At 55.2% G+C, this 48,328-nt stretch carries 46 protein-coding genes, 1 pseudogene and 1 riboswitch (1 of these 48 only partly in view); of the genes and pseudogenes, 19 read left to right on the top strand and 28 right to left on the bottom strand.

Features of this window, described 5'->3' with window-relative positions:
- Positions 1-188: TIR domain-containing protein (locus FHC49_RS13925; protein ID WP_220439163.1), on the top strand; the 188-nt coding region annotated here is incomplete at its 5' end.
- 193 nt (positions 189-381) lie between these two features.
- Here the strand turns inward: FHC49_RS13925 and FHC49_RS13920 are convergent.
- Entirely contained in the window at positions 382-1,419 is a 1,038-nt protein-coding gene (locus FHC49_RS13920; RefSeq protein ID WP_220440090.1) for a S66 peptidase family protein, read from the bottom strand.
- A gap of 77 nt (positions 1,420-1,496) precedes the next feature.
- On the opposite strand from FHC49_RS13920, the gene tam reads away from it, so the two are divergent.
- The gene (gene tam / locus FHC49_RS13915) at positions 1,497-2,255 is read left to right on the top strand and encodes a trans-aconitate 2-methyltransferase (RefSeq protein ID WP_220440095.1); all 759 of its coding nucleotides are present in this window, start codon (positions 1,497-1,499) and stop codon (positions 2,253-2,255) included.
- A gap of 47 nt (positions 2,256-2,302) precedes the next feature.
- On the opposite strand, the gene FHC49_RS13910 is transcribed toward tam, so the two are convergent.
- The 4 genes from FHC49_RS13910 to FHC49_RS13895 form a co-directional block, all read right to left on the bottom strand.
- Complete coding sequence (locus FHC49_RS13910; RefSeq protein WP_255581366.1) at positions 2,303-3,016, bottom strand: helix-turn-helix transcriptional regulator; 714 nt, start codon at positions 3,014-3,016, stop codon at positions 2,303-2,305.
- Positions 3,009-3,392, bottom strand: a complete 384-nt coding sequence (locus FHC49_RS13905) for an amino acid-binding protein (protein WP_220440089.1) — start codon at positions 3,390-3,392, stop codon at positions 3,009-3,011. Before FHC49_RS13905 ends, FHC49_RS13910 begins: the two co-directional genes overlap by 8 nt.
- Positions 3,385-3,708, bottom strand: coding sequence for an antibiotic biosynthesis monooxygenase (locus tag FHC49_RS13900; protein WP_185666318.1), 324 nt, complete (start codon positions 3,706-3,708; stop codon positions 3,385-3,387). The genes FHC49_RS13905 and FHC49_RS13900 overlap by 8 nt, the downstream gene beginning before the upstream one ends.
- 84 nt (positions 3,709-3,792) lie before the next feature.
- Entirely contained in the window at positions 3,793-4,686 is an 894-nt protein-coding gene (locus FHC49_RS13895) for a LysR family transcriptional regulator (protein WP_220440093.1), read from the bottom strand.
- 148 nt (positions 4,687-4,834) lie between these two features.
- Here FHC49_RS13895 and FHC49_RS13890 point away from each other — a divergent pair, with 148 nt between their 5' ends.
- Positions 4,835-5,812, top strand: a complete 978-nt coding sequence (locus tag FHC49_RS13890) for a nitronate monooxygenase family protein (protein WP_220440088.1) — start codon at positions 4,835-4,837, stop codon at positions 5,810-5,812.
- A gap of 46 nt (positions 5,813-5,858) precedes the next feature.
- Here FHC49_RS13890 and FHC49_RS13885 read toward each other — a convergent pair whose 3' ends face one another.
- The 4 genes from FHC49_RS13885 to FHC49_RS13870 form a co-directional block, all read right to left on the bottom strand.
- Entirely contained in the window at positions 5,859-6,263 is a 405-nt protein-coding gene (locus tag FHC49_RS13885) for a thioesterase family protein (RefSeq protein ID WP_220440087.1), read from the bottom strand.
- Complete coding sequence (locus tag FHC49_RS13880) at positions 6,260-6,907, bottom strand: class I SAM-dependent methyltransferase (RefSeq protein WP_370631766.1); 648 nt, start codon at positions 6,905-6,907, stop codon at positions 6,260-6,262. Before FHC49_RS13880 ends, FHC49_RS13885 begins: the two co-directional genes overlap by 4 nt.
- A 104-nt stretch (positions 6,908-7,011) precedes the next feature.
- Entirely contained in the window at positions 7,012-7,482 is a 471-nt protein-coding gene (locus tag FHC49_RS13875; protein ID WP_220440086.1) for a MarR family winged helix-turn-helix transcriptional regulator, read from the bottom strand.
- A gap of 65 nt (positions 7,483-7,547) precedes the next feature.
- Positions 7,548-8,333, bottom strand: coding sequence for a helix-turn-helix transcriptional regulator (locus FHC49_RS13870; protein ID WP_220440085.1), 786 nt, complete (start codon positions 8,331-8,333; stop codon positions 7,548-7,550).
- A 102-nt stretch (positions 8,334-8,435) separates the two neighbouring features.
- On the opposite strand from FHC49_RS13870, the gene FHC49_RS13865 reads away from it, so the two are divergent.
- Complete coding sequence (locus FHC49_RS13865; RefSeq protein WP_220440084.1) at positions 8,436-9,194, top strand: class I SAM-dependent methyltransferase; 759 nt, start codon at positions 8,436-8,438, stop codon at positions 9,192-9,194.
- Here FHC49_RS13865 and FHC49_RS13860 read toward each other — a convergent pair.
- Positions 9,175-10,143, bottom strand: coding sequence for an AraC family transcriptional regulator (locus FHC49_RS13860; protein ID WP_220440083.1), 969 nt, complete (start codon positions 10,141-10,143; stop codon positions 9,175-9,177). The genes FHC49_RS13865 and FHC49_RS13860 overlap by 20 nt on opposite strands.
- Before the next feature lie 63 nt (positions 10,144-10,206).
- Between FHC49_RS13860 and FHC49_RS13855 the strand changes: the two genes are divergently transcribed.
- Positions 10,207-11,232: an aldehyde reductase gene (locus FHC49_RS13855; RefSeq protein ID WP_220440082.1), complete on the top strand. Its 1,026-nt coding sequence runs from the start codon at positions 10,207-10,209 to the stop codon at positions 11,230-11,232.
- 30 nt (positions 11,233-11,262) lie between these two features.
- On the opposite strand, the gene FHC49_RS13850 is transcribed toward FHC49_RS13855, so the two are convergent.
- The 3 genes from FHC49_RS13850 to FHC49_RS13840 all read right to left on the bottom strand — a co-directional run bounded on the left by FHC49_RS13850 (position 11,263) and on the right by FHC49_RS13840 (position 14,420).
- Positions 11,263-12,252 carry a zinc-dependent alcohol dehydrogenase family protein gene (locus FHC49_RS13850; RefSeq protein ID WP_220440081.1) on the bottom strand — a complete coding sequence of 330 codons (990 nt, stop codon included), beginning with the start codon at positions 12,250-12,252 and terminating at the stop codon, positions 11,263-11,265.
- A 106-nt stretch (positions 12,253-12,358) separates the two neighbouring features.
- Positions 12,359-13,252 (bottom strand): LysR family transcriptional regulator, encoded by an 894-nt coding sequence (locus FHC49_RS13845; protein WP_220440080.1) that lies wholly within the window; start codon positions 13,250-13,252, stop codon positions 12,359-12,361.
- A 121-nt stretch (positions 13,253-13,373) separates the two neighbouring features.
- Positions 13,374-14,420: an NAD(P)-dependent alcohol dehydrogenase gene (locus tag FHC49_RS13840; protein WP_185666307.1), complete on the bottom strand. Its 1,047-nt coding sequence runs from the start codon at positions 14,418-14,420 to the stop codon at positions 13,374-13,376.
- 296 nt (positions 14,421-14,716) lie between these two features.
- Here FHC49_RS13840 and FHC49_RS13835 point away from each other — a divergent pair, with 296 nt between their 5' ends.
- On the top strand, positions 14,717-16,411 hold the full coding sequence (locus tag FHC49_RS13835; protein ID WP_220440079.1) for an NAD-dependent malic enzyme: 1,695 nt from the start codon (positions 14,717-14,719) through the stop codon (positions 16,409-16,411).
- Positions 16,412-16,817: 406 nt separating this feature from the next.
- Entirely contained in the window at positions 16,818-18,530 is a 1,713-nt protein-coding gene (locus FHC49_RS13830) for an ABC-F family ATP-binding cassette domain-containing protein (protein ID WP_220440078.1), read from the top strand.
- 96 nt (positions 18,531-18,626) lie between these two features.
- Here the strand turns inward: FHC49_RS13830 and FHC49_RS13825 are convergent, their stop codons facing one another.
- Positions 18,627-19,226 (bottom strand): inorganic diphosphatase, encoded by a 600-nt coding sequence (locus FHC49_RS13825; RefSeq protein WP_220440077.1) that lies wholly within the window; start codon positions 19,224-19,226, stop codon positions 18,627-18,629.
- Between the two features lie 218 nt (positions 19,227-19,444).
- Here FHC49_RS13825 and adhP point away from each other — a divergent pair, with 218 nt between their 5' ends.
- Positions 19,445-20,455 (top strand): alcohol dehydrogenase AdhP, encoded by a 1,011-nt coding sequence (gene adhP, locus FHC49_RS13820; protein WP_185666303.1) that lies wholly within the window; start codon positions 19,445-19,447, stop codon positions 20,453-20,455.
- A 36-nt stretch (positions 20,456-20,491) separates the two neighbouring features.
- On the opposite strand, the gene araJ is transcribed toward adhP, so the two are convergent.
- Positions 20,492-21,658 (bottom strand): MFS transporter AraJ, encoded by a 1,167-nt coding sequence (gene araJ, locus FHC49_RS13815; RefSeq protein ID WP_220440076.1) that lies wholly within the window; start codon positions 21,656-21,658, stop codon positions 20,492-20,494.
- Positions 21,659-21,913: 255 nt separating this feature from the next.
- Between araJ and FHC49_RS13810 the strand changes: the two genes are divergently transcribed.
- Together FHC49_RS13810 and FHC49_RS13805 are read left to right on the top strand one after the other, a co-directional pair.
- A complete protein-coding gene (locus FHC49_RS13810; protein ID WP_185666301.1) occupies positions 21,914-22,105 on the top strand; it encodes a hypothetical protein in 192 nt (63 codons plus the stop codon).
- A 64-nt stretch (positions 22,106-22,169) separates the two neighbouring features.
- A complete protein-coding gene (locus FHC49_RS13805) occupies positions 22,170-22,427 on the top strand; it encodes a CcdB family protein (RefSeq protein WP_255581364.1) in 258 nt (85 codons plus the stop codon).
- Positions 22,428-22,511: 84 nt separating this feature from the next.
- On the opposite strand, the gene fdnI is transcribed toward FHC49_RS13805, so the two are convergent.
- From fdnI to fdnG, 3 genes are read right to left on the bottom strand one after another with little or no spacing between them, the layout of a single operon-like run.
- Positions 22,512-23,168 carry a formate dehydrogenase-N subunit gamma gene (gene fdnI / locus FHC49_RS13800; protein ID WP_035896970.1) on the bottom strand — a complete coding sequence of 219 codons (657 nt, stop codon included), beginning with the start codon at positions 23,166-23,168 and terminating at the stop codon, positions 22,512-22,514.
- Positions 23,161-24,048, bottom strand: a complete 888-nt coding sequence (fdxH, locus tag FHC49_RS13795) for a formate dehydrogenase subunit beta (protein ID WP_220440075.1) — start codon at positions 24,046-24,048, stop codon at positions 23,161-23,163. Before fdxH ends, fdnI begins: the two co-directional genes overlap by 8 nt.
- 11 nt (positions 24,049-24,059) lie before the next feature.
- Entirely contained in the window at positions 24,060-27,107 is a 3,048-nt protein-coding gene (gene fdnG / locus FHC49_RS13790) for a formate dehydrogenase-N subunit alpha (protein WP_220440074.1), read from the bottom strand.
- A gap of 220 nt (positions 27,108-27,327) precedes the next feature.
- Here fdnG and yddG point away from each other — a divergent pair, with 220 nt between their 5' ends.
- Entirely contained in the window at positions 27,328-28,206 is an 879-nt protein-coding gene (yddG, locus tag FHC49_RS13785) for an aromatic amino acid DMT transporter YddG (RefSeq protein ID WP_185666297.1), read from the top strand.
- On the opposite strand, the gene FHC49_RS13780 is transcribed toward yddG, so the two are convergent.
- The 7 genes from FHC49_RS13780 to FHC49_RS13750 all read right to left on the bottom strand — a co-directional run bounded on the left by FHC49_RS13780 (position 28,203) and on the right by FHC49_RS13750 (position 34,399).
- Positions 28,203-28,976 (bottom strand): 1,6-dihydroxycyclohexa-2,4-diene-1-carboxylate dehydrogenase, encoded by a 774-nt coding sequence (locus FHC49_RS13780; protein ID WP_220440073.1) that lies wholly within the window; start codon positions 28,974-28,976, stop codon positions 28,203-28,205. The genes yddG and FHC49_RS13780 overlap by 4 nt on opposite strands.
- Before the next feature lie 9 nt (positions 28,977-28,985).
- A complete protein-coding gene (gene benC, locus FHC49_RS13775; protein WP_185666295.1) occupies positions 28,986-30,002 on the bottom strand; it encodes a benzoate 1,2-dioxygenase electron transfer component BenC in 1,017 nt (338 codons plus the stop codon).
- A gap of 9 nt (positions 30,003-30,011) precedes the next feature.
- A complete protein-coding gene (gene benB / locus FHC49_RS13770; RefSeq protein ID WP_185666294.1) occupies positions 30,012-30,497 on the bottom strand; it encodes a benzoate 1,2-dioxygenase small subunit in 486 nt (161 codons plus the stop codon).
- Positions 30,497-31,879 (bottom strand): Rieske 2Fe-2S domain-containing protein, encoded by a 1,383-nt coding sequence (locus tag FHC49_RS13765; protein ID WP_220440072.1) that lies wholly within the window; start codon positions 31,877-31,879, stop codon positions 30,497-30,499. Before FHC49_RS13765 ends, benB begins: the two co-directional genes overlap by 1 nt.
- Before the next feature lie 102 nt (positions 31,880-31,981).
- Positions 31,982-32,908 carry a catechol 1,2-dioxygenase gene (gene catA / locus FHC49_RS13760; RefSeq protein ID WP_220440071.1) on the bottom strand — a complete coding sequence of 309 codons (927 nt, stop codon included), beginning with the start codon at positions 32,906-32,908 and terminating at the stop codon, positions 31,982-31,984.
- 69 nt (positions 32,909-32,977) lie between these two features.
- On the bottom strand, positions 32,978-33,268 hold the full coding sequence (gene catC, locus FHC49_RS13755) for a muconolactone Delta-isomerase (protein WP_220440070.1): 291 nt from the start codon (positions 33,266-33,268) through the stop codon (positions 32,978-32,980).
- Positions 33,269-33,280: 12 nt separating this feature from the next.
- Positions 33,281-34,399 carry a muconate cycloisomerase family protein gene (locus FHC49_RS13750; RefSeq protein WP_220440069.1) on the bottom strand — a complete coding sequence of 373 codons (1,119 nt, stop codon included), beginning with the start codon at positions 34,397-34,399 and terminating at the stop codon, positions 33,281-33,283.
- A 220-nt stretch (positions 34,400-34,619) separates the two neighbouring features.
- Between FHC49_RS13750 and FHC49_RS13745 the strand changes: the two are divergent.
- Positions 34,620-35,457: pseudogene (locus FHC49_RS13745) on the top strand (IclR family transcriptional regulator C-terminal domain-containing protein).
- Between the two features lie 3 nt (positions 35,458-35,460).
- Here FHC49_RS13745 and FHC49_RS13740 read toward each other — a convergent pair.
- Positions 35,461-36,951 (bottom strand): MFS transporter, encoded by a 1,491-nt coding sequence (locus tag FHC49_RS13740; RefSeq protein ID WP_220440067.1) that lies wholly within the window; start codon positions 36,949-36,951, stop codon positions 35,461-35,463.
- A 124-nt stretch (positions 36,952-37,075) separates the two neighbouring features.
- Here FHC49_RS13740 and FHC49_RS13735 point away from each other — a divergent pair, with 124 nt between their 5' ends.
- The 7 genes from FHC49_RS13735 to FHC49_RS13705 all read left to right on the top strand — a co-directional run bounded on the left by FHC49_RS13735 (position 37,076) and on the right by FHC49_RS13705 (position 47,373).
- Entirely contained in the window at positions 37,076-37,657 is a 582-nt protein-coding gene (locus tag FHC49_RS13735; RefSeq protein ID WP_220440066.1) for a TetR family transcriptional regulator, read from the top strand.
- Between the two features lie 177 nt (positions 37,658-37,834).
- Complete coding sequence (locus FHC49_RS13730) at positions 37,835-39,220, top strand: NarK family nitrate/nitrite MFS transporter (protein ID WP_185666288.1); 1,386 nt, start codon at positions 37,835-37,837, stop codon at positions 39,218-39,220.
- Between the two features lie 61 nt (positions 39,221-39,281).
- The gene (locus FHC49_RS13725) at positions 39,282-43,022 is read left to right on the top strand and encodes a nitrate reductase subunit alpha (protein ID WP_220440065.1); all 3,741 of its coding nucleotides are present in this window, start codon (positions 39,282-39,284) and stop codon (positions 43,020-43,022) included.
- Positions 43,019-44,545, top strand: coding sequence for a nitrate reductase subunit beta (gene narH, locus FHC49_RS13720; RefSeq protein ID WP_185666286.1), 1,527 nt, complete (start codon positions 43,019-43,021; stop codon positions 44,543-44,545). Before FHC49_RS13725 ends, narH begins: the two co-directional genes overlap by 4 nt.
- Positions 44,545-45,240 (top strand): nitrate reductase molybdenum cofactor assembly chaperone, encoded by a 696-nt coding sequence (narW, locus tag FHC49_RS13715; protein ID WP_220440064.1) that lies wholly within the window; start codon positions 44,545-44,547, stop codon positions 45,238-45,240. The genes narH and narW overlap by 1 nt, the downstream gene beginning before the upstream one ends.
- Complete coding sequence (gene narI, locus FHC49_RS13710) at positions 45,237-45,917, top strand: respiratory nitrate reductase subunit gamma (protein WP_064545526.1); 681 nt, start codon at positions 45,237-45,239, stop codon at positions 45,915-45,917. Before narW ends, narI begins: the two co-directional genes overlap by 4 nt.
- 204 nt (positions 45,918-46,121) lie before the next feature.
- A riboswitch (M-box (ykoK) riboswitch) is annotated at positions 46,122-46,305 on the top strand.
- Between the two features lie 54 nt (positions 46,306-46,359).
- Positions 46,360-47,373, top strand: a complete 1,014-nt coding sequence (locus tag FHC49_RS13705; protein ID WP_220440063.1) for a magnesium transporter — start codon at positions 46,360-46,362, stop codon at positions 47,371-47,373.
- 47 nt (positions 47,374-47,420) lie between these two features.
- On the opposite strand, the gene FHC49_RS13700 is transcribed toward FHC49_RS13705, so the two are convergent.
- Both FHC49_RS13700 and nhoA read right to left on the bottom strand, forming a co-directional pair.
- The gene (locus tag FHC49_RS13700) at positions 47,421-48,209 is read right to left on the bottom strand and encodes an MBL fold metallo-hydrolase (protein ID WP_220440062.1); all 789 of its coding nucleotides are present in this window, start codon (positions 48,207-48,209) and stop codon (positions 47,421-47,423) included.
- Positions 48,210-48,292: 83 nt separating this feature from the next.
- Positions 48,293-48,328: the final stretch of an N-hydroxyarylamine O-acetyltransferase gene (nhoA, locus tag FHC49_RS13695; RefSeq protein WP_220440061.1), read on the bottom strand. The gene runs 810 nt beyond the window's last position; 36 of the gene's 846 nt are visible here — the last part of the coding sequence; the start codon falls outside the window, past its right edge; its stop codon occupies positions 48,293-48,295.

The following is a 48,328-nucleotide window of genomic DNA, read 5'->3' as shown; positions in this document are numbered from 1 at the left end:
TTATTCATGAGGTCGGACTCTTTCAAGGTCGATTAGGATTTGAACGAGCCATTGTTTTATTAGAAGAAGGATGCGAGGAGTTTTCTAATATAAATGGTTTAGGTCAAATAAGATTCCCTAAAGGAAATATTAGTGCCGTATTCCAAGATATTAGAGAAGTGCTGGAGCGAGAAAAAATAATCAATTAAATTGGTTCGCACAATGACGTTATGCTAAAGAGGCCGCTGCGTGAGACATTTTCGCAGCGGCCTTTTCAACATAACGTGTCGTACATTATGCGCACTAACATAGGGTCAGGACAAATCCAGGGTTTTTCGGCTGTGATTGTGTTACTCAAAAGCCGGCTTATTTTAGCCCCGCAGACTCATCGCAACCCTTAACCTACAATTGCTGCTTTACCAATCCACCGTTATCACTAAACGTTACCCATGCCATCGCACCATTCACGAGCGACATCTGTGGCGGCATGTGTCCGATATCAACATCGTACAGCACCGGAATGTTCACATCGCCCAATGCTGATCGCAGCGCGTCGAGATAATTATGTTGATTGGCGTCGCCGACATTCGGCCCAGCACTTCTGCCGATCATGATACCACTGAGGGTTTTGAACCAGCCCTGCAAACGTAAACTGTATAACGCTCGCGTTAATTCGCACGGCGCCATTTCGACGTTTTCAAAATACAGAATTACGCCGTCGCCGCTATGCTGTTTTTTAAACGATGCTATGTCGCCGTACTCTGTGCCGGCAAGCCTGGCGATAGTATCCAGGCAGCCACCAATCAAACGTCCGTGAAACGTGACACTCTCGCTTTGGCCATCGAGACGCTTCCACTTCGTTGGTTGTGTCAGATTAAAACCAGCATCTGTTTCCGTACCCCATTGGTTAGCTTCAACCTGGAACTTTTCTGAAGCATATTGCGTTACCGTGCTCCCGCGTTCGCATTCCAGTATTTTCCATACAAATGACGTGGTTTTATCCAGTTCTCTGGCACCCAACTCCATCAGATTGGGACCATGCAACGTCGCCCAACCGCACAAGGTGGTCAGCGGTAAATGCAGCGTTGAGAGATCGGAAAAGCCGCTAAACCATTTTGGTTCAATGTTGTTTAACTTATTGAAATCAATAAGCTCTAATAGCTCCATGGCCAGTTCGCCTCCCCAGGGTGGCATCACGGCTTTCACATCCGGATCGCAAAGAAATTGCATTAATTCTGCAGCCCGTTGATGCTTATCGGCGCTCTTATTCTTATGTTGATGGCGTAAACAGCGCCCTTCAACCACCCTAAACCCCTTATCCCGTAATGCGCTAATGGCGAGATCTAACCGTGGATGCAGATGTGCAGGAACGCCAGAGGATGGTGCGGTAATCGCGATGGTATCGCCAGAAACTAACCTGGACGGAATGCGTATTTTCATGGAATATTTCCTTATTAACACTTTAAGAACATATCCCATAAACAACGTGCTCTACAACGCCGCTAAGGAAATTGATGATGTCTGACTGGAACCCAACACTGTATCTGCAGTTTGGTGCAGAACGTTCAAGACCCGCCGCTGAACTGCTGGCTCGCGTTCAGCTTAATGATGTTGTTTCCGCTATCGATCTTGGCTGCGGGCCGGGTAACAGCACTGAATTACTCCACTTTCGATGGCCAAATGCCAATATTACTGGAATTGACTCATCGCCATCGATGCTTGAGGAAGCGCGAAAACGATTACCAACCTGCCATTTTATTGAAGAAGATATCCGCCATTTCCTGCCGGAAACGCCTCCGGATGTGATTTATGCCAATGCTTCACTCCAGTGGATTTCCGGTCATGATTCGCTGCTCCCGCACCTCGTTAGTCTTCTGAAAAATAAAGGATTTCTTGCTGTTCAGATGCCTTATAACTGGGATGAACCTTCCCACGTTTTGATGCGTGAAGTTGCTCAGGAACAAGGGCATCCGAATCGAGGACGCGATCCGTTGCCTAGCGTGCATGCTTATTACGACATTCTCAGTCATGCCGGCTGCGAAGCGGATATTTGGCGCACGACCTATTACCACAAAATGGATTCACATCAGGCGATTATTGATTGGGTTAGCGCGACAGGGTTACGACCGTGGATACAGGATTTGAATGAGCAAGAAAAGCAGCTATATCTTGCGCGTTATCATCAACGGCTTCAGGAGTGCTATCCGAAACAGGCTGACGGGAAGATATTGCTGGCCTTTCCACGACTCTTTATGGTCGCGCAGCGAACCCGCTGAAAGTAAAGGCATCAGGTGATACCGGGTTTCCGGTATCACTATCGTGATTAAACATCGTGAATTGCAAAAAATCGCGCCAGCGCCCTTCTTCCCGCGTCGGTAAATCGGACTTCCCGGTAACCCTCAATACGCTCAATCCAGCCATGAGATTCAAAAGCAGCCAGCAGCGCGGCGCCGGCATTGCCGCCCAGATGTGGCCGACGTTCGCTCCAGTCGAGACAGGCACATGCGGTTTTTCGCCGGGTTTGGTTTTTTAACGTCGCGCCAATCTGGTGAAAGCCAGTGAGTCCCACGGGCGAAAGCGCGGTTCCTTCTGAGGTAAACCAGCCTTGTTCCTGCATAAAAGCGTAAATACTGACGGCCACCTCACCGGCCAGGTGATCGTAGCAGGTGCGCGCCTTACGCAAATGTACCGGCGTACTGATTTTCATTGCAGGCTGTGTGCGCATGGATACGCCCATCAGCGTCTCCAGTAACATAGCGACCTCGCTGCTCGCTAGCCGATAATAACGGTGTCGACCCTGTGACAAACAGCCGATTAGTCGCCCCTGCACTAATTTTGTCAGATGCGCGCTGGCGGTAGATGGTGCGACGTCGGCCACCGCACTCAACTCCGTCGCGGTCCAGGCCCTGCCATCCATCAATGCGCACAGCATGCTAACCCTTGAAGGGTCAGCCATCGCAGTGGCCACTTCTGACATAGCGCTTTCAAGTACCTCGGCATCATTCTGTGCCGGGGAACTGCTGAGGGGTTTATTCATCCCATTGTCCGGTGATGTGAGCGGCAAGCTCGTTATTGTCTGTCAGTAAAATCAGTCGATTAGCATGATCGCTGTACTGTACACGGATGTTAACTCCCTGCTCTGCCAGCACGCTGGCTATCTCACCCAGTTCTCCAGGACGTGCCTGCGTTAATCGCCGAATCAGTGGCTTAGTCACGGCGGCTACCGGTATCCCCGCGTGCTCCAGCACCTTCCGGGCGCGCTCACCGTCCTCAACCAGAAAATGGGCATGAGAGTGGTCACCAACGCTAAAAAGGCCGCCGCCTTCAAGCCCAACCCCCATTTTTCCAAGGGTTGAACCCAGCCGTCCCAGCTCTCCGGGAATATTACGCATAATAACGTGGATATCATACATGATGGGAACGCCTCGTTTCAGATGAGTACTCGCGGATGACCTGAACCACCCGAATACGATAGCTGGCAAAGATCGTTTGCTGGCCTTCACGCTGTGCGGCCTGATGCAGAACGTTGCGTTTCCACGCGAGAACCGCATCTTCGTTTTCCCACCAGGAAAGCGATAGAATTTTCCCTTCAGTGCTCAGGCTCTGAAAGCGCTCAATGTCGATAAATCCCTCGATTTTTTCGAGTTCCCGACGAAGTTCAGCAGCAAGTTCAAGGTAGCGTGCTTGCCTTTCGGCAACGGCGTGGGCTTCAAAAAGTACGGCAATCATCGTGATCTCCAGTCGGTGGAATAAGCCCACTATAGCGTGCAGCAAGCTTAATACTTCGATGGGGAACGAAATGTGAATGCCGCGTTAGCGCAAATCATCCAGCAGGCCATCCACCCACTCGGCAAATACGCGAACCTTATGCGACAAATGGCGGTGCGGGTACATCAACGATAATCGTCTCCGCGGGCATGGGTAATTCGGCAATACTTCAACCAGCTGGCCGCTGTCGATATAGGGCTGCAAAAAGAAATTCATCCCCTGTAATAACCCTAAACCTGCCAGTCCGGCGGCAATGTATACCTCGGAATTATCGAGGATAAGCTTACCTGGTAGCGCGATCTCTTCCACGCCCGTCGCCGACTCAAAACGCCAGGGCATCACCTGCCGACTGCTGCTGTTGATCCAATTGACGCCCTGGTGGTGTGCCTGAAGGTCGTCCAGGGTTTGCGGCGTGCCGTGGCGAGCAAGGTATTCAGGGCTGGCGCAGGTGGTCATTTTGATATTGCCGAGGGATCGTGCGACATAATCGCCATCATCCAGGTCACCCATACGCAATACGCAGTCTAGCCCATCCCGTAACATATCCCGCCGCATGTCGGAGCTGCTGAGGATAAGCTCAAGATTCGGATGTGCGGCATACAAGGAAGGCAAATTCGGTACCACTACCAGGCGAGCGAAGGCGATAGGCATATCCACTCGCAGCTGACCGTGCAGCGGGCGCTCAGGTGAAAATGACTCCAGCAGATCGTCGGCCTGTGCCAGTAGCGGCTTACTACGACGATAAAATTCTTCCCCTTCCGGCGTCAGATAGATACGTCGGGTTGTGCGCTGCAATAGCCGCACCCCACTCTCTTTTTCCAGCTGCTGAACCGCTTTAGTGACTGCCGGACGGTGAATCTGCAGGTTTTCGGCGGCCTGGCTAAAGCTACCCGCATCGACGATCTCAATAAAAATTTTAATGTTTTCAAACAGATTAATCTGCATAGCGGCAAACTTCCTGAACGAGGCGTTTATTGTTATCCATTTAATAATAGTGATGCACAATTTTCACTATTTTTCAGAATAATAAACACGCTTACACTGCACGCATTCCAGCACACTCGCGCTGCAAAAAGGAAATAACATTATGAAAAATAACCGTATCTGTGAAATTCTTGGCATTGAAAAATCGGTAATTCAGGGGCCACTCTCCTGGTTGACTGATGCCCGACTGGTGGCAGCGGTCAGCAATGCCGGTGGCCTTGGTGTGCTAGGGCCAAACGCCGGGTTAACCGCGGAAACGGCAGTTTCAACCCCGGAAGCCACGGCGGAGAAAATGCGCGAAGAGATCCGTAAAACTAAAAAACTGACTGATAAGCCCTTTGGTGTGAATCTGATCCCAAGCGCGGAAAACGATATCTGGACGCCCGCGATTCTGCAGGTTATCAAAGAAGAGGCAGTGAAAGTGGTGGTTTACACCGGATATGGCGATGGCACGATTATTCCTGCACTGTTTGACGAGCTAAAAGCGGCGGGCATTACCATTATTTATCGTGATATCAACCCTACTCCTGAAAACACCCGAGAGGCGGAACGTGCCGGAGCGGACATTATCGTAGCGACAGGATTTGATGAAGGTGGCACATTGCCTGGCACTATTCTGGGGACGTTTTCTATCGTGCCGCTGATTGCTGACGCGGTGGAAAAGGTACCCGTGCTGGCGGCTGGAGGCATCGTTGATAAACGTACGGCCCGCGCGGCGCATGCGCTGGGCGCAGAAGGCGTTTTTGCCGGCTCGGTCTTTATCAGCACCGAGGAGAGTCGCGTACCGTCATCGTTGAAGGATAAGATTGTCGCCGCCAACGGCCTGGATCTCAGCCTGTTTCGTACCGTACCAGACTACTACCGTTCACTGCCGGGAACGCTGACGACTACGCTGGTAGCGATGGACAAAGCCGGTGCCAGCAAAGAAGAACTCGCCAACACCATGGGGGGGTTGCGTGGTCTTCGCGTGGGGATGCTGGAAGGTAATACCGATGACGGCTATGTCTCTTTAGGAACCGGGATTGGCGGTATTCGTAAAGTGGCAAGCGTCGCCGACGTGGTTGAGCAACTCACAGCCTAAGCCCAGGATGAGTGCGGCCAGGCTCATCCCTGGCCGCAACACCGTTCTATCTCGCCATTAACCGCTGCATAAACCGCACTGGGTCAATCAGCGCCCGCTGATGCGTACCCTCGCCAATCAGCCCATGATCGTCATGACAACTGACGTGAAACCGCAAAAAACGCCCGTCTACATCTTCCAGCGTAACGGTCGCCGTCACGGTATCGCCTGCCAGCGTTGCCGCCACGTGCCGCACTTCCACGCCGGTGCCGACAGTATGTTCGTTAGCTGCCAGATAGGGCCGCAGCGCCTCAACGCAGGTCTGCTCCATAAAGCCAATCATCATCGCGGTTGCCAGCACCGGCGGCATGTCGGCAAAGCCTGGCCAGCCCGGGTCGACGGCAGGAACGGTGTGCTTTGGTTGTACCGTGAATTGGGCCTGGTAGCGAATGCCGCTTGGTAGTTCGTTCATAGCACACCTACCCGCATGTTGATGGGCCAGACAATCTGCCTTAACGTCTCCGGGTTACCCCACAGGCGACGGATATCCTGGCTAAACGCTTCAACTAGCACTGATTTTCCGGCCTCTTGCGCCCTTTTCACCGCCGACCACGTTGAGATATACCCTAGTAACCCTTTCAGCGGCCACGCCAGATTGATGGTCATCGCCTGCGTCGGGATTTCTGTAAATGGAAACGCTAGCGTGCGGTAGCTTTCATCCACTAACTGGCGCTCAGCTGGCCAGTACGGGCCAATTTCATCGTAGTAAAACTGGTGAAAGCGCTGTTGGAGTTCTTCATCCAGTTGCATTACGCCATAGCTTATCAAGGCCAGTATGCCGCCCGGCGCGCTAACTCTTCGTGCTTCGCGGTAAAATGCGTCGAGGTCAAACCAATGCGCGGCCTGCGCGACGGTGATCAGGTTAAAACCGGTTAATTCCTCGGGCAGTTGCTCTGCCGGTGCAGCTACATAGCGGATCGCCGGATGTGGCTCCGCGCTGGCTAACTGGCTTTCGCTAGGATCGGTGCCCACTACGCTGGCAAAGTGTTCCGCCAGTAATCCGGTCAATTGACCCGTACCGCAGCCTACGTCCAGCGCGCTAGCGCGCACTGTCACCAGACCTGCCAGATAGGCACCCAGCGCCGCAGGATATTCAGGCCGATAACGGGCATAGTCACTTCCGCCATGCGCAAACCAGTTATTAAACGTGACGTTGTCACTTATTGTGAGTCTCCCTGCGCTTTCGCCTCGGCGATACGTTGAGCAAAATCCTTCTCTTCCAGCGCCTTCGCGGTCTGTTCCAGTACCTGTAAAATCGGCCAACCGACCTCTTTCTCAAGCTGATGAATGGCGGCGAAAAGGGTTTTCCAGTGTGACTCGAGTTGGCTTACCAGCGCTTCACCGTGGTCGGTCAGGTGCAGGCCGCTTTTGCGCCCGTCGTCAAGCGGGCCGCGGCGCAGGATGCCGTCCTGCTCCATCAGCGAAACGGATTGGCTCACCGCACCCTGCGTCAGATGAGTCATGGCGGTAATATCGGTAACCGTCATTGCCCCCGCTGCCAGCGCGCGCAGCACGGGGGTATAGCGTGGTCGATAGTTGAGGGACATCTCACGATAAGCGGCTTCGGAGCCGCTATCGATCAGTTCGGCGGAATAGCGCAGGAGTTCGCCAAGTCCTGGGGAATTTTTCATACGTCACGTTGTTCATTCATGGGTTGAATGAAAATACATTAGCGCTAATGTATTTTAAATGCAAATCACCGCGACTCCGGAACCAGCATGATCATTTTAAGCGCCCGGTTGCTCGCTAACTGCCAACTCAGCTGGCGATAGGTCAAATCACCTCGTGTAGCGTGGTGAAAAATACGCTCGCCCCCTTCCCGCACAATCACCTGCTGTTGCGACCAGAATTCACGAAAATCGCTGCTGTTATCGCTGATCTGTTGCACAAAGGCATTAAGCGTTGCGTCGTTAGGATAATGAATTGCGTCGGAACGTAATTCGGCGACGATGCGGCGCGCGCGGACCTCCCAGTTGTCGACCAGTTCACGCGCCAGCGGGTTCTGGAACATAAAGCGCATCATATTCGGCTCTGCATCTACGTCCAGCCATCCGGCAAAAAGCGCTGCAGCGCCGGGGTTCCAGGAGAGTACCTGCCAGGTGAGATCCAACAGATAACAAGGTTCAGATACCGCGTTGACGGCGGACAAAATCGTCTGCTCTACCGCCGGAACCTGTTCAACCAGCGGGTCACTTTTATGGGCGAGCAGAAACAGGTACTCCCGTTCCGCCGGTTTAAGCTGAAGCGCAAAGGCAATCCCCGACAGGGTTTGCGCCGAAACGGTGATGTCGCGTCCCTGCTCAAGCCAGGTATACCAGGTGGTGCTGATCCCGCTCATCTGCGCCACCTCTTCCCGCCGCAACCCTTTTGTTCTGCGGCGTGAAAGCACCGGAATACCCAGCATTTCCGGTGAGGTATTTTCCCGTTTGACGCGTAAAAATGCCCCTAGCGCCTCAGGCCCTTTCAGTCCCGTGTTGTCCATGGTAGTAACTCGATATACCAGTATAAGTGGCAATATTGTACCCGTATTAATCCCGGCGTATAGTCCGTTTTAACAAGAACATAACAACAGAGGAAGTCCGGTATGAGCAACCATCATGAAGCATTGGTAAAGTCACAGTTTAGCGGCCAGGCCGCCGCCTATTTACAGAGTAACGTCCACGCCCAGGGGGCCGATTTACGTCGCCTGGCCGAATGGTTAAGCGATGACGCGCAGGCGCATCTGCTGGATGTTGGCTGCGGTGCCGGGCACGCCAGCTTTACTGCCGCTCCGCTGGTTGCAGAGGTCACCGCCTATGATTTATCCGAAGGGATGCTGGCGGTTGTGGAGCAAGAGGCAATCAATCGTCAATTGATGAACATAACCTGCTCACAAGGCCCAGCGGAAGTATTGCCGTTTGCCGACAACAGTTTCGACATTGTGATTAGCCGTTACTCCGCGCACCACTGGCACGATATTCAGGCCGCGCTGATGGAGATCCGCCGCGTTCTGAAGCCTGGAGGGCGTTTTATCATGATCGATATCGCCTCACCCGGCAAACCGATGCTCGATATCTGGCTGCAAACCATTGAGATGTTGCGTGACCCGTCGCACATCCGCAACTACTCCCAGGGCGAATGGCTGGCGATGGTCAACGGACGCGGCATGATGATTGATAAACTGGTGGGAGATACGCTGCACCTGGAATTTTCATCCTGGGTGGCGCGGATGAAAACCCCGGAGAATATTGTCGGCGCCATTCGCTACCTGCAGGATAAAGTTTCCGACGAGGTGCGCACGCACTTTGCGATCGCCGACGACGGCAGTTTTGTCAGCGACACCATTATGTTCCAGGCGCGCTAATGGCAGTTTGTCGCCATGCTTTTGGCGACAAACCGGTTTCCCGCTTAAAGGCGTTGCTAAATGCGCTAACCGAGGCGTAACCGAGCGATTGGGCCACTTCCGCCACCTGCTCGCCCGCTTCGCTTAGCGCCTGCTCTGCCAGCCTCATACGCCATTGGGTCAGATAGGCAATCGGCGTCATGCCAGCCGTTTCCCGAAAATGCTGAGCAAATACCGTGCGTGACATCGCGCAGGCTTTAGCCAGTTCATCGAGATGCCAGGCGCGCGCCGGCTCGCCGTGCATCAATTGTAACGCTGGACTCAATCGACGATCGCCCAGAACGCGCAGCCAACCGGCGGGTAACGCATCGTTATTTTGCAGATGCGCACGTAAAATCTGCACGAATAGCAGTTGTGCCAGTTGCGTTGAGACCAGCTGCGAACCGGGCTGATACTGAAGACGTTCCTGCACCAGTTGATCCAAAAGCCAGCGAAACGAGGTGGCCTGCGGCGAGTTTGCCGGAACGTGGATCCACGGCGGCAGGACGTGCGTTAGCAGTTTGCCGCTGGTTGGGTTCAGCAGCACGTGACCGCCAATATGCTCAACGTCGTTCCCTTCACCAATAGGCGCATGGGGCTTACCAGGCCCAAAGAAAACGCTCATGGCATCAATCGGTTCAACCTCCGGGTCGCTCGCCAGCACGAATGCCCGCTTAGCGCTTAACAGGCCAACGTCACCGGTGGAAAACAGGATCGGCTGCGGTTCACCTTCCAGTAATACCCAGCACTGGCCGCGAAGAATGGCGAAGAATTTGATTTTATCCGGTGCAGGAAAACGCAGCGCCCAGCGGCCACCGGCGGTAAACCCACCGGTCACCAGTGATTCGGCGCGCGTCAGTTTGAGAATGTCAGAAAACGGGTCGATGTTCATTCCCGTACTATCGCGCAACTCAAGCGGACTATCAAGCATTCACAATACGACTGGTGCTGCTTAATCTATGTCTCAAGCCCATCGCATTAAGAGAATTGTATTATGAGTAAAGCTCGAGTTTTAGTTACCGGCGGCACCGGTTTTATCGCACAACACTGCATTATTGCTCTGCTGAATAACGGATATCAGGTACGCACCACCGTACGTTCCGTAGATCGTGAAGAGGAAGTGCGCCGCAATTTACAGCAAGGTGGCGTTGAGCCAGGCGCAGACCTGTCGTTTGTGGTAGCGGATCTGACCGCTGACAATGGCTGGGACGATGCCGTTGCAGGCTGTCGCTTCGTGATGCACGGCGCATCACCAACCCCTTCTGGCGGCCAGACCGAAGAGGCCGATTGGGTGAATCCGGCCATCGACGGCAACCTGCGCGTCTTGCGTGCCGCCCGGGATGCGGGTGTAGAGCGCGTGGTATTAACTTCAGCGTTTGGCGCTATCGGCGTCGGCCATCCGGCGGATTATCCTCGCCCGTTTACCGAAAACGACTGGAGCGACGTCAGCGGTGATGTCTGGCCGTATCAGAAATCAAAAACGCTCTCCGAACGCGCCGCGTGGGAGTTTATTGCCCGCGAAGGCAACGGCCTGGAATTGTCCTCTATTAACCCGGTCGCGGTGCTGGGGCCGGTATTAGGCGCCGACTATTCCCACTCTACCCGCATTATCAAAAACATGCTGGAGGGTGAACCAGGTTGCCCGAATATCAACTCCTGTTTCGTGGATGTGCGCGACGTTGCCGACCTGCACCTGTTGGCGATGACGCATCCTGCAGCCAACGGCGAACGTTTTCTTGCCAGCGCCGGGCATAGCCTGACAATCCTCGATGTGGCGCAAACGCTGAAACACTCGCTGGGCGATGCGGCAAGTAAGGTATCGACGCTGCCAATGAGCGATGAGATGGTTCGCGCCGCGGCGCAGAAAAATCCGGTGATGCAGGGAATGGTGAAATTACTGGGGGTTGATATGAGCGTGAGCCACGAAAAGGCAACGACGCGGCTGGGCTGGAAACCGCGTGACCCGCATAAGGCAATTGTTGCTACCGCTGAAAGCCTTATTGCACTTAATCTGGTGTAGGTATTATCCGGCCTACACCAGTGTGATTAGTTACAGTGTCACGACCATTTTCCCGACCTGCCCGTTGGCTTCCATATAGCGATGGGCTTCGGCAATCTCCTCAAACACAAAGGTTTTATCAATAACCGGTTTCAGTTGACCAGACTTCAGTCCGTCGTAAACAAAGGCTTTCGCCCGCGCCATTTTTTCGGCATCAGTGGTGATCTCAAAAAGTTCATAACCTCTGAATTGCAGGTGTTTACCGAGGATATCCATCACTGGAATTGATAAGTCACGGGCATCCAGCGCCCCATACTGGTAGAAGGTGCCGTTCATCGCCATCGCAGCGGCAAGCTTCGCCACGTCTGGTCCGCCTACCGGGTCAAAGACCAGGTTCACGCCAGCGCCCTGCGTTAGCATGTTCAACTCCGCCGTGAGATCCTGTTCGGTGGTAGCAATCACCGCTTCGGCCCCAGCGTTACGCAACCACTCGTTTTTATGGCTGGTGCGTGACAGCGCAATCGGGCGAGCGCCGAGCATATTGGCAATCTGAATGGCGGCAATCCCCACGCTGCTGGAGGCCGCGCCCATGACGATAAACTGTTCGGCCTGTAGATGACCGTACTCAACCAATGCTCCGTAGGCAGTAATAAACATCATCCAGCTGGCCGCAGCTTCTACAAAGGTCAGATTCTCAGGATGTTTTACCACCGCATGAGCCGGCGCATTGACTAATTCACCGTACATCCCGTACTCGGTAAACATAAAGGAAGGAATGACGCTTACGTTATCGCCGACCACGAACTCGCTGACGTCTGCACCAACGGCTTCGATAATCCCCGCCGCTTCATAGCCCAATTTTGCCGGGAACTGCGGTTCTATCACGTACTGTCCAGTGCGATACATCACTTCGGCGCGGTTAATGCCGATAGCCTTGACGCGAATCTGCACTTCTCCCGCTGCAGGAGCGGCGACTGCCATATCGGTAATGCCCAGGACGTCCGGGCCGCCAGTGCGGTTAAAGGTAACGATCTTTGCCATGTTAAAGCCTCATAGGGGAATATTCGTGAGACTCACTGTACGTCCGACGTGGCGAGGGAAAAAGCCATAGAAACTTACGGCTGTGTTGCCGCAGGATTACCAATTCTTAGCGGCTGAAAAGTTCGCTAAACCAATCAATAAACACGCTTACCCGCGGTGATAAGTGGCGTTTATCAGGGTAAAGCACTGACACGGCTTTCGGTGCGCTGGGGGCGTTAGTTAATACCGGAACCAACCTGCCTGAGTCGATATAGGGTCGCAGCGCGGCATCCACGCCCTGAATCAGCCCGATCCCCGCCAGTCCGGAGGTTAAAAGAATATCGGAGTTATCAACCAGAATTGCGCTTTCCAGCCGTTTCGCAATCGTCTCGCCGTTCACCACAAATTTCCACGGCATCACCTCACGGCTGCGGTCACTAAAGAAATTCACTGCTTTATGCTGCGCCAGATCTTCCAGCGTTTCCGGCCTGCCGAAACGTGCTATATAGCAGGGCGCGGCACAGGTGACCATCGCTACTTTGCCGATCCGACGGGCAATAAAGCTCGAATCTTCAAGCTCTCCCAGCCGTACGACGCAATCAATGCCTTCGGTAATGAGATCGATCCGGCGGTCGGATGAGGTCAGCACAATTTCGATGTCCGGGTATCGGGTGCGAAATTCATCAAGCGAAGGGATTAACACCGAATGCGCCAGCGTTAGCGGAAAATCAAGCCGCAGGCTGCCACGTACCGACGTCATGGGTGAATACGCTGCCATCAGCGCGGTCATCTCAGACAGCAGTACTTTCGCTCGTTGGTAAAACATCTCACCTTCGCTGGTCAGACTCAGTTTGCGGGTGGTGCGATTCAAGAGTTTCGCCCCCAACTCCTCTTCCAACAGCTGAACCGCTTTGCTCACCGCCGGGCGATGCATCTGCAGTTGTTCTGCAGCCCGGATAAAGCTCCCCGATTCAACAACATGAACAAAAATATCCATGTATTCCGTAATATTAGCGCGCATAGCTGACAGATTCCGTTTGCGGAGGAAGGCGGTAAGAAGAGTATACGATGGAGGATATGATGGGTAAATCGAGGATGTTTAGTGACAACGTCACGAATCCATGCAGACCCGTGACGAAATATCAGGCCGTCAGTGAAGCCATATCGATAACAAAACGGTACTTCACATCGCTTTTCAGCATGCGCTCAAAGGCGGCGTTAATGTTTTGAATATCAATCACTTCTACATCAGCAACAATCCCATGTTTGCCGCAGAAATCGAGCATCTCCTGCGTCTCAGCGATACCGCCAATGCAGGAACCGGCGACAGACCGACGGCCCAGCAGCAGCGGTAATGTGCTGGTTTCTGGCATATCGCCCAGCAGACCAACGAAGACCAGCGTACCGTCGAGCGTCAGGGTTGGCAGATAGGAATTGACTTCATGAACGTACGGCACGGTATCAATAATCAGATCGAACTGATTTTGCACGTTGGCCATTTGCGCCGGGTCAGTAGAGACCACCACATGATGAGCGCCCAGACGGCGAGCATCGGCTTCTTTGCCCGGCGAGCGGGTAAACAGCGTCACTTCCGCACCCAGCGCGCTGGCAAGCTTGATGGCCATATGCCCCAACCCGCCTAAACCGATGACGGCGACCTTGCTGTTGGCGTCTACCTTCCAGTGACGCAGTGGCGACCAGGTGGTGATACCGGCGCACAGCAGCGGCGCTGCGCCCTGCAGATCCATATTTTCTGGCAAGTGCAGAACGAAATCCTGACTGGCGACGATCGACTGCGAATATCCGCCGTAAGTCGTGGAATGGTCGTGACGGTCCTGGCCGTTATAGGTCTGGACGTTACCCTCTTCACAATATTGCTCCAGCCCGTGCTGGCACGGTTGGCAAACGCGGCAGGAGTCGACCATGCAGCCAATAGCAGCCAGATCGCCCTGCTTAAACTTGGTCACTCCGCTGCCGACTGCACGTACGCGCCCCACAATTTCGTGTCCGGGAACAATGGGATAGGTGCTGAACCCCCAGTCGTTACGCGCCTGGTGCAGGTCCGAGTGACATACGCCGCAGTAGAGAATATCAATAACCACGTCATCCGGGCGCGGCTCGCGGCGCTCAAAGGTGAATGGCGCTAGCGGTGTCGACGGGTTTGTCGCAGCATAACCTAACACTTTCATGACGTTACCTCTCATATCGTGTTTAACTTTCAGCCAGAGTACAACCTATCGCACATTGTTCGCTGACACTATGCCCGCTGGTGCAATACCGTCATGAGCTTAGTTCATGAATAAACGTCCGCCTCAACCATCGCACAAAGGGTTAATTGGCGAAGTTGTAAACGATCGTGCGCTTTTTTGTGCCTTGCCTGCCAATTTGTCAGCATCACGTTAACCATTGCTCTATAATCTTGCGCGCTGCAGTTTCTGCCGGCCCGCTAGAGGGGCTGGAGTGAAAGACAACGGAGTTACGTAAGATGTTACCAGGCAATAAAAATCGTTCCCTTTATATTCCCTACGCGGGACCTGTTCTGTTGGAATTTCCCCTGCTGAATAAAGGCAGCGCGTTCAGCATGGAAGAACGCAGCAACTTCAACCTGCTCGGGCTGCTGCCTGAGGTTGTTGAAAGCATTGAGGAGCAGGCCGAACGCGCCTGGATCCAGTACCAGGGCTTCAAAACTGAAATTGATAAGCACATCTACCTGCGCAATATTCAGGACACTAACGAAACCCTGTTCTATCGCCTGGTTGAAAACCATCTCGATGAGATGATGCCGGTGATTTACACCCCAACCGTTGGCGCCGCCTGCGAACGTTTCTCTGAGATCTACCGCCGCGCGCGCGGTGTGTTTATCTCCTACCAGAATCGCCACAATATGGACGATATTCTGCAGAACGTGCCGAACCACAATATCAAAGTGATCGTGGTGACCGACGGTGAACGTATTCTGGGCCTGGGTGACCAGGGGATCGGCGGTATGGGCATTCCTATCGGTAAGCTTTCGCTGTACACCGCCTGCGGTGGTATCAGCCCGGCTTACACGCTGCCGGTAGTGCTCGACGTTGGCACCAACAACCAGCAACTGCTGAACGACCCGCTGTATATGGGCTGCCGCAACCCGCGCATCAGCGACGACGAGTATTATCAGTTCGTGGATGATTTCATCCAGGCCGTCAAACACCGCTGGCCGAACGTGCTGCTGCAGTTCGAAGACTTCGCGCAGAAAAACGCCATGCCGCTGCTTAACCGCTACCGCGATGAAATTTGCTGCTTTAACGATGATATCCAGGGTACCGCGGCGGTCACCGTCGGCACGCTGATTGCGGCAAGCCGCGCGGCGGGTAGCCAGTTGAATGAGCAGAGAGTGGTCTTCCTGGGCGCAGGTTCGGCGGGTTGCGGTATCGCTGAGCAGATCATTGCCCAGATGCAGCGAGAAGGCCTGAGCGAAGAGCAAGCGCGTAGCCGCGTGTTTATGGTTGACCGTTTTGGTCTGCTGACCGACCAAATGCCTAACCTGCTCTCATTCCAGAGCAAACTGGCGCAGAAACAGGAAAAAATTCAGGGCTGGCAGCATGACAACGACGAGATCTCCCTGCTCGACGTTGTGCGCAACGTGAAGCCAAACATTCTGATTGGCGTTTCCGGCCAGACCGGGCTGTTTACGGAAGAAATTATCCGCGAGATGCATAAGCACTGTCCGCGTTCAATCGTGATGCCGCTGTCTAATCCAACGTCACGCGTTGAAGCCACGCCGCAGGATATCATCAGCTGGACCGACGGTCAGGCGCTGGTCGCTACCGGTAGCCCGTTCGCACCGGTCAGCTGGAAAGACACCGTCTATCCTATCGCCCAGTGCAACAACTCCTATATCTTCCCGGGCATTGGTCTGGGTGTGATTGCCTCCGGTGCGTCACGTATTACCGACGAGATGCTGATGTCTGCCAGCGAAACACTGGCGAAGCATTCCCCGCTGGCTAACCACGGTGAAGGTCTGGTGCTGCCAGAGCTGAAAGATATCCATAAAGTCTCCCGCGCCATTGCGTTTGCGGTCGGCAAAATGGCTCAGCAACAAGGTGTCGCCACCAATACCTCCGCCGATGCCCTGCAAGAAGCCATTGATGAGAACTTCTGGCTGCCGGAATATCGCAGCTACCGTCGAACCTCCATCTAACCCCCCTGTAGCCCGGCCAAGCGTAGCGCCGCCGGGTTATTCCTTCCCGCCCCTATTGAACAAATGATGATTAGCACGATGCTTAATCTTGTGTAATTTAGATCTCATGTTATGTATGTTGTAACTAATGATATATTCACTAGATTAATATGCACACTGTCGCTACACTGCCATCACCTTTCAACCTGACAACACTAAAAGGAGGCTAATTATGCTGTACTGTGAAATTTTCAATGTTTCACATACATTTGGTGATCGCACCAGCTCAAGCGTTATCGGTATCGTGCTGCGATAACTTCTGCTTGAGCGAAGACACCAATCCCTAAACCCTTCCCTCGGGCTTACTTAGTTATCGTCAGCGATGTTTGACGAGGCATTCCCATGCCTGTAACTCTTGAGTAAGCAAATGAGCACATTACTAACTGCACAATCTCTTCACGTTGAGACAGCGTTCGGCCCTCTTTTTACTGACCTCTCCTTTACCCTGAAAAAAGGCGACCGTATTGGCCTTATCGGCTACAACGGCTGCGGCAAAAGTACCCTGTTACAGGTACTGGACGGCACGCTCGTTCCCTCTTCCGGGCGCGTTGCGTTAGCCAACCATTGTCTGATGGCGCGCGTAGAACAGCATCTTCCTGATGAGCTACTCAACCAGCCGTTGATTGAAGCCGTACTGGCGCAGCTTCTCGCTTCGGTGCGTGAAAGCCAGCGCTGGCAGGCGGAACGTCTGTTGATGGAGATGGGGTTTGCGCCCAATGAGATTGACCATCCTGCCGCAACGCTCAGCGGTGGCCAGCATACCCGACTGCTGTTAGCGCGAGCGTTGATGCTGCAACCGGACCTGCTGCTGCTGGATGAACCGGGTAACCACCTCGACCTGCCTACGCTGCTATGGCTGGAAAACTTCCTCAATAGCTGGAGCGGCAGTTTCGTGCTGGTTTCACACGATAATCCCCTGCTGGATGCCGTCACCAATACTAGCTGGATATTGCGTGATAAAACCCTGCATGCCTTCTCACTGCCCTGCACCGCCGCCCGTCAGGCGCTGGAGGAGCAGGACGAAAGCGATGCACTGCGTCATAAAGCAGAACAGAAAGAGATCGACCGCGTCACCGCCAGCGCCAAACGGCTGGCCACCTGGGGACGGGTGTACGACAACGAAGATCTCTCGCGTAAAGCCAAGCAGATGGAAAAACAGGTTTCGCGCTTAAAGGAGAGTCAGACGGAACTCACCGCAGGCACGCCATGGACGCTCGCGCTTCACGGCGATGCGCTGCGGGCAGACCGCTTGCTGGAGATGGATAATCTGCCCGTGTCGCCAGCTCCGGGGCTTCCACCGCTGTTTACCACCGGTATTGCGCGGTTACAAAGCGGCGACCGTGTCGCCATTATGGGGCGCAACGGCGGCGGTAAATCTTCGCTGTTACGCCTGCTTTGGCGGCAAATGCAGCAGGAATCGACGGAGGCCGGACTGAAGCTGCACCCGCGCCTGAAGCCCGGGTATTACGACCAGACGCTGAACCAACTCGATGATAATGACAGCCTACTGGATGCGCTTGAACCGTTCGAGCCCTATGCAGAAACACGTAAACGCGCGCTGATTTCCGCTGGCTTTGGCTGGGTGCGTCACGGGCAAAAGGTCAGTACCTTAAGCGGCGGCGAGCGCTCTCGCCTGCTGTTTATCGGCCTGTCCCTTGCTCGTTACAGCCTGCTGCTGCTCGATGAACCGACAAACCATCTGGACATTGATGGCAAAGAGGCGCTGGCGCGAACGCTGCGCGAGTATCCCGGCGGCCTGCTGCTGGTCAGTCACGACCGTCAGCTCATCAGCAATAGCTGTAACCGCTTCTGGTTAATTGACGAGAACGGACTCAGCGAGTGGCACGATGCGGATGAAGTGTACGAACAGCTTCGTCACCGCATCTGCCCTGATGCTCCGCGTACGACAGCAGAGCCAGATGAGAAAATTACATCGGAGGCAGATGACCTGCTTGAGCGCTTAATTGAGCTTGAGTGGCGATTAGCCGAAGACCTGGCGCGTAAGCCGAAACATCAGAAACCACAGTTGCAGCAGCGCTGGCGAGAGGAGATTGCCAACATCAATAATCAGTTAAGTTAACCGACCCGTAGCCCGGCCGAGCACAGCGACGCCGGGTTTTTACCGCAACATCCAGAAGATCCCGGAGTCGGCGTTCCGCCTCGTCCGGGCTACGTTTTACTGTGGGTGCTTCTCTTTCCAGGCGTCCCACGCCTGCTTGATTTCCTGCTTCGCGGCAGCGGCATCGTTAAAGCCGTTCAGTTCCACCTTCTTACGCCCTTCCGGCAGCTGTTTGTAGACGCGGAAGAAGGCCTGAAGACGCTCCTGTTCTACCTTCGGCAGGTCGCTAACGTTTTTGATATCGTCATAGGTCGGGTCAATTTTGCTGGTTGGCACGGCGATAATTTTGTCGTCCTTCTCGCCACCATCAATCATCTTCAATACGCCAATCGCGCGCAGTTTGATTAGCGCCCCCGGAGCCATTGGCGCTCGGGTATAGAACACCACGTCCAGCGGGTCGCCATCTCCTGCCAGCGACTGCGTCAGCGAGCCGTAGTTGGCAGGATAAGCTACCGGCATCGACTGGAAGCGGTCGGCGACCAGAAAACCAGTTTTGGCGTCGGTTTCATATTTAATGATGCCACCGGCCGGGATCTCCGTTACCGCATAAAACTCTTCCGGGTTGTTCTCCGGCTGCGGGAAGTCGAGCACATTGTGCGCCTGTGCGGCGGCAGAAAAAATCAGACTTGCGGCGAGGATAGTTTTTACCAGATGCATTGTGCGTTCACTCTATCGTTATAAGAAAAGCAAAAACGACACGGTAGAGTTTACTGATGAATAAATGATGACCGCAGAATGACAGAATGGTGAACGCTATGTGCTATCAATATGAAAAACCACCAGATTCTGTCCTCTTTCGGCCTTGCTTTTTACCGCCCTATCGCTAACTATTAATGAGTATTATTATCAAATACATATTAACCAGGAGTAGGATTATGAAGGCTGCTGTCGTCACGCATGACCATCAGGTAAACGTCACCGAAAAAACGCTGCGCCCACTGCAGCATGGTGAAGCTCTGTTATCCATGGAATGCTGCGGGGTCTGTCACACCGATCTGCACGTCAAAAACGGCGATTTTGGTGACAAGACCGGGGTGATCCTCGGCCATGAAGGTATTGGGATCGTGAAAGCGATCGGCCCTGGCGTCTCCTCTCTGAAAGTCGGTGACCGTGCCAGCGTCGCCTGGTTCTTTGAAGGTTGCGGCCACTGCGAATACTGCAACAGTGGTAACGAAACGCTGTGTCGTTCGGTCAAAAATGCCGGCTACAGCGTTGATGGCGGTATGGCGGAAGAGTGTATCGTCACCGCTGACTACTCGGTCAAAGTGCCGGACGGTCTTGATTCTGCAGCCGCCAGCAGCATTACCTGCGCAGGCGTCACCACCTATAAAGCGGTGAAAATCTCGAAAATCAAACCGGGTCAGTGGATTGCGATTTACGGTCTCGGCGGTCTGGGCAACCTGGCGCTCCAGTACGCCAAAAACGTCTTTAATGCCAAAGTGATTGCCCTCGATGTTAACGATGAACAGCTGAAGCTAGCCAAAGAGATGGGCGCGGACCTTATTATCAACTCACGCAGCGAAGATGCGGCGAAACAGGTTCAGGAACTGACCGGCGGTGCGCACGCGGCAGTCGTTACCGCCGTCGCGAAAGCAGCCTTTAACTCCGCCGTTGACGCCGTGCGTGCCGGTGGCCGCGTGGTGGCCGTCGGCCTGCCGCCGGAAGCGATGAGCCTCGATATTCCGCGTCTGGTGCTGGACGGGATTGAAGTGGTCGGTTCGCTGGTTGGCACCCGTCAGGATCTGACCGAGGCCTTCCAGTTTGCTGCTGAAGGGAAAGTGGTACCGAAAGTGGCGCTGCGTCCGTTAAACGACATCAACGCTATCTTTAAAGAGATGGAACTGGGCCAGATCCGTGGCCGTATGGTTATCGATCTTCGCCATTAATAACCAGAGCCTCTCCCGATAAGGGAGAGGCTATTTTCAGGCAGCCACCAGCTTTTGTTGTTGCTGTTGATAACGCGCATAAAGCAGCAGAGACGACATTGCGAGGAACGACAGCGCCGCCGCCGGTAGCGCCACCGAATTCCAGCCGAAATTCATCGTAATCATCAACCCGCCAAAGAAAGCGCCAATCGCACTGCCGAGGTTAAAGGCAATTTGCCCACCAGCGGCCCCGAGCATTTCACCGCCCTTCGCATTTTGCAGCAGCAAAATCTGCAACGGCGCGGAAAGCGCAAATAACCCCGCGCAGCAGATAAACGCCAGCACCAACGACGCGATTTTAAAGCCACCGAGGGCAAAGATAAGCAGCAGCGCTACCACAATAACGAAATCGGTTGTGGCCGCAATACGCAACGGGCTGTAACGCCCGGAGAGCTTACCGCTGAGGATATTGCCCAGCACCATCCCCAACCCCACCAGCATCATAATGAACATCATGGCCCCTTCGGAGAATCCAGAGACGTTCATCATAAACGGCTTGATATAGCTGAACCAGGCGAATACCCCGGCGTTCCTGAACATGGTTGCCGCGAAGATGAGCCACGGCGCGGGGCTTTTCAAAAAGTGGAACTGCTCGCGAAGCCGCGCGTCGGATTTATCAAACAGCGTCGGCACCCAGGCAATAATCGCCGCCAGCACCGCCACATCAAATAGCGCAATCGCCAGGAAGGTATAGCGCCAGCTAAACTGGTGCCCCAGCCAGGTTCCCGCAGGCACCCCGACCAGATTCGCCACCGTCATCCCGGCGATCATCCCCGCTACCGCCGCCGTCACCCTGCCACGAGGCGCAATCTTCGACAGAATAATCGCCCCCACGCCAAAAAACGCCCCGTGCGGAAAGCCAGACACCAGACGCCCAATCGCCAGCATTACGTAGCTCGATGAAAAGGTAAAAATGACGTTGCCGAGCACGCAGAGCGCCGCCAGCAGCAGCATGATGGATTTCAGGGAGAAGCGCGTGGAAAACAGCGCAATAATCGGCGCGCCGATCACCACGCCGAAGGCATACCAGGAGATCATATTGCCCGCCGCCGGGATCGAGATCCCTACATCGTGCGCCAGCTCCGGCAGCACGCCCATAATGCCAAATTCCGCCATCCCCAGGCCAAACGTGCCTAGCGCCAGCGCAAAAATTGTCTTTTTCATCCCTCTAATCACTTGTTTCTGTTGAGTTTGCAGAGGGGCATTATTGACCATTCATGGGGTGCAGGCCAGACAAAAAGGAGTGACAATGCGTTTATCCATATATACAGCGCGAATGGTTCATGTCTCAGGCCGCCATTAATACGTAATGCAACAGGTGAATATTTTCTGGAAGGTGGCGCGCAAAGGCGGAATCTGGCTAATTGTGTTTTAACCGGAACGGCGGATAATCGTCCTATTCTTCACAAGGAGGTCAATATGAAATCAAACAACACGGTTAAGGAAATGCCGAAAAATGCCACGACAAAAGGTTCAACGAGTAACGCCTTGCCTTGCGATATCAAAAAGCGCAACAACGCTAATGAAGATCGTGAATTTATCAACAGAATGAACGCGTTTACGCAAATGGCAGGACTGTTATCTGATGATCCTTTTTATGAGGTACTTTAATGTGCCGACAGTTTGATATTTATCGAAATCCATCGGAGGGACCCGTCTTATTCATCCATACATTATGGTGATACAACATGATTATTATGGCGATCTTTCAACACGGCTAGTGCTTCCTTTAAGTAGCCATGTTTATTTAAACGGTTATTACCATCGAGCAACGCCGTTGGTGAATATTGACTTCCAAACAGTAACTATCAATACGCCATTAATGACCAGCATAGATAAAGGTAAGCTCAATAACCGACATTTTATCTGTAATTTACGCAGCGAACGTTCAAGCGCCATATCAGCCATCGATGCCCTCATTACAAACACATGAGTCCTGCAATACCACAAACAAAAAAAGCGGTTTAACGCTCCCCTCAAGGGACATCAAACCGCTCTTCACTTCTGCAAAGAATCCTTACTTCATCCCTTCCGAACTCTCTTTCTTCGCCTCTACCCGCTCAACTTCACGATACCAGCGCGGATGGTGTTTCTGCGCCCAGCGACGACTCACTTTGCCTTCAATCATCCCCTTAATAGACCCTTTAACCCAGAATGCCATATACATATGGATAAGGATCGCGTGGATCAGAATGATGGCTGAAGCAGCATGAATCAGCAGCGCATAGCGAATCACCTGAATCGGGAAAAATGGCGCAAAGTAAGGACGCCAGATAATCACCCCGGTCACCAACAGCACGAAAATCATGCTCATGATGGTCCAGAACATCATCTTCTGCCCGGCGTTATATTTCCCGACCTTGGCCACTTTATGCTCGTTGCCTTTCAGGACTTCGACAATCCCCAGCACCCACGGAATATCCTGCTTATCCGGAATGTTGTGATGCACGAAGCGGGCAAACATAAACATCAGCACCACGAAGATCAGTACGCCGAAGAACGGGTGCAGAATACGCCCCATTTGCGGTGTACCGAAGGTTTCGGTCAGCCATTGCAGCGTCGGGAAGAAGAACGAAATCCCTGATACCGCCACCAGGAAGAAGCAGATAGCCACCGTCCAGTGACAGGCGCGGTCGACAAACTTGGTGCGCACAATCATTTTCGACTTACTCATGGCCATCCTCCTCTTCGTCATCGTCCACTTCTTTGTTCGGGCCAATACCGATGTAGTGATAAATCAGCCCGGCAAAGGTGGCGATAAAGCCCGCGGCGGAGAGCGGTTTCAGCGCCCCTTTCCACAGATTGATACTGGTATCGATAGCCGGATCCTTCGGCAGCTTGTGATACAACTCAGGCTGATCCGCATGATGCAGCACGTACATCACATGGGTGCCGCCCACGCCTTCCGGATTATAGATACCGGCATGCGGGTAGCCGCGTTTCTTAAGCTTATCGACGCGCTCCTGCGCTACGTCCAGCATCTCTTTCTTGGTGCCGAAGTGAATCGCCCCGGTCGGACAGGTTTTCACACAGGCCGGTTCCTGACCCACGCTCACGCGGTCAACGCACAGGGTGCATTTATAAACGCGGTTATCCTCTTTGCTGAGGCGCGGAATATTAAACGGACACCCGGCAATGCAGTAACCACAGCCGATACAGTTTTCCTGCTGGAAATCGACGATCCCGTTGGCGTACTGAATAATCGCCCCGGCGGACGGGCACGCCTTCAGGCAGCCCGGATCCTCACAGTGCATACAGCCATCTTTACGAATCAGCCACTCCAGCTTGCCGTTCTGCTCGGTTTCGCTAAAGCGCATCACCGTCCAGGACTTGGCGCTCAGATCCGCCGGGTTATCGTAAACCCCGACGCAATGCCCCACTTCGTCGCGAATATCATTCCACTCGGAGCAGGCCACCTGGCAGGCTTTACAGCCCACACAGGAGGAGACATCAATCAGCTTGGCAACTTCTTCCTTATAGTCCCGCGCACGAGGCGCGGGGGTAATCGGGTTAGTTGCAGAGCGTTTAATAATGTCTTGTGTTTCCATCGCCATTTAAACGCTCCTTACGCTTTCTCGATGTTAACCAGGAACGCCTTATACTCCGGCGTCTGCGAGTTGGAATCACCCACGTTCGGCGTCAGGGTATTGGCGATATAGCCTTTACGGGCTACGCCTTCATAACCCCAGTGCAGCGGAATACCGATGGTTTCCACCTGCTGACCGTTGACGTTCAGGGTCTGCAGACGACGCGTTACCACCGCCACGGCGCGAATAAAGCCGCGCTTGCTGCTGACGGTCACACGGTCACCGTTGGCAATCCCTTTGGCCTTCGCCAGCCCTTCGCTGATTTCCACAAACTGCTCTGGCTGCGCAATAGCGTTGAGGCGCGCATGCTTAGTCCAGGTATGGAAATGCTCGGTCAGACGATAGGTGGTGCCAACGTATGGGAACTTGTCTTTCTTCCCAAGACGCACGGCATCTTCTTCGTACAGACGAACTACCGGGCTCGAAATAACGTTCGGGTGCAGCGGGTTAGTCCCCAGCGGCGTTTCCATCGGCTCGTAGTGTTCCGGGAACGGCCCTTCTGCCAGCTTATCGAGCGCAAACAGACGACCCAGGCCTTCCTGCTGCATGATAAACGGATTGGTTTTGCTTCCCGGCGGCGCGGTATTAAAGTCCGGGATATCGTTACCCGTCCATTTAGTGCCGTTCCACTGGATCAGCATCCGTTTCGGATCCCACGGTTTGCCGTTCACGTCCGCCGAAGCGCGGTTATACAGCACGCGACGGTTGAGCGGCCAGGCCCATGCCCAACCCAGCGTATTGCCCAGCCCTGATGGGTCGGCGTTATCGCGGTTGGCCATCTGGTTACCCTGTTCAGTCCAGCTACCGGTGTAGATCCAGCAGGAGGACGCCGTGGTACCGTCATCGCGCAACAGCGCAAAGCTATTGAGCAACTGACCTTTCTTCGCCACCAGCACGCCGTTGGCGTCATACAGGTCGGCCAGCGCATAGCCGTTGTTCTCTTTAGCGACTTCTTCCGACTCTGGGTGATCAGGCTGTTTGTAGTTCCAGCCCATCTTCAGCAGCGGCTCAACGCCCTTACCGCCTTCGTTGCGATACATTTCGCGCAGACGATGGTAAATACCGGCCAGAATCTCGCCGTCGTTACGCGCTTCACCCGGTGCTTCCTGACCTTTCCAGTGCCACTGCAGCCAGCGGCCGGAGTTAGCAATCGAACCGTCTTCTTCTGCAAAGCAGGTCGACGGCAGACGGAACACTTCGGTCTGAATCGTTGATGGGTCAACGTCGTTAGACTCACCGTGGTTCTGCCAGAAGGTAGACGTTTCGGTCACTAACGGGTCGATAACCACCATGTACTTCAGCTTGCTTAAGCTGCGTACGACTTTGTTTTTGTCCGGGAAGGACGCAACCGGGTTAAAGCCCTGGCAGATATAGCCGGTGACTTTGCCGTTATCCATCATGTTGAAGTATTTGATAACGTCGTAGGCCTGGTCCCATTTCGGCAGCCAGTTAAAGCCCCAATCGTTATCCTTCGTTGCTGCGTCGCCGTAGAACGACTTCATCAGGCTGACGAAGAACTTCGGATAGTTGCTCCAGTAGTTCACCTGATCGGGCAGCAGCGCTTTCGGCGTATTGGCAGTCAGATAGGTTTGCAGATCCGCCTGCTTGTCCGACGGCAGCGTCAGATAGCCGGTCAGGCTGGTCGACAGCAGACCTAAGTCGGTTAAGCCCTGAATATTCGAGTGACCGCGCAAGGCGTTCACACCGCCGCCTGCCATCCCCATATTGCCGAGCAGCAGCTGGATCATCGCCATGGTGCGAATGTTCTGCGCCCCGACGGTGTGCTGTGTCCAGCCCAGCGCATACAGGAAGGTGGTGGTACGGTCTGCCGCACTGGTGGAAGCCAGCACATCGCACACTTTCAGGAAGTCCGCTTTCGGCGTACCGCAGATGTTCTCCACCACGTCCGGCGTATAGCGGGAAACGTGTTGCTTCAGCAGGTTCCACACGCAGCGCGGATGGGTCAGCGTTTCATCGCGTTTGGCGTAGTCGTTTTCATCGTACTGATAGTTCCAGGACGATTTGTCGTACTGACGTTTCTCGGCGTCATAGCCGCTAAACAGGCCGTCTTCGAAGGCAAAATCATCCCGCACCAGCAGGCTGGCGTTGGTGTAATGCTTCACGTATTCGGCGTTGATCTTATTGTTTTCGATAAGATACAGCAGTACGCCCGACAGGAAGGTAATGTCGGTACCGGAACGAATTGGCGCATAAATATCAGCTACCGACGCCGTACGCGTAAAGCGCGGGTCGACAACGATAAGCGTGGCATCGTTATTGTTTTTCGCTTCCATCGCCCAGCGGAAACCCACTGGATGGGCTTCAGCGGCGTTACCGCCCATCACCATCACGACGTTGGCGTTTTTGATATCAACCCAGTGGTTGGTCATCGCACCGCGACCAAATGTTGGAGCAAGACTTGCTACCGTTGGTCCGTGTCAGACGCGCGCCTGGTTGTCTACCGCCAGCATACCGAGCGAGCGCACAAACTTCTGCGTCAGCATGCCGGTCTCATTACTTGCCGCGGATGCGCACAGCATCCCGGTGGAGAGCCAGCGGTTAACCGTCACGCCCTGCTCGTTCTTCTCAATAAAGTTGGCGTCGCGGTCGGCCTTCATCAATTTTGCGATGCGATCGAAGGCTTCATTCCACGAAATACGCTGCCATTTATCCGAGCCAGGTGCGCGGTATTCCGGGTAGCGCAGGCGACTTTCACTGTGTACATAGTCCAGCAGCCCCGCGCCTTTCGGGCACAGTGCGCCGCGGCTTACCGGATGATCCGGGTCACCTTCAATATGGTAAATCGATTCCCGGGTATTTTTGGCTCCATCGCCCAGGCTATACATTAATAGCCCACAACCTACGGAGCAGTATGTGCAGGTGTTACGAACTTCTTTAGCGCGCAGTAATTTGAAATTTCGCGCCTGTGCTAACGCCATTTTCGGGGCAAACCCTAATGCCGCAGCCGTCGTCCCAGCCATACCGCCCGCGCAGATTTTAAAAAACTTTCTGCGGCTGACGTCCATTGTTTTCCTCATCGTATGGATGTACTTCGAGAAGGAAACTAACAGCAATGCCCCTGTTTTTTTTGCGTCAAATCAATGTCGAAAACTGAGCCCCCCTTAATAGTCAGGGTCGGCGAATTTCATTAATCCTTTAGGGTTAGGCGTCGCGGAAAAATATCACCAGCGGCGGCAAAAAAATGCTATAACCGCAGACTTCGTTTGTAAAAGCATCAGGTTAGAGATGGATAAGAAGAGAGCGACGCTGACGGGACTCACCGCCATCGTATTATGGAGCACCATGGTGGGGCTGATTCGCGGCGTCAGCGAAGGGCTTGGCCCGGTGGGTGGTGCCGCAATGATCTACAGCCTGAGCGGCCTGTTGCTGATATTTACCGTCGGTTTCCCGCAGTTGCGTCAAATCCCGCCGCGTTATCTTGTAGCCGGCAGCGTGCTGTTTGTTAGCTACGAAATCTGTCTCGCGCTCTCACTTGGCTATGCGGGCACCCGCCAACAGGCAATTGAAGTCGGCATGGTCAATTATCTCTGGCCAAGTCTGACCATTCTGTTTGCTATTCTGTTCAACGGCCAAAAAAGCAGCTTATGGGTGATACCGGGCTTATTGCTCTCGCTATTTGGCGTGACCTGGGTATTAGGCGGCGAGCACGGTCTGGATATCGCGGAAATAACCCGCAACGTTATCTCAAGCCCGCTGAGCTATATTCTGGCTTTCGTCGGTGCATTTATCTGGGCGGCCTACTGCACCGTCACCGCCAGATATGCCAAAGGCAAAAACGGCATTACGCTGTTTGTTTTATTAACGGCGCTCAGCCTGTGGGTGAAATTCCTGGTAAGCGAGCAGCCACCGATGATCTTTAGCTGGCCGGTGGTGATTAAACTGGTTCTGTGCGCACTGGCATTAGGATTAGCCTATGCGGCGTGGAACGTCGGCATTCTGCACGGCAACGTCAGCCTGCTGGCCGCCGCCTCTTACTTTACCCCGGTGCTCTCCTCAGCGCTGGCGGCCGTTCTGCTCAGCGCTGCGCTTTCGTGGTCATTCTGGCAGGGAGCCGCCATGGTCTGCGCGGGCTCCCTGCTCTGCTGGTATGCCACCCGGCGTTAGCCGAGGTCGCCTCCCGCTACCGGCAGCGTCACCCCAGTGATGTAGCTGGCCTCATCGCTGGCGAGAAACAGGATAGCATTCGCCTGTTCCGCCAGCGTGCCGTAGCGATGCATCAGGCTGCTTGCCACCGTTTGATCCACCACCTGCTGATACCACGCCTTTTCTTGCTCTGTCGGCTGCTCGTCATTTCTCGGCGTCAGGCGTGCCGGTGCATCTGTGCCTCCCGGCGCAACGGCGTTAATCCGAATACCGCTATCGCTATATTCAAGGGCCAGCGAACGGGTCAGCGCGTTCACGCCGCCTTTCGCCGCCGAATACGGAACCCGGTTAACCCCAGCCGTTGCCACCGATGAGATATTCACGATGCTGCCTTTGCCCTGCTTCAGCATCCACGGCAGCGCCGCCCTGCAGCTCCAGAGCGTGGGGAATAGCGAACGGCGGATCTCTTTTTCGATCTGATCGGGCTGATATTCTGCAAACGGACGCGCCCAGATGGTGCCGCCCACGTTATTAATCACCACGTCCAGGCGGCCAAAGTGCGCCACCCCGTCGGCAAATACCCGTTCGGTGCTCTCCCACTGCTCAAGGTCGGCTTCCAACGCCAGTACGTCACTTCCGGCGGCGGTCAGCGTCGCCGCCAGTTCGTGCACGTAGCGTGAACGGTCAATCAATAGCAGGCGCGCGCCTTCACGAGCAGCCTGTTCGGCCGTCTGACGACCAATGCCCTGCGCAGCACCGGTGATAGCCAGCACTTTATTAGTAAATCGCATCATCGCTCCTTATGCCGCCGCGCTCTGGCTGGCGATAAACTTCTCATACCAGAATCCCGCAGGCGAGATCCCCCGTTCACGCAGCGCCGTAGAGACGGCGTTAACCATCGGCGGCGGGCCGCACAGATAGATATCGACGTCGCCATCGTTCAGCATCGCCTCATCAAGATGCTCGGTGACAAAACCGCGCTGCGGACAGGCGCTCTGGGCATCGGCCACTACCGGCAGCCAGCGGTATCCAGGCAGTTGCGCGATAAAGGCATCAAGCTCTTGCGTCTTGACCAGATCACCGTCACGGGTGACGCCGTACAGCAGCGTGACCGGACGAGTGCTTCCCTGTGCCGCTAGGGTTTGCAGCATCGACAGCAGCGGTGCCAGCCCCGTTCCCCCCGCCAGCATCAGCAGCGGACGTTCACCGTTTCGCAGATAGAAGCTGCCCATCGGGCCGCTCAGCGTCAGCCGATCCCCCGGTCGGGCTCGCTGGGTCAGCCACTGGCTCATTAAGCCCCCCGGCACGTTGCGAATCAGGAAGCTGCCCACGTCTGCGCCGGGCAAAGAGCTGAACGAATAGGCGCGAACCTGCGGCGTACCCGGCACCTGAATGTTGATGTACTGACCGGGCAGAAACGCGAGCGCATCGTCGAGTTTAACCACCAGCTCAATGGCGGTGTCGGAGAGCAAATTAACCTGCTGCACCTCCGCGCCCAGCGTCGCCAGCGCGGTTTTGCACTGCGCGGCCGCCACCGGTACGTCAATCACGCAGTCGCTGGTTGGCACCATCTGACAGGTCAGCACCTGGCGTTCGTCGGCTTCCTCTTCGCTTAACGCCTCTTCGAGATAATCGTCCCCCAGGCCATATTCCCCACTGGTGCAGTGACACTTACAGGTTCCGCACACGCCGTCGGAACAATCCATCGGCAGATTCACCTTCTGGCGATAGGCGGCATCCAGTACTTTCTCCCCGGCGTTACACTGAATAAAACGGGTGATGCCGTCCTCAAAATTGAGCGCAATGTTAAAGGTCATAGGCACCTCTTAAATGTGGTAAACGTCAATCACCTGACGGATGTAGTCGTTATTCAGGCGCACGGTTTTGCGGATGATCTGCGGCTGCCCATCGTTGTCGACCAGCGTGCAGCAGGTCGAGCCAAACCACGCATCGGTATGCTGATAGCGATGACAATAGGTCACCCAGTTGTAGCGCACCTCCATGCCCTGCTCGGTTTCCCCCAGCAGCTCAACGTTGCTGATCATATGGGTGGTGCGCGGCTCGGGCGTGCTCGCCCCGGAGCGTTCGGTCTTAATGCGGTACACCCGGTCTTCCAGGCCATCGCGGCTCGGGTAGTAGATCAGCGAAATTTCGCGCTGCGGGTCGCGGGTGAGCTTGTCGTCGTCGCCCCAGGCAGGCATCCAGTACACCACCTTCGGGCTGTAGCAGTTCAGCCACTCATCCCACTGACGGTCGTCCAGCAGGCGGGCTTCGTAATAGAGAAACTGGCGAACCTGTTCAAGCGTCAACATCAGGCCACCTCCACACGTTGGGTAATTGACTGGTCATAACGCTGCTGCTCTTTTTCCAGCGCCGCCAGCATCACGTTCTGCCAGTGGTGGTGATGGGCGATATAGAGCGCTTCATCTTCTGATTTCACCCCGCTCAGCAGCGGGCGGAACCCTGATTGCTGCGCATGCTCGTCCGGGCCATCGACCCAGTGCAGCGCGCCGCGGCTCAGATCGCTCCACGGCAGATTTTCCCCGTGATAGCCGCGCTGGCAAGCGCTGAACTCTTCGAGATCGTCCGGTGTTCCCATACCGCTGACGTTAAAGAAATCCTCGTACTGACGAATACGCAGCGCGCGTGCCTGGTCAGATTCTCCCTTCGGCGCAAAGCACCAGATGGTGACTTCGGTTTTATCAACAGATATCGGGCGGATCACGCGGATCTGAGTGGAGAACTGATCCATCAGATAGACGTTGGGATAGAGGCACAGGTTGCGCGTTTCGTTGACCATCTGGTCGGCGCGGGAATCACCAAATTCGGCCTGCAGGCGCTCACGATGTTCATAAACCGGGCGCACTTCCGGGTTCAGCGCCCGCGTCCACAGCAGCATATGACCGTTATCAAAGCCGTAGCCGCCACCGATGCTTTTCGACCAGCCGTTAGCATCCACCGCATGGGTGCCTTCCGCTTCGTAGTTACGGCGTGACATGGTTGAGGCATAGTTCCAGTGCACCACGCTGACGTGATAGCCGTCGGCCCCATTTTCCGCCCCGAGCTTCCAGTTACCTTCGTAGACATAGCTTGAAGAACCGTTAAGCACTTCCAGCCCTTCCGCCGCCTGGTCAACGATCAGGTCGATAATCTTGCAGGTTTCCCCGAGATATTCCTCCAGCGGCTGAACATCGTCGCTCAGGCTGCCGAACAGGAACCCGCGATAAGACTGGAAACGCGGTAATTTTTGTAAGTCGTGCGAACCTTCATGCTTAAAACTTTCCGGGTAGCCGCCGGTACTTTCATCTTTGGCTTTTAATAGCTTGCCGTTATTACTGAACGTCCAACCGTGGAACGGGCAGGTAAATGAATTCTTATTCCCGGTTTTGCGTCGACATAGCATCGCGCCACGGTGGGCGCAGCTATTAATTAACGCATGGAGTTCGTTCTTTTTGTCACGGGTAATAATCACCGGCTGGCGCCCCAGGGTCAGCGTATAATAATCGCCGGCTTCGGGTATTTGACTTTCATGGGCCAGAAACGCCCAATTACCTTCAAAGATATGCTTCATTTCAAAATCAAATAACTGCTGATCGGTAAATATTGAGCGATGGCAGCGATAAATATGATTCTCACGATCCACAATTAACGCATTGTTGATTTTATCTTTCAGCGTGGTGAACATTTTTTGCATGAGTCGTACCCTCCTGCATGTTTCAGGAATAAAGTGCAATATTCAGAGATAGTCATTATTCTCCGGCCATATAAAGCCGGAGAATAAAATGAACGCAGCGAATTACTCTTGTGCGCGCAGGCGCGTACCGCGCTGTTCTTCGTCAGTGCTGAGCGCTTTACACAGGGTCAAATCAAAATGCACTTCGGTATGCTCACCGTCGAGCTCACGCTGCTGAATCAGCGCGCGGTCGGTCACTTTAACCGGGTCGGCAATCAGCCCGTCACGGGTGGCAAAGGCAAAATCATCCCACAGATATTTATCACCGTTGAGGTTAATCTGGCTGGTCAGATGCTTATGGCCGGGCGCAGAAACGAAGAAGTGAATATGCGCCGGACGATTACCGTGACGACCCAAACGGTCAAGCAGCTTCTGGGTTGGGCCGTCCGGCGGGCAGCCGTAGCCAGATGGCATAATGCTGCGCACGCTGTAGCGTCCATCCGCACCAGTACGAATACGGCGGCGCAGGTTGTATTCGCTCTGGCTCTGGTCAAAGAAGGAGTAGTTACCGAGGGTATTGGCGTGCCAGATATCGACGATGGCGTTAGCCACCGGGCGGCCCTGGGTGTCGTTAACCTGGCCGTGCAGCCACATCACTTCACCGGCATCTTTGCCATCATCCATACGGGTATGCCCATCGGCCAGCGGTGCGTTCGCGACGTACAGTGGGCCTTCGATAGTTCGCGGCGTACCGGTTTCACGCTGAGCGGCGGCGTCAATGGCATCCTGGCGCAGGTCGAGGAAGTGTTCAAGCCCCAGGCCCGCTGCCAGCAGTGCGGCCTCCTGACGGCCACCTAATTCGTGCAGATAATTCACTGCATGCCAGAACTCTTCTTCCGTCACGTTATAGTCATCAATCAGAGTACAGATATTTTCCAGCAGGCGGTGAACTATCGATTTAAACCGCTCGTCGCCGCCTTCCACATTTAAACCGGCACCTTCACGTAATAATTTCTGCACAGCATCTTGTTTTACGAATGCATTACTCATAATTACTCTCACTTATTATCGTAGGGTATTCGCCGGGATAACCCGGCGCGAGGGTAGTTCTTCTTATTATTAACGGTCGTCTTCGCAAATCGATGAAGGATGGCGGCAAAGCGCCTCCACGCGAATTTGCATAAACGGATATAACGGTAAAGCCATTAATATTTGATGCAATTCTTCGGCATCTTTCACATCGAAAATGCTGACGTTGGCGTAAAGACCGGCAACGCGCCAGATATGTCGCCATTTTCCTTCTCGCTGCAACTGTTGTGAATAATTTTTCTCCCGTAGTTTTATTTCCTCAATTTCAGTCGCAGGAAATCCCAACGGAATATTCACGGTCATATCAACTTTAAATAGCATTATGCTCTCCCATTACGCTTTACGGCTGTAATAGCGCAGTTTGTCTTCATCCAGTTCTACGCCCAGACCCGGCGTTTGCGGCAGCGTCACCACACCTTCGGCAAAGGTGAGCGGAACGCTGACAATGTCATCTTTAAGCAGCAGCGGGCCAAACATCTCGGTCCCCCACTGCAGCGGTAGCGTTGACCAGGCGTGCAGCGAAGCAACGGTACCGACAGTACCTTCCAGCATGGTGCCGCCGTACAGCCCAACGCCTGCGGCCTGCGCCACGTTAGCCAGCGCCAGCACGCTTTGCGGGCCACCGGCTTTGGCTATTTTCAGCGCATAGGCGCCGCTAAAACCCTGCTGCGCCAGCCGGTAGCCATCGTAGTGGGTCGAGACGGCTTCATCGGCCAGAATAGCGGTTTCAATCTGGTGGCTCAGTCGTACCAGCGAGGCGTTGTCCTGCGCGCTGACCGGCTGTTCAATCAGATCGACACCCATCGCCGCCAGTTCACGGCAGCCTTTGGCAGCAACCGTCGCGTCCCACGCCTGGTTAACGTCAACGCGAATACTGGCCCGGTCACCCAGCGCTTCAACAATGGCGCGGGTGTGACGCAGATCGGTCGCCAGTTCGCGGGCACCTATTTTTAACTTGAAGGCCTGATGGCGACGCTCCGCCAGCAGCCTTTCGCCCTCGGCGATATCTTTTGCCGTGTCGCCGCTGGCCAGCGTCCACAGCACCGGCAATGAGGTGCTGAGCGCCCCGCCCAGCAGCGCGGAGACCGGCAGCCCCAGCGCTTTACCTTGCGCATCCAGTAGCGCGGTTTCGATGGCCGATTTGGCAAAAGTGTTGCCCCTGACCGCACTGTTCATTCGCGCGGTCAGCGCATTGAGATTATCGGCGGGCTGACCTTTGAGTAACGGCAGCAGATAATCGTTAATCGCCGAGGCGATCGCCTCCGGGCTTTCCACGCCGTAGCTCAGTCCACCAATGGTGGTCGCCTCTCCGATACCGTCAATGCCATCCGAACGCGTTATTCGGATAATCACCAACGTCTGGCAGCCCATGGTGGTCATCGACAGCTTGTGTGGCCGAATCGTCGGCACATCCACCAGCCAGCTTTCAATATGTTCTATGGTCGCGCTCATTTTCTCTTCCTGCTCATCAATTGCATCACGTCGAATGCCCCTGAATATCACGTGGGGTAACGATGCTTTTGACAATAGGTCTGGGCGAGGAAAACGGTCAACGGCGGTCATCGAAATGTTGTGCGATAATCGACGCGCTTGTTAAATTGCGGTTAATAATGTGATCACAGTGGGAAAACCAGCACGCCAAATCGCCGCGGTTTTTCCCCACGATATAGTGATGCTCAGTGAGCCTATAGCTTTTGTCGTAGAGGGATGAAATGAGCGATAAAAAAACGGATACCCTTAGTGCCCGCCAGGCCGAACACAACCCTAACTTTATGCTTTCACTGGCGCGAGGGTTGGAGGTGCTAAGCGCGTTTACCCCACAGCGTCAACGTCTGACCATCTCCCAGCTCAGCCAGAAAACGCAGATCTCCCGCGCGGCGGTTCGCCGCTGCCTGTATACCCTGGCAGCACTCGGCATGGTGCATAGCCCGGATGGCCGTAGCTATGAACTGCTGCCGCGCGTGCTGGCGGTCGGTCATGCTTACCTGGCGGGTACACCGCTGGCGAAGGTAGCGCAGAACGCGCTGGACAGTCTGGGTAAAGCGTTGGGCGAGTCCTGTTCGGCCGCAACCCTTGACGGCGACAACGTGCTCTATATCGCCCGCTCAGCGGTGAATAATCTGCTCAGTGTAGATATTGGTCGCGGCAGCCGCCTACCCGCGTGGGCAACCTCAATGGGGCGCGTGCTGCTGAGCGCGCTGCCGGAAGAACAGTTGGAAGTGACGTTGTCACGTGCAAATTTGATCCGCTATACCCCGCACACCCTATGCGACGTGCCGAGCCTGCGCGAAGAAATAGCCCGCGTGCGTATGCAGGGCTACGCGCTCGCCGACCGGCAAATTGAGGTGGGATTGTGTTCGCTGGCGGTGCCGTTGCTCTCACGGAGCGGGCAAACGGTAGCCGCATTGAACGTTGGCGTGCCGGCTGGCTCTACCAACGCTGCCGCGCTAAAAGAGAAAGCCCTCGCGCCGTTGCGACGGGCAGCGATGGAGCTTTCTCTTCAGCTTTAAGGGTTAATGTAAGGCAGGTGCTTTTGCCAGACTGCGCCAGATACCAGCAGCCAGCAACAGAAGCAGCACGCCCGCCGTCGCCAGCACGATGCTGTGCGAGTTGATAAACGCCATTTTTGCCGCGTCAATCAGGCTTTGTGCCGGGATGGCGGGCATCGACTGCGCCAGCTTTATCGCTTCGCTAATCGATGAAGCTGCCTGCTCGGCTACCGCACCGTCTACCCCGGCGGGCAGCACAATCGACGAGGTGTAGCTGCGAGTCAGGATCAGGCCAAACAGCGCAATACCCAGCCCCGCGCCAAGCTCGTAGGCCATGGTTTCAATGGCCCCTGCTGCTGCCGCTTTCTCTTTCGGTGCCGCCGCCATAATTGCCGAGCTGGAGGCCAACAGTGCGCTGGCAACGCTAAAGCCCAGCAGCGTCATCAGCCCCCACGCCTGCCATTGCTGGGTGCTAAAATCAGTCATCGACAGGCCAAGGAAGCTCAGCGCGCTTAACAGCATCCCGCCGGTCGCCACTTCACGCAGCCCCAGCTTCGACACCAGCATCCCGGCAATCGGGCCGCTGAAGCCGCTCGCCACCATCACGGGTAGCATAAACAGCCCGGCTTCAAACGGCGTTTTGCCGTGCACAAACTGCAGTTCCTGGGCCATCAGCAGCTCAAAGCCCACCAGGGTAATCAGCGCCGTCATCGCCATCATGACTCCGCTTAAAATAATGCGATGGGTAAAGAGGCGCATATCCACCATCGGGCGCGTTGCCGAGAGCTGTTTACGGACAAACCAGTACAGCATGCCAGCACCGGCAATCGCCACCATCGCCACCAGCCACAGTGCAAGCTGCCCTTTCAGCGCCGATTTGGCGCTAAACACCAGCATCAGGATGGCGGCAATCAGCACCAGCGCCTGGAAGAGATTCAGCGGCTGCTCGCGTCGCGCAGGCTGGCGCGGCACCACTCTGGCATTAATGGCAATCACCACCAGCACAATCGGCACGTTGATCAGGAACACCGATCCCCAATAGAAGTGCTCCAGCAGCATGCCGCCTACCAGCGGGCCAAACGCCGCGCCGCCAGAACCAACAGCCGCCCATAGCCCCAGCGCCATATTACGATGACGCGCTTCGGCAAAGGTGGTGCGGATCCCGGCGAGCGTGGCCGGCACAATCATCGCTGCACCGATCGCCAGCAGTGCGCGTGAAGCAATCAGCGTTAGCGCCGTCGGCGAAAACGCCGCGGCCAGCGATGCCAGGCCAAAGATCCCGCTGCCGAGCAGCAGCAGGCGTTTAAAACCAATCTTGTCGCCGAGCGCGCCCATTGGCAGCACCATACCGGCCATTACCAGTGAATAGATATCAATGATCCACAGCAGCTCATTGCCGCTGGTGCCCAACGCGAAGCTCAGCGTCGGCGCGGCCACGTGCAGCACGGTGGCATCAATCGCCACCGGGATATAGACCATCAGGATAGCCATGAGCGTTAACCATTGGCGTGACATTTTTCCGTTCCTCACTTCATTGTTCATTGTTGGACATGTGTCCAGGAACGAGATCCTGCCGGATTGTTGAACGCATGTCCAATTTTTTGTTATTCTCAGCTAAACCCTACTTAAACGAAGAAAAATGAACTATTTAACCCGAGAAGAACGGCGGGAAGCGATCCTTAAAACCGCCATGCAGGTGGCACTAAGCGGCGGCTTTAGCGCCATGACCGTACGTAATATTGCCAGCGTTGCCGGAGTCTCCAGCGGCCAGGTGCATCACCACTTCACCTCTATTGGTGAACTCAAATCCCTCGCCTTCGTCAGGCTGATCCGTGAAATGCTCGATATGCCACTGGTGGCCGATGATGCGAACTGGCACGACCGCCTCTTTTCGATGCTTGGCAGCGATGATGGCCGTCTTGACCCCTACGTCCGTCTCTGGCGGGAAGCACAGTTACTGGCGGACAGCGACAGCGATATTAAAGGTGCTTATCTGCTGACGATGGATATGTGGCATAAGGAAACCGTATCGCTGATTTTACAGGGCACGGAAGCTAATGAATTTCGTCCCATTGATAGCGCAGAAAATATTGCCTGGCGATTAATTGCGTTAGTGTGTGGACTAGATGGAATTTATGCACTAGGGATGGCGGAAATTAGCGATGAGATCTTTGCTCGCTATATACAACATTATATTACGCTAGAGCTTAATCCCGTTTAATTTACATTTGGTAACAATTAACAACGTTTTATTCACAGCGCGTTTTCTTACAACGCGCTTTTTTTATCTATTCTTCAACGATAAAGCGATAAAACGGCCTGGCAATAATAACTCCCTCTTCCTACATCGCTGTTTTTCCTTTTGTTTATTTTTTATGACGTGTTCCCCGAGGGTTATATGGCAAATAATGAGAAAGAGAATCATTATCTCTTAAAAGAGTGGAAACCTGAGAATCCCGGCTTCTGGGAAAATAAAGGAAAATCAATTGCGAGGCGAAATCTGTGGATTTCCGTTGCCTGTTTATTACTCGCCTTCTGCGTCTGGATGTTATTTAGCGCCGTGGCGGTGAATCTCAATAAAGTGGGTTTTAATTTCACTACAGACCAACTCTTTTTATTAACCGCATTACCTTCACTTTCTGGTGCCATATTACGCGTGCCCTACTCCTTTATGGTACCCATATTGGGTGGGCGCAAATGGACGGTGTTAAGTACGGTAATTCTGGTGGTACCGTGCGTCTGGTTGGGCATTGCCATTCAGAACACCTCTACCCCTTACGAAGTATTTATCATCATCGCACTGCTGTGCGGATTCGCTGGGGCTAACTTTGCCTCCAGTATGGGCAACATCAGCTTCTTCTTCCCAAAAGCGAAGCAAGGCAGCGCGCTCGGCATTAACGGTGGGCTCGGCAACCTTGGCGTCAGCGTGATGCAGATGGTCGCCCCCGCGGTGATCTTCCTGCCGATCTTCACCTTTCTTGGCGTTCACGGCGTGCCGCAGGAAGACGGTTCTATCCTGTCGCTGGCCAACGCCGCCATCATCTGGGTGCCGCTGCTGGTTATCGCCACTATCGCCGCCTGGGTGGGGATGAACGATATCGCCAGCTCCAAAGCCTCAGTGCGTGACCAGCTTCCGGTGCTGAAACGCCCGCATATGTGGCTGCTGAGTTTGCTCTATCTGGCAACCTTCGGCTCATTTATCGGCTTCTCTGCCGGTTTTGCGATGCTGGCAAAAACCCAGTTCCCGGACGTTAACATTCTCAAGCTAGCCTTCTTCGGGCCGTTTATCGGCGCGCTGGCGCGTTCATTCGGCGGTGTGATTTCCGATCGCCTCGGCGGCGTGAAGGTCACGCTGGTGAACTTTATATTGATGGCAGTGTTTACCGGCCTGCTGTTCCTGACGCTGCCAGGCAGCGGCTCCGGCAGCTTCCTCGCCTTCTACGTGGTGTTTATGGGCCTGTTCCTGACCGCCGGTCTCGGCAGTGGCTCCACCTTCCAGATGATCGCGGTGATTTTCCGTCAAATCACCATCGACAGCGTCAAAAAACGCGGCGGCAGCGATGAAGAAGCCCAGCACGAAGCGGTTACCGATACCGCCGCCGCGCTCGGTTTTATCTCCGCTATCGGCGCAGTTGGCGGCTTCTTTATTCCAAAAGCCTTCGGCACCTCTTTAGCCATGACCGGTTCACCGGTTGGCGCCATGAAAGTGTTCTTTGTCTTCTACGTCGTGTGCGTGCTGGTGACATGGCTTGTCTACGGCCGCCGCAAACCGACGTCAAAATAAACATAACTATGTGAGCAGTGTAACCACGGGGGAGCAAAGCCCCCCGTCAGGAGGAGCAAGTATGAGCAAGCTACTGGATCGCTTTCGCTACTTTAAGCAGAAACGCGAGACCTTTGCCAACGGTCACGGACAGGTCTACGACAACAACCGTGACTGGGAAGACAGCTATCGTCAACGCTGGCAATTCGACAAGATCGTTCGCTCAACCCACGGGGTGAACTGTACGGGCTCATGCAGCTGGAAGATTTACGTCAAAAACGGCCTGGTCACCTGGGAAACCCAACAGACCGACTATCCCCGCACCCGCCCTGACCTGCCTAACCACGAACCTCGCGGCTGCCCGCGCGGTGCCAGCTACTCCTGGTATCTCTACAGCGCTAACCGTCTGAAGTACCCGCTGGCGCGTAAAAAGCTGATTGAGCTGTGGCGCGAAGCCCTCGCCGAGCACCCGGACCCAATGGTGGCCTGGGACAGCATCATGAAAGACCCGGAAAAGACCCAGAGCTACAAGCAGGCGCGCGGTAAAGGCGGCTTTGTGCGTTCTTCGTGGAAAGAGCTTAACCAGTTGATTGCCGCCGCCAACGTCTGGACGATTAAAAAGTACGGTCCCGACCGCGTGGCGGGCTTCTCGCCGATCCCGGCGATGTCGATGGTTTCTTACGCCGCCGGTACCCGCTATCTCTCCCTAATTGGCGGCACCTGCTTAAGTTTCTACGACTGGTACTGCGACTTACCGCCCGCCTCACCGATGACCTGGGGCGAGCAGACCGACGTGCCGGAATCCGCCGACTGGTACAACTCCAGCTATATCATCGCCTGGGGTTCCAACGTGCCGCAGACCCGTACCCCGGACGCCCACTTCTTCACCGAAGTCCGTTACAAAGGCACTAAGACCGTCGCCATCACCCCAGACTTCTCAGAAGTTGCCAAACTCAGCGACCAGTGGCTGGCACCGAAACAGGGTACCGACAGCGCGCTGGCGATGGCGATGGGCCACGTGATCCTCAAAACGTTCCACCTCGATAACCCAAGCGAATACTTTATCAACTACTGCCGTCGCTATACCGACATGCCAATGCTGGTGATGCTCGACAGCCGCGACGACGGTTCGTATACCGCAGGCCGTATGCTGCGTGCCTCGGATCTGGTGGATGGGCTGGGCGAAGCCAACAACCCGGAATGGAAAACCGTGGCCTACAACCGCGACGGCGAACTGGTAGTGCCAAACGGCTCTATCGGTTTCCGCTGGGGCGAAAAAGGCAAGTGGAACCTCGAATCGCTGGCCTCCGGCAAAGAGATTGAGCTGACGCTGTCGCTGCTGGATAACCGCGATACCGTCGCTGGCGTGGCGTTCCCCTACTTTGGCGGCAACGAAAACCCGCACTTCCGCAGCGTCAGACAAGACCCGATTCTGGTGCGTAAGCTGCCGGCAAAACAGCTGACCTTCGCCGACGGCAGCAGCCGTCTGGTGGTGAGCGTCTATGACCTGGTACTGGCCAACTACGGCCTTGACCGCGGTCTGGACGATGAGCTGGCAGCGAAAAGCTTTGATGAGGTGAAAGCCTACACCCCGGCCTGGGGCGAGCAGATTACCGGCGTATCGCGCCATAACATCGAAAAAATTGCCCTGGAGTTCGCCGATACCGCGCATAAAACGCACGGCCGTTCGATGATCATCCTCGGTGCCGGGGTTAACCACTGGTACCACATGGACATGAACTACCGTGGGATGATCAACATGCTTGTGTTCTGCGGCTGCGTCGGTCAGAGCGGCGGCGGCTGGGCGCACTACGTGGGCCAGGAGAAACTGCGCCCGCAAACCGGCTGGCTGCCGCTGGCCTTTGCACTGGACTGGAACCGCCCACCGCGCCAGATGAACAGTACCTCCTACTTCTACAACCACGCCAGCCAGTGGCGCTATGAGAAGCTCACCGCACAGGAACTGCTCTCACCGCTGGCCGACCCGAAAAAATATACCGGTCATCTGATCGACTTTAACGTCCGCGCCGAACGTATGGGCTGGCTGCCGTCCGCGCCGCAGCTTAACCTCAACCCGCTGACCGTGAAGGCGAAGGCCGCCGCAGCAGGCATGACGCCGCAGGAATACACCGTTCAGGGGCTGAAATCTGGCGATATCCGTTTTGCCAGCGAGCAGCCGGACAACGGTGCGAACCACCCGCGTAACCTGTTTATCTGGCGTTCTAACCTGCTGGGTTCTTCCGGTAAAGGCCACGAATACATGCTGAAGTATCTGCTCGGTGCCGACAGCGGGATTCAGGGCGAGGATCTCGGCTCGACCGACGACGTGAAGCCGGAAGAAGTGGAGTGGCAGACCGCGGCCATTGAGGGCAAGCTTGACCTGCTGGTCACGCTCGATTTCCGTATGTCCAGCACCTGCCTGTTCTCCGATATCGTCCTGCCGACCGCCACCTGGTACGAAAAAGACGATATGAACACCTCGGATATGCACCCGTTCATCCACCCGCTCTCCGCCGCCGTTGACCCGGCATGGGAGTCCAAGAGCGACTGGGAAATCTACAAGGGTATCGCCAAAGCGTTCTCGGAAATCTGTCAGGGGCATCTTGGCGTGGAAACCGACGTGGTGCTGCAACCGCTGCAGCACGACTCCCCGGCGGAGCTGGCGCAGCCGTTTGCCATTCAGGACTGGCGTAAAGGCGAATGCGACCTGATTCCAGGCAAAACCGCTCCGAATATTATCGCGGTTGAACGTGATTATCCGGCCACCTACGAGCGCTTTACCTCGCTCGGCCCGTTGATGGACAAACTCGGCAACGGTGGCAAAGGTATCGGCTGGAAAACCCAGACCGAGATAGATTTCCTCGGCAAGCTCAACTACGTCAAGCTCGATGGCCCGGCGAAAGGCCGCCCGTGTATTGAGACGGCAATTGATGCCGCCGAGGTGATCCTCACCCTGGCGCCGGAAACCAACGGTCAGGTGGCGGTGAAAGCCTGGGAAGCGCTGGGCGAATTTACCGGTCTCAACCACACCCATCTGGCAACCAACAAAGAAGACGAGAAGATTCGCTTCCGCGATATTCAGGCGCAGCCGCGCAAAATCATCTCCAGCCCAACCTGGTCCGGCCTTGAAGATGAACACGTCTCCTATAACGCGGGTTACACCAACGTGCACGAGCTGATCCCGTGGCGTACCGTGTCGGGCCGCCAGTCGCTGTATCAGGATCACCCGTGGATGCGTGATTTTGGCGAGAGCCTGGTGGCCTATCGCCCGCCAATCGACACCCGCAGCGTTAGCCACATGAAGGAGATTCCGCCGAACGGCTTCCCGGAAAAAGCGCTGAACTTCCTGACACCGCACCAGAAATGGGGCATTCACTCTACCTATAGCGAAAACCTGCTGATGCTGACGCTGTCGCGCGGCGGGCCAATCGTCTGGCTGAGCGAAACCGACGCTAAAGAGCTGGGGATCGCCGATAACGACTGGATTGAAGCGTTCAACGGCAACGGTGCGCTCACCGCCCGTGCGGTGGTCAGCCAGCGCGTACCGCCGGGCATGACCATGATGTACCACGCCCAGGAACGCATCATGAATATTCCAGGCTCGGAGGTTACCGGACGACGCGGGGGGATCCATAACTCGGTCACCCGTATCTGCCCAAAACCGACCCATATGATCGGCGGCTATGCGCAACTAGCCTATAGCTTCAACTACTACGGAACGGTCGGTTCGAACCGTGATGAGTTCATTATGATTCGCAAAATGAAAAACATTAATTGGCTGGATGATGAAGGCAATGACCAGGTTCAGGAGGCAGCAAAATGAAGATACGCTCACAGGTTGGGATGGTTTTAAACCTTGATAAATGCATTGGCTGCCACACTTGCTCCGTGACCTGTAAGAACGTCTGGAGCAGCCGCGAAGGGATGGAATACGCGTGGTTTAACAACGTCGAGACCAAACCGGGCATCGGTTTCCCAAAAGACTGGGAAAACCAGGAGAAATGGCAAGGCGGCTGGGTTCGCGGCATCAGCGGCAAACTGACCCCGCGCATGGGCGGCCGCCTGGGCGTGCTGTCGAAAATCTTCGCCAACCCGCTGATCCCGGGCATTGACGATTATTACGAGCCGTTCACCTACGACTACCAGCACCTGCACAACGCGCCGGAGGGTAAAAACCTGCCGACCGCCCGCCCGCGCTCGCTGATTAGCGGCCAGCGGATGAACAAAATTGAGTGGGGTCCGAACTGGGAAGAGCTGCTTGGCGGCGAGTTTGAAAAACGCGCCCACGACCAGAACTTTGCGGCAATGCAAAAAGAGATGTACGGCCAGTTCGAAAACACCTTCATGATGTATCTGCCGCGCCTGTGCGAACACTGTCTGAATCCAAGCTGTGTCGCCACCTGCCCAAGCGGCGCGATTTACAAGCGTGAAGAAGACGGCATCGTGTTGATTGACCAGGACAAGTGCCGCGGCTGGCGTATGTGCATCACCGGCTGCCCGTACAAAAAAATCTACTTCAACTGGAAGAGCGGTAAGTCCGAAAAATGCATCTTCTGCTACCCGCGTATTGAATCCGGCCAGCCGACAGTCTGTTCGGAAACCTGTGTGGGCCGTATTCGCTACCTGGGCGTACTGCTGTATGACGCCGACCGTATCGAAGAAGCCGCCAGCACCGAGCACGAAACCGATCTCTACGAGCGTCAGTGCGACGTGTTCCTTGACCCGCACGACCCGGCAGTGATTGAAGAAGCGCTGAAACAGGGCATCACCCAGAACACGCTGGACGCCGCGCAGCGTTCACCGGTGTACAAAATGGCGATGGACTGGAAGCTGGCGCTGCCGCTGCATCCGGAATATCGCACCCTGCCAATGGTCTGGTACGTGCCGCCTCTGTCACCAATCCAGTCCGTTGCCGATGCCGGTGGCCTGCCAAAAACCGACAGCGTTCTGCCGGCGGTGGAAAGCCTGCGCATTCCGGTACAGTATCTGGCAAACATGCTCAGTGCGGGCGATACCGGCCCGGTGCTACGCGCGCTGAAACGCATGATGGCGATGCGTCACTACAAACGTTCTCAGACCGTTGAGGGCGTAACCGACACCCGCGCGATTGAAGAAGTGGGCTTAAGCGAGGCACAGGTTGAAGAGATGTACCGCTACCTGGCAATCGCCAACTACGAAGACCGCTTCGTGATCCCAACCAGCCACCGTGAAATGGCGGAAGATGCCTTCCCGGAAAGCAAGGGCTGCGGCTTCACCTTCGGCGACGGCTGCCACGGTTCGGACACCAAGTTCAACCTGTTTAACAGCCACCGTATCGACGCCATCAACATCGGGGAGAAAAACTAATGCGGATCCTGAAAATCATCGGGCTGCTGATGGAGTACCCCGATGAGCTCAGCTGGGATAACAAGGATGAGCTGTTTGCGTTAATCGACAGCGACGCCCCAGCGCTGCGCCCGTTCCTCGAGCAGCATCTGGCGGTGTCGCTGCTCGATAAGCAAGCGGAATGGTGTGAGATTTTTGAACGCGGACGCGCTACCTCGCTGCTGTTGTTTGAGCACGTGCACTCGGAGTCCCGCGACCGGGGCCAGGCAATGGTTGAGCTGATGACGCAGTATGAACAGGTCGGCCTGCAGCTGGACTGCCGCGAGCTGCCCGATCATCTGCCGCTTTATCTGGAGTATCTCAGCATTCTACCGCAGGCTCAGGCGCAGGAAGGCCTGCAAAACGTCGCGCCGATTCTGGCGCTGATTGGCGGTCGCCTTAAACAGCGGCAAGCCCCGTGGTATCAGCTGTTCGATACCCTGCTGGCATTGGCCAATACTTCATTATCAAGTGACAGCGTCACAAAACAGGTGGCGGGCGAAGCGCGAGACGATACCCGCCAGGCGCTGGATGCAGTCTGGGAAGAGGAACAGGTGAAGTTTATCGAAGATAACGCCACCGCCTGCGACAGTTCCCCGCTGCAAAGCTATCAACGACGCTTTAGCCAGGACGTGGCGCCACAGTACGTGGACGTCCGTGCGGGAGGCCCGAAATGATACAGTACCTCAACGTCTTTTTTTACGACATCTACCCTTACCTCTGCGGCACGGTGTTCCTGCTGGGCAGTTGGCTGCGCTACGACTACGGTCAGTACACCTGGCGCGCCTCCTCCAGCCAGATGCTCGACAAGCGCGGGATGGTGATTTGGTCCAACCTGTTCCACGTCGGTATTCTGGGGATCTTCTTCGGCCACTTCTTCGGCATGTTAACGCCGCACTGGGTGTATGAGTCCTGGCTACCGCTGTCGCAGAAACAGCTGATGGCGATGATTCTGGGCGGTGCCTGTGGGGTGATGACGCTGGTCGGCGGCGCAGGTCTGCTGATTCGTCGTCTGTTCAACCCGCGCATTCGCGCCACCTCATCGACGGCGGATATTCTGATCCTCAGCATCCTGCTGATCCAGTGCTGCCTCGGCCTGACCACCATTCCGTTCTCCGCGCAGCACCCGGACGGCAGCGAAATGCTGAAGCTGGTGGACTGGGCACAGGCGGTGGTCACCTTCCACGGCGGCGCTTCCGCGCACCTGGACGGCGTGGCCTGGGTCTACCGCGTGCATCTGGTATTGGGCATGACCATCTTCCTGCTGTTCCCGTTCACCCGCCTGGTGCACGTCTGGAGCGCGCCAGTGGAATACCTGACCCGACGTTATCAAGTGGTCCGTTCCCGCCGATAGTCCCTTTATCATAACGTAGATAACGTAGCCCGGCCGAGCACCGCGACGCCGGGTTTTTTATGCCACCAACAAAATACTAAACCTATTCTCAACCATTTTATTTTTCACCACCATAACGCGGAATAACGCGCTATATTACGCTCGTTGAATTTACCGTGGCGCCTGACGGCACACGGGAAATATAAATTCACTCAGCATCGTAATTAATAATCTTGTTATGGCGAGGCTCCTGAATAAACATAAGTTATCGCCCTGGTGGTATCGAGAGAGACCATCACAGGGAAATACAGGCATCCATCGAATCAAGGTGTTGCCAAGATAACTTCTGACGGCTCAAGGCCGTACAGATACGTTGTTCAGTGCTAAAACCGGGACGTAGGGATTTTTCTCAGCATTTCCAGTTTTGTTCGCCCTATATAGAATTTCTATAGGGAACATTTTGATGTCTTATATTCATGCCACTGCGCCGCACTACCCAACCGCCCCGACGACGGGCGATATTATCTCAAGCTACATGTCAAAAACGTTTATTTCGTTGCCGGAACCGCTTAGCGTAAAAGAAGCGCGCGAGATGTTTCTGCGGCAATTAAATGACGACCATTTCCCTTGCGCCGTATTCGTGGTGTCCGGCGACAACCTGCGTGGAATATTATCGACGCGCACGTTGCTCCAGGCGTCCGATGATAATCAGCCGGTCGCGCAGCTAATGACCACCACTTTATTCCACGTCAGCCCGGATGATACCCGTGACGTGGCGGCGGGTCTTATCGAAAAGCATCGTCTGACGCTGCTGCCGGTGATTGAAAACGGCAAGCTTATCGGCTGCCTGAATGAAAAAGAGATAGACCAGCTGTTAGCCGATGAAATCACCGAAGATGCGCAGCTTCAGGGCGCCACCCTGCCGCTGGAAAAACCGTATCTGGAGATAAGCCCGGTGACGCTGTGGAAAAAACGCGCCGTCTGGCTGCTGCTGCTGTTTATCGCCGAAGCGTACACCAGCACCGTAATTCAGCACTTTGAAGAGGCGCTGGAGTCTGCTATTGCGCTGGCGTTCTTTATCCCGCTGCTAATTGGCACCGGGGGCAACAGCGGCACGCAGATCACCTCAACCCTGGTGCGCGCCATGGCGCTGGGCGAAGTGGGCCTGAGGGATTTGGGACGTATTCTGCGTAAAGAGATGTCGACGGCGATGCTGGTTGCCATCACGCTCGGCGCGGCAGGTTGCCTGCGGGCGTGGATCATGGGCATTGGCCCGGAAATCACCTTTATTGTCAGCCTGACGCTGGTGTGCGTCACTATCTGGAGCGCAGTCGTTTCGTCGGTAATCCCACTGGTTATCAAGCGCATCGGCATCGACCCGGCGGTGGTTTCCGCCCCGTTTATCGCCACCCTGATTGACGGCACCGGGCTGATTATCTACTTCAAAATCGCCCAGCATTTCTTAGGGTTAAGCTAACGCGCTGCCTCCCATTCTGTAGCCCGGCCAAGCGAAGCGCCGCCGGGCTACAGGGTAAAGGTGTCGCCGGTTGCAGGGGAGATAATCTCCGGCAGCCATAGTTTGGCCCACGCGCCGGTGCAGTGGCAGCCCATCACTTTATCGGGCTTTAGCTGGTGCAAGAACCGCCTCACCTGCCAGAGCGTCCGCGGCGAAGCACAGCGCAGATGAAAGCCGCCGATCAGCGCATGAACCTTGTCGATCCCGGTAATCTGCTGGCAGTGCCGCACAATGTTGATAATCCCGCGATGCCCGCAGCCGGTAATAATCACCAACCCGCGTTCGGACAGATAAATCAGCACGCCCTCATCAACCACGTAATCCGTTTTATCGCCGGTCACGCCGTAGGCTTTAGGGCGATCAACGGCTATCTCGCCTGACCAGATAAAACGGTCGCTAATGTACAGCGGCGCGCGGGTGTATTCCATACGATGGCGAGCGTAATCAATCTCCAGCGAGAGCTTTTTGATTTTATGGCTGCGCCCCGCCACGCTTAGCGCGGCATAGCGCTCGTTGCCGATGGTCGGGTGGCAAATAATTCGGCTATTGTCCGGCAGCCAGGGCACGCCTCCACAATGGTCGTAGTGACCGTGTGAAAGCACCGTCGCCGTGAGGTTATCCAGCGAAATACCCATCTGCGCGGCATTGTGCTGGAAGCTGTTATCGGGGCCGGTGTCGAAAAGAATGGCGGTGGTTTCATCCTCGATCAGCAGACTTAATCCCGCTTTGGCTCTCAGACCGCTATCGGCCCCGCAAGCCAGATGGTTTTCAAGTAATACACGGATCGTTAAGGCCATATCATTTCATCCCTGAAAATTACGTCTACGGGGCAACGCGGCGCCAAACCCCGGCGTCAGCTTCGCCTCGGCCGGGCTACGGGTTATTTTCCGGCTTCGGGGTGGGTGTCGAATGCCGC

The organism is Kluyvera sp. EC_51, from assembly GCF_019584505.1.
Classification (GTDB): Bacteria; Pseudomonadota; Gammaproteobacteria; order Enterobacterales; family Enterobacteriaceae; genus Kluyvera; species Kluyvera sichuanensis.
Note: the sequence above shows the minus strand (reverse complement) of the source record. Positions and strands in the feature narration are given on the sequence as shown.

Coding starts and splice junctions, on each gene's coding strand:
- FHC49_RS13920 (WP_220440090.1), bottom strand. CDS start 1,419: ATGAAAATACGCATTCCGTCCAGGTTAGTTTCTGGCGATACCATCGCG.
- tam (WP_220440095.1), top strand. CDS start 1,497: ATGTCTGACTGGAACCCAACACTGTATCTGCAGTTTGGTGCAGAACGT.
- FHC49_RS13910 (WP_255581366.1), bottom strand. CDS start 3,016: ATGAATAAACCCCTCAGCAGTTCCCCGGCACAGAATGATGCCGAGGTA.
- FHC49_RS13905 (WP_220440089.1), bottom strand. CDS start 3,392: ATGTATGATATCCACGTTATTATGCGTAATATTCCCGGAGAGCTGGGA.
- FHC49_RS13900 (WP_185666318.1), bottom strand. CDS start 3,708: ATGATTGCCGTACTTTTTGAAGCCCACGCCGTTGCCGAAAGGCAAGCA.
- FHC49_RS13890 (WP_220440088.1), top strand. CDS start 4,835: ATGAAAAATAACCGTATCTGTGAAATTCTTGGCATTGAAAAATCGGTA.
- FHC49_RS13885 (WP_220440087.1), bottom strand. CDS start 6,263: ATGAACGAACTACCAAGCGGCATTCGCTACCAGGCCCAATTCACGGTA.
- FHC49_RS13875 (WP_220440086.1), bottom strand. CDS start 7,482: ATGAAAAATTCCCCAGGACTTGGCGAACTCCTGCGCTATTCCGCCGAA.
- FHC49_RS13870 (WP_220440085.1), bottom strand. CDS start 8,333: ATGGACAACACGGGACTGAAAGGGCCTGAGGCGCTAGGGGCATTTTTA.
- FHC49_RS13865 (WP_220440084.1), top strand. CDS start 8,436: ATGAGCAACCATCATGAAGCATTGGTAAAGTCACAGTTTAGCGGCCAG.
- FHC49_RS13860 (WP_220440083.1), bottom strand. CDS start 10,143: ATGCTTGATAGTCCGCTTGAGTTGCGCGATAGTACGGGAATGAACATC.
- FHC49_RS13855 (WP_220440082.1), top strand. CDS start 10,207: ATGAGTAAAGCTCGAGTTTTAGTTACCGGCGGCACCGGTTTTATCGCA.
- FHC49_RS13850 (WP_220440081.1), bottom strand. CDS start 12,252: ATGGCAAAGATCGTTACCTTTAACCGCACTGGCGGCCCGGACGTCCTG.
- FHC49_RS13845 (WP_220440080.1), bottom strand. CDS start 13,252: ATGCGCGCTAATATTACGGAATACATGGATATTTTTGTTCATGTTGTT.
- FHC49_RS13840 (WP_185666307.1), bottom strand. CDS start 14,420: ATGAAAGTGTTAGGTTATGCTGCGACAAACCCGTCGACACCGCTAGCG.
- FHC49_RS13835 (WP_220440079.1), top strand. CDS start 14,717: ATGTTACCAGGCAATAAAAATCGTTCCCTTTATATTCCCTACGCGGGA.
- FHC49_RS13830 (WP_220440078.1), top strand. CDS start 16,818: ATGAGCACATTACTAACTGCACAATCTCTTCACGTTGAGACAGCGTTC.
- FHC49_RS13825 (WP_220440077.1), bottom strand. CDS start 19,226: ATGCATCTGGTAAAAACTATCCTCGCCGCAAGTCTGATTTTTTCTGCC.
- adhP (WP_185666303.1), top strand. CDS start 19,445: ATGAAGGCTGCTGTCGTCACGCATGACCATCAGGTAAACGTCACCGAA.
- araJ (WP_220440076.1), bottom strand. CDS start 21,658: ATGAAAAAGACAATTTTTGCGCTGGCGCTAGGCACGTTTGGCCTGGGG.
- FHC49_RS13810 (WP_185666301.1), top strand. CDS start 21,914: ATGAAATCAAACAACACGGTTAAGGAAATGCCGAAAAATGCCACGACA.
- FHC49_RS13805 (WP_255581364.1), top strand. CDS start 22,170: ATGGTGATACAACATGATTATTATGGCGATCTTTCAACACGGCTAGTG.
- fdnI (WP_035896970.1), bottom strand. CDS start 23,168: ATGAGTAAGTCGAAAATGATTGTGCGCACCAAGTTTGTCGACCGCGCC.
- fdxH (WP_220440075.1), bottom strand. CDS start 24,048: ATGGCGATGGAAACACAAGACATTATTAAACGCTCTGCAACTAACCCG.
- yddG (WP_185666297.1), top strand. CDS start 27,328: ATGGATAAGAAGAGAGCGACGCTGACGGGACTCACCGCCATCGTATTA.
- FHC49_RS13780 (WP_220440073.1), bottom strand. CDS start 28,976: ATGCGATTTACTAATAAAGTGCTGGCTATCACCGGTGCTGCGCAGGGC.
- benC (WP_185666295.1), bottom strand. CDS start 30,002: ATGACCTTTAACATTGCGCTCAATTTTGAGGACGGCATCACCCGTTTT.
- benB (WP_185666294.1), bottom strand. CDS start 30,497: ATGTTGACGCTTGAACAGGTTCGCCAGTTTCTCTATTACGAAGCCCGC.
- FHC49_RS13765 (WP_220440072.1), bottom strand. CDS start 31,879: ATGCAAAAAATGTTCACCACGCTGAAAGATAAAATCAACAATGCGTTA.
- catA (WP_220440071.1), bottom strand. CDS start 32,908: ATGAGTAATGCATTCGTAAAACAAGATGCTGTGCAGAAATTATTACGT.
- catC (WP_220440070.1), bottom strand. CDS start 33,268: ATGCTATTTAAAGTTGATATGACCGTGAATATTCCGTTGGGATTTCCT.
- FHC49_RS13750 (WP_220440069.1), bottom strand. CDS start 34,399: ATGAGCGCGACCATAGAACATATTGAAAGCTGGCTGGTGGATGTGCCG.
- FHC49_RS13740 (WP_220440067.1), bottom strand. CDS start 36,951: ATGTCACGCCAATGGTTAACGCTCATGGCTATCCTGATGGTCTATATC.
- FHC49_RS13735 (WP_220440066.1), top strand. CDS start 37,076: ATGAACTATTTAACCCGAGAAGAACGGCGGGAAGCGATCCTTAAAACC.
- FHC49_RS13730 (WP_185666288.1), top strand. CDS start 37,835: ATGGCAAATAATGAGAAAGAGAATCATTATCTCTTAAAAGAGTGGAAA.
- FHC49_RS13725 (WP_220440065.1), top strand. CDS start 39,282: ATGAGCAAGCTACTGGATCGCTTTCGCTACTTTAAGCAGAAACGCGAG.
- narH (WP_185666286.1), top strand. CDS start 43,019: ATGAAGATACGCTCACAGGTTGGGATGGTTTTAAACCTTGATAAATGC.
- narW (WP_220440064.1), top strand. CDS start 44,545: ATGCGGATCCTGAAAATCATCGGGCTGCTGATGGAGTACCCCGATGAG.
- narI (WP_064545526.1), top strand. CDS start 45,237: ATGATACAGTACCTCAACGTCTTTTTTTACGACATCTACCCTTACCTC.
- FHC49_RS13705 (WP_220440063.1), top strand. CDS start 46,360: ATGTCTTATATTCATGCCACTGCGCCGCACTACCCAACCGCCCCGACG.
- FHC49_RS13700 (WP_220440062.1), bottom strand. CDS start 48,209: ATGGCCTTAACGATCCGTGTATTACTTGAAAACCATCTGGCTTGCGGG.